A 53,726-nucleotide genomic window follows, 5' to 3' on the forward strand; every position below is an offset into this window, starting at 1 on the left:
TCCAAACTGTTACGTAGCAACCTTCAGGACGTAGCGGACCGCCTGGCTTCCCGTGGCTTTGCCCTGGACACCGCGCGCATCGAAGCGCTGGAAGAACAGCGCAAGACCGTCCAGACCCGCACCGAAGCACTGCAGGCTGAGCGTAACGCGCGTTCCAAATCCATCGGGCAGGCCAAGCAGCGTGGCGAAGACATCGCGCCGCTGATGGCGGACGTCGAGCGCATGGCGGGCGAGCTGAGCGCTGGCAAGGTCGAGCTGGATGCGATCCAGACCGAACTGGATTCGATCCTGCTCGGTATCCCCAACCTGCCGCACGAATCGGTTCCGGTCGGCAAGGACGAAGACGACAACGTCGAAGTGCGCCGCTGGGGCACCCCGACCCAATTCGATTTCGAAGTGAAAGATCACGTCGCCCTCGGCGAGAAGTTCGGCTGGCTGGACTTCGAAACCGCCGCCAAGCTGTCCGGTGCTCGTTTCGCCTTGTTGCGTGGCCCGATCGCGCGTCTGCATCGTGCACTGGCGCAGTTCATGATCAACCTGCATGTCACCGAACATGGCTACGAAGAGGCTTACACGCCTTATCTGGTTCAGGCTCCGGCGCTGCAAGGCACCGGCCAGTTGCCGAAGTTCGAAGAGGATTTGTTCAAGATTGCCCGCGAAGGCGAAGCCGATCTGTACCTGATTCCAACCGCCGAAGTGTCGCTGACCAACATCGTTGCCGGCGAAATCGTCGATTCGAAACTGCTGCCGATCAAGTTCGTCGCCCATACCCCATGCTTCCGCAGCGAAGCCGGTGCGTCAGGTCGCGACACGCGTGGCATGATCCGCCAGCACCAGTTCGACAAAGTCGAAATGGTTCAGATCGTCGAGCCATCGCAATCGATGGAAGCGCTGGAAGGCCTGACCGCCAACGCCGAAAAGGTTCTGCAACTGCTCGGTCTGCCTTACCGCACCCTGGCGCTGTGCACCGGCGACATGGGCTTCAGCGCGGTCAAGACCTATGACCTGGAAGTGTGGATTCCGAGCCAGGACAAATACCGCGAAATCTCCTCGTGCTCCAACTGCGGCGACTTCCAGGCGCGGCGCATGCAGGCGCGTTTCCGCAACCCGGAAACCGGCAAGCCTGAACTGGTGCACACCTTGAACGGCTCCGGCCTGGCGGTCGGTCGTACTCTGGTTGCCGTGCTGGAAAACTACCAGCAGGCCGACGGTTCTATCCGCGTACCGGACGTGCTCAAGCCGTACATGGGTGGCCTCGAGGTCATCGGCTAAATGAAATATCTGCCGCTGTTTCACAACCTGCGCGGCAGTCGTGTGTTGGTTGTCGGTGGGGGGGAAATTGCCTTGCGCAAATCCCGCCTGCTGGCCGATGCCGGTGCGCTGCTGCGGGTGGTCGCACCTGAAATCGAAACGCAACTGGCTGAACTGGTCGCTGCCAGCGGCGGTGAATGCGTGTTGCGCGGTTACGCCGAAACGGATCTGGACGGTTGCGGGCTGATCATTGCCGCTACCGACGACGAAACGCTCAACGCGCAAGTCTCCACCGACGCCCATCGGCGTTGCGTGCCGGTCAACGTGGTCGATGCGCCGGCCTTGTGCAGCGTGATCTTCCCGGCAATCGTCGATCGCTCGCCGCTAATCATTGCCGTCTCCAGCGGCGGTGATGCGCCGGTACTGGCGCGCCTGATCCGGGCAAAAATCGAAACCTGGATTCCTTCGACCTACGGTCAATTGGCAGGGCTGGCTGCGCGTTTTCGCCATCAGGTGAAAAACCTGTTTCCGGATGTGCAGCAGCGTCGCGGCTTCTGGGAGGACGTTTTCCAGGGCCCGATTGCCGATCGTCAACTGGCCGGGCAGGGCGCTGAAGCCGAGCGCATGTTGCAGGCCAAGGTCGATGGCGAGCCAATGGTCACCACTGGCGAGGTTTATCTGGTCGGTGCCGGCCCGGGTGATCCGGATTTGTTGACCTTCCGCGCACTGCGTCTGATGCAACAAGCCGATGTGGTGCTCTATGACCGTCTGGTGGCGCCGGCGATTCTCGAGTTGTGCCGTCGCGATGCCGAGCGGGTGTATGTCGGCAAGCGTCGCTCCGAACACGCCGTGCCGCAGGATCAGATCAATCAGCAACTGGTCGATCTGGCGAAGGCCGGCAAGCGCGTGGTGCGGTTGAAGGGTGGCGATCCGTTTATCTTCGGCCGCGGTGGCGAAGAGATCGAAGAGCTCGCGGCCCACGGTATTCCATTCCAGGTGGTCCCGGGCATTACGGCGGCCAGCGGTTGCGCTGCTTATGCGGGGATTCCGCTGACCCACCGTGACCATGCGCAGTCCGTGCGGTTTGTCACTGGCCACTTGAAGGATGGTTCCACCGATCTGCCATGGGCCGATCTTGTCGCCCCGGCGCAGACGCTAGTGTTCTACATGGGCCTGGTGGGTTTGCCGATCATCTGTGAGCAGTTGATCAAGCATGGTCGCGCGGCGGATACCCCGGCGGCGTTGATTCAGCAGGGCACTACAGTCAATCAGCGGGTTTTCACCGGCACGCTGGCGGATCTGCCGCGAATGGTGGCGGAGCATGAAGTGCATGCACCGACCCTGGTGATCGTCGGCGAAGTGGTACAACTTCGCGAGAAGCTGGCGTGGTTTGAAGGGGCTCAAGCGCAGGTCTGAGTCAGATCAAAAGATCGCAGCCTTCGGCAGCTCCTACAGAGGAACGCATTCTCATGTAGGAGCTGCCGAAGGCTGCGATCTTTTGCTTCTGCTGTTAGCCCTTTAACCAAACCCCTTTCCCGATCAACCGCGCCCGGTCATGGGCCACAGTGAAATCCTGCTCCGGCCCCTTCGGCACAACCCCTGTCGGGTTAATCGTCTTGTGGCTGCCATAGTAGTGATGCTTGATGTGCTGGAAATCCACCGTTTCGGCAATCCCCGGCCACTGATACATCTCGCGCAGCCAGTTCGACAGGTTCGGGTAATCGGCAATCCGCCGCAGGTTGCACTTGAAGTGCCCGTGATACACCGCGTCAAAGCGAATCATCGTGGTAAACAGGCGCACGTCGGCCTCAGTCAGGTATTCCCCGCTCAGGTAGCGATTGGCACCCAGCAGTTGCTCCAGATGATCCAGTTCGGCGAAGACTTCATCGAACGCCTGTTCGTAGGCCTGTTGCGACGTGGCGAACCCGGCACGATAGACTCCGTTGTTCACCGCCGGGTAGATCCGCTCGTTCAGCGCATCGATCTCGTTGCGTAGCGCCGCCGGGTACAAGTCCAGATCGTTACCCGTGATCCCGTCGAAGGCGCTGTTGAACATGCGGATGATTTCCGCCGATTCATTGCTGACAATGCGCTTGAGTTTCTTGTCCCACAACACTGGCACCGTCACGCGCCCGGTGTAGTCAGGCGTGTCAGCGGTGTATCGCTGATGCATGAAATCGAAGCCATCGAGTTTGTCGCCGGTCGAACCGAGCGCCTTGTCGAAGGTCCAGCCGTTCTCCAGCATCAGCCAGCTGACCACCGACACGTCGATCAGACTTTCCAGCCCTTTGAGTTTGCGCAGAATAAGCGTGCGATGCGCCCAAGGGCAGGCAAGGGAAACGTAGAGGTGATAGCGTCCGGCTTCGGCGGCGAAACCGCCTTCACCGCTGGGGCCTGGCTGACCATCGGCGGTCACCCAGTTGCGGCGTTGCGCTTGTTCGCGCTGGAACGCGCCGTCCTTGCTGCTTTCGTACCACTTGTCCTGCCAGTGGCCGTCGACGAGTAAACCCATGATCAAGACTCCCAAAACCAATATTCGTTGGAGTCGAGTCTATTCCGATGAGTTCGAACAAAAAGCGCAAAGATCGGGCGCTAATGATCGGTTAGATCGATGTGTTGCGCGCCGCCCAGTATTGTTCTGCGGTTGTGAAGGCCTGTTCGCGATTCTGACCGAGACCGCGCAGGGCGAGGGCCATGGTCGCAATCAAGGCCATTTGCGGGTAACTGTCGACCACATCGCCACGCCACACGGCTTTCAAGTGCTCGATGTCCAGCGAGGCGGGTTTGACGTGGCGCTGCGCTGACAGCTGCGGCCATTCTTCGTCCCAGCTCTGACCGCCGCTGGTGCCATAAAGGTGGCTGGTGGCGTCGGGGTTGATCTCGATTTCACCGCCATCGCCCTTGACCACAATTGCCGTGTCGCCGAGCAAGCCGCTGGCATCGCGATGCACCGCCTGGTAGCCCGGATGGAAAATGCTTTGCAGGCCACAACGCGCACCCAGCGGATTGAGAATCCGCGCCAGCGAGTGGATCGGCGACCGCAGGCCCAGGGTATTGCGCAGGTCGATCATCTTTTGCAACTGCGGCGCCCAGTCCACCAGCGGCATAAACGCCAGACCGCCGTTGTCCAGTGCCGCGCCGACCTGCTGCCAATTGCGGCACAGGGGAATGTTCAGTTCGCCCAGCAGTTGTTCGCTGTACAGACGCCCGGCCGTGTGTGCGCCGCCGCCATGCATGAAGATGCGCACGCCGTTTTGCGCCAAGCACTTGGCCGCCAGCAGATACCACGGCAGGTGGCGTTTTTTGCCGGCGTAGGTCGGCCAGTCCAAGTCGACATTCAATGCGGGCGCGTGCAAGCGTGCGCGCAGGGCTTCGGTGAAACCGGCCATTTCCTCGGCACTTTCTTCCTTGTGCCGCAGCAACATCAGGAAGGCACCCAGTTGCGTATCTTCGACGTGGTCATCGAGCACCATGCCCATGGCCTCGCGGGCTTCCTCGCGCGTCAGGTCGCGGGCGCCGCGCTTGCCCTTGCCGAGAATGCGCACGAATTGCGCGAACGGATGCTCGGCAGGCGTTTCGAGGGTCAAAGCTGGAAAATCGTTCATAGGCAATTCGTCGGTTTGGGCAGGCCCGCCAGTTTCGCGGCGAGTTTGGCAGGGGTGCCTTTGAACAGTCGGTTCAGGTGCAGGCTGTTGCCTTTGTCCGCGCCGAGTTTCAACGCGGTGTACTTGATCAGCGGACGCGTGGCCGGCGATAGCTGAAATTCGGCGTAGAAGCTACGCAGAAGCTCTAGGACTTCCCAGTGTTCGGGCGTCAACTCGATGTCTTCGGCGGCGGCGAGGGCGCTGGCGACTTCAGCCGACCAGTCGCTGAGGTCAACGAGAAAGCCGTCCTTGTCCAGTTCGATGGCGCGGGCGCCGACGGTCATTGAATTCATAGCCAGCTGTTGACCTTGGCGTGATGGATCGACAGTTCGACGAAGGCCGGGTAGTCAATGGCCTCGGCCCAGTCTGGAACCTCGATCGCACGCGCCTGTGCGTCCTCAACCAATACAAAAAGTTTGATTGGTCGCTCTTGCAGAGCAGAGAACGGCGCAGTGTTCGGTTGCAGCGCATACACCGCATCGCCGGACAACAACACGGCGTCGGCGCTGCCGAGCAGGCGCAGACAACTGCTCAGGCGATCGTCGCCGAATGGGGAATGAGACAACACATGCAAAGTCGACATCAGAGGGTGATCACCTGATCGTAGCGGTCAATAAGGGCGGTGATTTGATCAGCGGCGAGTGGCTGCGCCTCGTCCAGCGACAGGTTGCCAAGACCGCGAGCATTGGCGCTTTCGGAGCAATAGAACAGCTCTTCGACACCAAACATCGGCAGCGCCTGCAGATTGGCGCTGAGGTCTTTCTGCTGCAAGGCCTTGGCGTTCTGCCCGGCGGCCAGTTGCAGCACGCCGTCATCGAGAAACAGCAAACCGATCGGCAGATCGAAGGCGCCACCGGCCAGCACGATATCCAGCGCTTCCCGCGCACCGGGGCCGGACCACGGCGATTGGCGGCTGATGATCAACAGCGATTTGGCCATGTTCAAGCGCCTCCGAAACAGATGAGCCGATCAGCGTCCTGCACGGCGTCGTGCAATTGACCCAGACCGGACAATTCCCACGGCGCGCTGAGCGAAATCGCTTCACGCTGGTAACGCTTGGCTTCTTCTTCGTTCAACACACCACGGCGCAAAGCGGCGGCGATGCAGACCACGCCGTCGAGTTGCTTTTCGTTGATAAAGGCGCGCCATTGCTTGGGCAAGTCCAGTTCATCCTGCGGCGTCACCACCGCATCGGAGGCGTTGAACACGCCGTCCTGATAGAAGAACAGCCGAACAATCTCATGGCCGCCGGCCAGCGCGGCCTGGGCAAACAGCAAGGCACGGCGCGAGGAGGGCGCATGGGCGGCGGAAAACAGCGCAATGGCGAACTTCATGATGGACTCGATCAACGAAACTGCGGCCATGATAAAGCTTTATTGCGACAGCCGCGAAACCCGAGTTTTACGCAGATTCCTTTGTAGGAGCTGCCGAAGGCAGCGATCTTTTGATCTTGAAGAGCAAAATCAAAAGATCGCAGCCTTCGGCAGCTCCTACATCGATTACGGGGTGATGCCGTAAAGATCGCAATACTCGATCCAGTCCATCCCCGCCATTTCTGCCACTTCCCGGTGCACTTCCAGCCGTTGCGCCTGATATTCCTCGGGCGAAGCAGCGGTCAGCTGCAATGTCAGCTCCCAAGCAAACAACCCTTGGCTTTCCGCCTCAGCCTCGAATGCTTCGTGCAAGCGTTCTTCGCGATACTGCGCCTGGGTTTCGCCTTTGGCCTGAGCCAGCAGCGGGTTGAGATGGTCGAGGGTTTCACGTAGTTCGGGTCGCGCATCGAGAAACAGTTTCAAAGCCTGTTCATGTCGCTGGTCGCTAGGCGCCATGTAATTTCCTTGTGTGACTGATGACCATAGGGTGCCGCACCTGCTTGCGCATGTCGCGCATAAAAACAGTAAAGCAGAACGATTTGCCGCGTCGCAGTGCTACAGTCCGCTTTTTTCTCGATGAGCAAATGCAATGCGAATGCTGATGGTAGTGCTGGCGGCGGCCCTGTTGGCCGGGTGCGCCGGTTCGGTGATGAACGATGCTCGCAGCAAGAGCCCGGACAAGGTCCTGACCTCGGACAAGCCGGAGAAAGACGTCGCCCGGTGCGTGCAATTCGCCTGGCAGGACGAAGCGGTGTTTGGCGTCGACGCGGCGGCCTATCTGGAACCGCGCGAGTCCGGCGGCACTACGGTTTATACGCGTTCGGCAGAGTCGTTTGTCGATGTGATCACCGAAGCGTCAGGTACGACCTTGAACTATTACGCGCAGAAGAGTGATTTTGTCGCGATGCGGCGGATGGCGGCGATGGCGACCTGCCTGTGATTATGGGGTGAAGCGGTTGACGCTTTCGCGAGCAGGCTCGCTCCCACAAGTTGTAATGCATTGCACTGTGGGAGCGAGCCTGCTCGCGAATACGGCATGACTCAATCGATCAGGCGCTTCTGAAAGTAGTGCCGCTTGTGCCCCGGTGGGTAGTCAACGATTTCCCCAAACTGGCTGAACCCCAGCTTCCTGTAGAACTCCGGCGCCTGAAAATCGAACGTGTCGAGCCAGAGGCCGTAGCAATTCTTTTCCCTGGCCAAGGCTTCCGCCTGAGCCATCAATTTCGAGCCGATCCCCTGTCCGCGACCCTGTTCCGGTACTGACAGCAGCTCGATGAACATCCAGCGAAAAATCATTCGCCCGTACAAACCGCCCAGTATTTCGCCATTCTGGTCTTTGACCATCAAGGCGAACGGCTCGGATTTAGAACCGCCGGTTTGAGCATCGTTGTACTCGATCAGTGGCTGCAGAATGGCCTGACGCTGTTCCTCGGTAGGATTCTGCGTCAACTCGATACGCAAATTCATGCATGACTTCCTTGTGTAATTGAACGCCCAGCCTAACGCGTCCGGGCAAATGCCTCCAAGCCCTTCGATCGAACAAGCGGAACCGTCAAACCAGCGTTGCGGTCTAGGCTTTTATCGCGTCTTTCCCTGAGCGCGATTGATGAGGAAATCCCGTGAATATTTTTGAAGCCCTGCGCGAAAGCCACGAGCGCCAGCGCACTTACGCCAAGGCTTTGATCGCGACCAGCGGCGACAGCCCTGAGCGGGTCGAGGCCTACAAGCAGCTCAAAGCAGAACTGCAAGCGCATGAAACCGCTGAAGAGCGGCATTTCTACATTCCGTTGATGGAAATCGATGAAGGCGTGGACCTGAGCCGCCACGCCATCGCCGAACACCACGAAATGGACGAGATGATGGAAGAGCTCGACGAGACCGAAATGTCCAGTCCGGCCTGGCTGGCCACAGCGAAAAAGCTTTCCGACAAGGTTCATCACCACCTCGAGGAAGAAGAGCACAAATTCTTCCAGATGGCCGGCAAGCTGCTCGATGATAAACAGAAAACCCAACTCGCCGGGCAGTACGAAAAGGAGTATCAGGCGCAACTGTCTGAATGACCAAAGGTGACTCGGCGTGTAGGTGTTCAGCTACACGTTGAGTGCGATGCGTCGTCGAGAACTGGTTATGCATCCAGTGTTTCCGGGCTTTTTACGTCTTGCACACTGGGACTGTGACAAAAGCGCCGATGGACAAAAAATTCACCTCCGTTAGCTTGAAGGCCTCTCCTCGGGAAGGAGAGTTCTCAAATCAACGGAGTGAGCAAGATGAATCAGGCAATCCCACAAACTCAACTCAAACACGGTCGTGTCATCTCGCCAGCGAGTCGCGGCGCAGTGGCCATCGACCTCGGCTTGCTAGGCGCTTGGCAAGTCAATGAAATGGAAGGTGGCAAGAACTTTCCGGCCGTAGACGCCGGACCTTTCCCGCAACCTTTCGAGACCGACTCGGACAGCGTCGCGCCGCCGGCCGATGGCTACATCCTCAGCGGCGGCAAGACGGATGCCCGCGATTGCGTCAATTACACCGACGACGAGATGAGCAAGAAGCTCGGTCGTTCCTTCAGCTGGCCGCTGCTCAACGTCGATCCGGGCCAGACTCTCAACGTCACCTGGGCCTACACCGCACCGCACACCACCCGAGGTTATCGCTGGCTGATCACCAAAGACGGCTGGGATCCCCAGCAACGCATCAGCCGTGGGCAGCTCGAAACCCAGCCGTTCTTCGAAGACTTCTACCCGCAAGTGCCGTATTACAGCCATGTCGGCGAATTGAAGGCCAAGGTCGATCATCAAGTGAAGCTGCCTGCGAACAAGCAGGGTCATCATGTCATTGTGCTGATGTGGATCGTCGCCAATACCGGCAACGCCTTCTACCAGGCCTTCGACGCCGACTTTCAGTAACCGCGCAGGCTGAACGAGCCCGGTAGCGCTGCCGGGCTTTTTTTGTCGGCGCAATTGATCGACCATGGCAGTCCCCCCATGAAGACAGGATCAGACGCGATGTCCAACACAGCCGAACGGGTCAACATCGTCGACACTCAGGTGTTGTCCCACGACTGGTATCTGCTGAAGAAAATCACCTTCGATTACCACCGCAACAACGGCGAGTGGCAGCGCCAGACTCGCGAGGTATACGACCGGGGCAACGGCGCGGCGATTCTGCTGTTCAACCGCGAAAAGCGCACGGTGGTGCTGACCCGCCAGTTTCGTTTGCCGGTGTTCGTCAACGGCCACGATGGATTGTTGATCGAGGTGGCCGCCGGGTTGCTGGAAGTTGCCGCGCCCGAGCAGCGCATTCGTGACGAAGCCGAGGAGGAAACCGGTTACCGCGTGCACGACGTGAAAAAAGTATTCGAGGCGTACATGAGTCCCGGTTCGGTGACGGAGAAGCTGCACTTTTTTATCGCTGAATACGATGCCACCTCCAAGGTCAGCGACGGTGGTGGCCTGGAAGAGGAAACCGAAGAACTGGAAGTGCTCGAATGGAGATTCGATGAGGCACTGGCAGCGTTTCAACGCGGCGAGATCTGCGATGCCAAGACCATCATGCTGTTGCAGTACGCAGCGATGAATAACCTCTTCGCTTGATTCGGGCAGGAGCTGCCAAAGACTGCGATGGCTCAGCATACTGGCTGAACGGGGAGGCGCAATACGCAAAGCCGGCCATACTGCTTGTTGCTCCTGAAGCGTTGCCCTGCGTTTTGCGCAGTCCCCAAAAACAAAAAGAGATCGACTCATGAAGTACGAACCTTTGGCCAGATCGCTCATTGCGACCTCTCTGGCGCTCAGCTGTCTCATGGCTCACGCGGCATCAGTGGCTCCGGTGGCGGCGGAAAACGGCATGGTGGTCACCGCGCAACATCTGGCGACCCATGTCGGCGTCGACGTTTTGAAAAACGGCGGCAATGCCGTGGATGCGGCAGTGGCCGTGGGCTATGCGCTGGCGGTGGTCTATCCGGCTGCGGGCAACCTTGGCGGCGGCGGGTTCATGACTATTCAACTGGCGGACGGGCGCAAGACCTTTCTCGATTTCCGCGAAAAAGCGCCTCTGGCAGCGACCGCCAACATGTATCTGGACAAGGACGGTAACGTCATTCCGGAACTGAGCACGCGCGGGCACCTGGCGGTCGGCGTACCGGGTACGGTGTCTGGCATGGAGCTGGCGCTGAGCAAATACGGCACCAAACAGCGCAAGGAGATGATTGCCCCGGCGATCAAACTGGCCGAAGACGGTTTCGAGCTGCAGCAGGGCGATGTCGAGCTGCTCGAATACGCGACGGATGTGTTCAAGAAGGACATGCGCGATTCCGGCTCGATCTTCCTCAGCAACGGCGAGCCGATGCAGGTCGGGCAGAAACTGGTGCAAAAGGATCTGGCGAAAACCCTGCGGACGATTTCCGACAAGGGCGCCGACGGCTTCTACAAAGGTTGGGTCGCCGATGCCATTGTCACTTCCAGCCAGGCCAACAAAGGCATCATCAGCCAGGCCGACCTGGACAAATACAAGACTCGCGAACTGGCCCCGGTTGAGTGCGATTATCGCGGCTATCACGTAGTCTCGGCGCCACCGCCAAGCTCCGGCGGGGTGGTGATCTGCCAGATCATGAACATTCTCGAAGGTTATCCGATGAAGGACCTGGGCTTCCATTCCGCTCAGGGCATGCACTACCAGATCGAAGCGATGCGCCATGCGTACGTCGATCGCAACAGCTACCTCGGCGATCCGGATTTCGTGAAGAATCCGATCGAGCATCTGCTGGACAAGAATTACGCGACCAAACTGCGCAACGCCATCCAGCCGCAGAAGGCCGGTGTGTCGGCTGAGCTCAAGCCCGGTGTAGCGCCCCACGAAGGCAGCAACACCACGCACTATTCGATTGTCGACAAGTGGGGCAATGCGGTCTCGGTCACCTACACCCTCAATGACTGGTTCGGCGCAGGCGTGATGGCGAGCAAGACCGGGGTGATTCTCAACGATGAAATGGACGACTTCACCTCCAAGGTGGGCGTGCCGAACATGTATGGCCTGGTTCAGGGTGAAGCCAATGCCATTGCACCGGGCAAGGCGCCGCTGTCGTCGATGAGTCCGACCATCGTCACCAAGGATGGCAAAGTAGTGATGGTGGTGGGCACGCCGGGCGGTAGCCGGATCATCACCGCGACCTTGCTGACCATGCTCAACGTGATCGATTACGGCATGGGGCTGCAGGAAGCGGTCGACGCTCCGCGCTTCCATCAGCAGTGGATGCCGGAGGAAACCAACCTCGAAGACTTCGCCGCCAGCCCGGATACGAAAAAGATCCTGGAAAGCTGGGGCCACAAGTTTGCCGGCCCGCAGGATGCCAACCACATCGCCGCGATTCTGGTCGGCGCGCCGTCCCTGGGCGGCAAACCGGTTGGCAAGAATCGCTTTTACGGCGCCAATGATCCACGGCGCAATACCGGCTTGTCTTTGGGTTACTGAGCGGAGTAAAAGAGGGGCGGGCGCAGGTCCGCCCCATTCTCAAAGACTGATCAAGGAAGGCTCGACATGACCACGGCATTACTGATCATCGATGTCCAGCAGGCGCTGTGTGCTGGTGAATATCAGTGCTTTGAAATCGACCGCGTGATCGCCACGATCAATGATCTCAGCCAGCGCGCCCGCAACGCTGGCGTTCCAGTGGTGTTAATTCAGCATGAAGAAAAGGATGGTCCATTCGTGCATGGGGCGGACGGTTGGCAACTGGCCAAGGGTCTGCTGATTTCGACGGAAGACCTGCGTATAGGCAAAACCACCGGGGACTCTTTCTACCAGACCGATCTCGGCAAGCTGCTGCCCAGCGAAGACTTCGAACGCCTGATCATCTGCGGCCTGCAGACCGATTACTGCGTCAACGCCACGGTGCGCAGCGCGCATTCACTGGGCTACGACATCGTCGTCGCGCGGGATGCGCATTCGACGGTCGATAACGGCAACATGAGCGCCGAGGACATCATTGCCGAACACAACAAGGACTTCGCCGCCCTGACCAGTTCCGTGGCACGAATCGATGTCAAACCGGCAGCCGAAGTGATCTTCTGAAATGCACATAAAACTCTGTGGGAGCGAGCCTGCTCGCGAAAGCGCTGTGACAGCCAACATCAAACCGACTGATATACCGCCGTCGCGAGCAGGCTCGCTCCCACAGGCATTTGGTCGGTCTCAAAATCAGAGAGCACCGCAGTCGGAAACGATGCACTAGGTTTGGACGCGATTCGCATCACGCAGCAACCGCTCGATCTGCGCCAATTCCCACGTGCTGAGCAGACTCACCGGGTCCGTGCCATAACGCTGCCACGTGTCCAGCGTCGCTTCATCCCCGGCGCAGTTGCGCGCGTATTCACAGTGATGCAAGTGTCCCTCGGCGAAGTCCAACAGCAGATGCCAGCCCTCGATGTATACGGTAATCAGCCCGGACTGGGACATTACCTCGCAGACTTCGAACCCAAGCACGCCCAGCGCAGCTTCGCGCAGGCGCTGACACACATCACGGGCGGACAAAAACGCTGACATGCTGCGACTCGATTCGATGGACAAGCCTGCAAGGATAAGGCCCGCGCCACCCCATGTCAGCGTTTCACTGGCCCGAGGCCGAACAATTCCGTAACATTCGCCTCCCTCTTTTTTCGCGAAAACAGCAGCCGTGCCCAGCGGCCGCTCAGTCAGGTAAGCCATGAAACCGATTCGTCTGCGCGCCGATGTCCTCGCCGGACTCACCACCTCGTTCGCCCTGTTGCCCGAATGCATTGCTTTCGCCCTGGTCGCGCATCTCAATCCGCTGATGGGCTTGTACGGCGCGTTCATCATTTGCACGCTGACGGCGTTGTTTGGCGGCCGACCGGGCATGGTTTCCGGTGCGGCGGGTTCGATGGCGGTGGTGATCGTCGCGCTGGTGGTGCAACACGGCGTGCAATATCTGCTGGCAACGGTGCTGCTCGGCGGTCTGATCATGATGGCGTTCGGGCTGTTGCGTTTGGGCAAACTGGTGCGCATGGTGCCGCATCCGGTGATGCTCGGCTTCGTCAACGGCCTGGCGATCATCATTGCGCTGGCGCAACTGGAGCACTTCAAAAGCGGCGAGCACTGGCTCAGCGGTACGCCGCTGTATCTGATGACCGGGCTGGTGCTACTGACCATGGCCATCGTTTACATCCTGCCGCGCGTGACCAAAGCGGTACCGCCGGCCCTGGTGGCGATCCTTGGTGTCGGCCTGCTGGTCTACCTGTTCGGGCTGCCGACCCGCACCCTCGGTGACATGGCGCACATTGCCGGCGGTCTGCCGACCTTCGCTTTGCCGGACATCCCATGGAATTTCGAAACCCTGCGCATCATCGCCCCGTACGCGATCCTGATGGCGATGGTCGGCCTGCTGGAAACCCTGCTGACGCTGAACCTGACCGACGAGATCACCGAAACCCGTGGCTATCCGGATCGCGAGTGCGTAGCGCTCGGCGCGGCGAACATGGTGTCCGGGGCGTTCGGTGGCATGGGCGGTTGCGCGATGATCGGGCAGACCGTGATCAATCTCAGCTCCGGCGGGCGCGGGCGCTTGTCCGGCGTGGTTGCCGGTGTGCTGATTCTGTTGTTCATTCTGTTTCTGTCACCGCTGATCGAGCGTATTCCGCTCGCCGCGCTGGTCGGGGTGATGTTCGTGGTGTCGCAGCAGACTTTCGCCTGGGCGTCGTTGCGGGTGATCAACAAGGTGCCGCTGCACGATGTGCTGGTGATCATCGCGGTGACCACCATCACCGTGTTCACCGATCTGGCCACGGCCGTGCTGTGCGGGATCATCATCGCCGCGCTCAACTTCGCCTGGCAGCAGGCCCGCGAACTGTACGCCGATGAACATCTGGAGGCCGACGGCAGCAAGCTCTATCGCCTGCACGGCACGCTGTTTTTCGCCTCGACCACGCCGTTTCTCAACCAGTTCGATCCGGCCAACGACCCGGCCAAAGTCACTCTCGATTGCCGGCACCTGAGCTTTGTCGATTATTCGGCGATCGCCGCATTGAAAACCCTGCGTGAACGCTACGCCAAGGCTGGCAAGCATCTACAAGTGTTTCATCTGTCGGAACGCTGCAAGAAATTACTCAAGCGCGCCGGCGTCGATCACGATTGACGCCGCTGGTTTTGCGTCCTTGAGCCAGGTCTTGCCGAGAATCCGCGAGACTTGTTCGGCGGAGTAGGGCTTGGCGAGAAATTCAAAACCTTCGTACCCGCTGCGCGCCAGTTCTTCGCTGTAGCCGGAGGTCAGAATCACCGGCAGATCGGGGCGGCGCTGGCGCAGTTCCTTGGCCAACGCGACACCGGTGATGCCCGGCATGACTACGTCGGAAAACACCGCATCGAACGCGCTGGCATCGCTACCGGCCAACTGCAGGGCTTCTTCGGCGTTGGTCGCCCACGCGGTTTCATAGCCCAGATCCTGGAGGATCTGGTTGGCGAAACGGCCGACATCGAGATTGTCTTCGACCACCAGCACCCGGCGTTTTTCGCACGCCGGCTGCACCTCGCCATTCTCCTCTGCCTCGTCCATTTCTGCCTCGATCGCCGGCACTTGCGGCAAATACAAGGTGAACTCGGTGCCTTGACCAAGCACGCTGGAGACGTCGACGTTGCCGCCCGACTGCTTGGCAAACCCGAACACCTGCGACAGCCCCAGCCCCGTGCCTTTGCCGACAGCCTTGGTGGTAAAGAACGGCTCGAAGATGTGTTCGAGGGTGTGTGCGTCGATGCCGGCACCGGTGTCGGCCAGGGCAATCGACACGAAATGGCTGCTGGACCCAGCGTGGCCGCGAATCGGCGGCAACGCTTTATGGCACTCCAGGCGCAATTTCAGCTCACCCTGACCATTCATGGCGTCGCGAGCGTTCAGGGCGATGTTGATCAACGCGGTTTCAAACTGACTGAGATCGACGCGGATGTAGCAGGGGTGATCCGGGCGCTCGACGCACACGTGAATCTGCGCGCCGGTGACCGATTCGAGCATCTCGCCGATGTTTGCCAAACGTTCGCCGGCGTCGACTACCTGCGGATTGAGCGGCTGACGGCGGGCGAAGGCGAGCAACTGGCTGGTCAGCTTGGAGGCGCGCTCAACGGTGTCGGACACCGCGCGCATGTAGCGTTGGCGGCGTTCTTCCGGCAGGTTGGGCTGGCGCAGAAAATCCACCGACGAACGAATGATCGTCAGCAAATTGTTGAAGTCATGGGCGACGCCGCCGGTCAATTGGCCGATGGCTTCGAGCTTCTGCGACTGGCGTAATGCCGACTCGGCCTGGGCCAGACGCAGGCTGCGCTCTTCGACCCGTTGTTCCAGCGTGGCATTGAGTTCAGCCAATGCAAGCAAGCCCTCGCGCACGTTGGCGTCGGCGCGCACTCGCTCGATGTGCGCCCAGCAACGTTCGGTGACTTCGCTGAGCAGCGCCTGTTCGAAGCTCGACCAGACACGCGGCACTTTGTCGTGAATGGCCATTAACGCGGTAAGACGACCTTGCTTGATCAGCGGCACGCAAATGGTGGCGGTGATGCCTATGCCCTGAAAGGTCGCTGATTCTTCCGGCGGCAATTCGCTGCGGTTGTCGTGGATCACCAAAGGTTGACCCGCGCGCAGAAGACGTACTGCTTTCTCGCCGAAATCGCGCAAACGGTAGTGGCCGACGATGCTCGGCGAACCCGGCGCTGCATAGTCGCCGCGAATGGTGAAACCATCTTCGTCGGCATCCATGTCGGCGTAGGCGCAATTGGACAGACGCAGTTGCTCGACCATCAGCCGCGTGCTTGCCGCCAGGATTGCTTGCGCATCCGTGGCATTGGTCACCGCTTCGCCGATGGCATCGAGGACCGCCAGGCGTCGGTTGAGATAAACGGTCTGGGTGGTCTCGGTGACGGTGTCGATCATGCCGACGACATTGCCGTGGGAGTCGCGAATCGGGCTGTAGCAAAAAGTGAAGAACGCCTGCTCCGGGCCTTTGCCGCGTTCGATCTGCAGAGCGAAGTTTTCGATGTAAGTGGCCTGGCCGGCGTACGCGGCCTCAGCAATCGGGCTGATCTCGTGCCAGGCTTCCTTCCAGATGTCGCTGAAAGGGCGTCCCAACGCGTGCGGCTTGTCGCCGAGAATCGGTACGAAGGCGTCGTTATAGAGTGTGATGAGTTGCGGGCCCCAGACGATCGCCTGAGGAAAATGCGAGGCGAGACTGAGCGAGACAGTGGTCTTGAGTACATCGGGCCAGTTTTCCAACGGGCCGAGGGGCGAATTCGCCCAGTCGTGACGGCGGATCTGCCCGGCCATCTCGCCGTTGTCTTGCAACCAGTCTGTCATGGGGTTCGTGTCTTTCCGGGCATTTGTCTGAGAACAAAGACCTGCGTACAGGCTGTTTGGTTTCAGCGCACCAGACACTGTTTGCGCTGCGAATTATTCTGACCTACATCATGGCAGCAAAAAACAGCGCTGGCGAAAAGAGCATCTTTTCGCCAGCGGATTTTTCTTCAGTTCGTGAGCGACTGCTCAGGCCTCGACGGCCGGGAAGTCAATGTCGGTCAGCGCCGTGTTGTTCAGGTAGTTGGTCAATGTCTGCACGGCGACCAGGGCAATCACTTCGATGATCTTGCGGTCATCGATACCGGCAGCGCGAGCGGCGGCCAACTGTTCATCGCTCAAGTGGCCACGGGTTTCGGTCAGTTGGCGGGCGAGGGCGGCGTAGGCATTCAGTTCGCCATGACGTGCCGCGATGATGTCCTGCGCCGACAGCCCGGCTTTGCCGGCGAACACGGTGTGTGCGGACAGGCAATAGTCGCAACCGTTGACCTGCGAAGTGGCGAGGTAGATGGCTTCTTTCTCTTTGCCGCTCAATGAGGTCTTGCCGAGGATGGCCGAGGCTTGCAGGTAAGTGTCGAATGCAACCGGCGCCTGGGCGAGGGTGGTAAAGACGTTGGGCAGGAAACCGATTTTTTTCTTCACGCCTTCCAGTGCAGGACGGGTGGCATCGGTGGCGGTGTCGAGGCTGATTGCAGGGATGCGGCTCATGGTGATTCTCCGAAATTCCGCAGCGAAGTGCAGCGGCGATGGAGAGATCTTAGGGGCTGCCAATGGCGCTTTGGCGGCAAATCGTCGAGGATATGCGGCAGATCGTCCAGATATGCCTCGGGAGTCAGCCATGGATCGCCTTTCCACATTACTCAGTCATTTCGGCGTAAACGCTGGCACCTTCCATAGCGGCACGTTTTGCGGCGTAAGCGTTCACGAAGGCGAACCGGTCGGCCATGTGCATGTTCTGCAAGCCGGGGCGTTGCTGCTCAAACCGGGCAACGAGCGGGAAATTCGCCTGGAAGAACCGTCGCTGATTTTCTTTCCCCGGCCGTTCACCCACCGGATGTCTGCCGACGAGGCCATGGCCAGCCAAGTGGTGTGCGCCTCGCTGACCTTCGACGGTGGCTCGGGCAATGCCCTGGCCGCCGCGTTACCGGACTATCTGGTATTGAAACTCACCGACATCCCGGAATTGCGCAGCACCCTTGACTGGCTGTTCAACGAAGCTTTTGAAGGGCATTGCGGGCGCGTGGCGGTGATGGATCGTCTGTTTGAATTGCTGGTGATTCTGCTGCTGCGCCATCTCATCGGCAGTCGAGATCAGCAACCGGGCATGATGGCCGGGCTGGCGGATCCGCGCGTGTCTCGCGCCTTGAACCTGATCCACGAGCAGCCGCACAAGCCTTGGAGTGTCGCTGATCTCGCGGCGGCGGCGAACCAGTCCCGCGCCGGTTTTGCCGAGCAGTTTCGCCGCGTGGTCGGGCAGACGCCGGCCGATTACCTGTTGAGCTGGCGCGTCAGCCTCGCGCAGAAACGCCTGCGCGAGGGTCGGCCGATTGCATTGATTGCCGAGGAGGTTGGATACGAAAGTCCGTCGGCGCTGGCCCGGGCATTTCGGCGCAAGACCGGGCTCAGTCCTCGGCAATGGAAAGCCGAACACTGAACATTACCTGGCGAATTTCTTCGCTCCGGCCACGCAAAGAATCACCCCCAGCGTGACGCCGAGCATGCCGACACTGACCTGCTCATGCAACAACGTCGCCGCCAGTGCCAGACCAAAAAACGGCTGCAGCAACTGCAACTGCCCGACCGCTGCGATTCCACCTTGTGCCAGACCGCGATACCAGAACACGAAGCCGATCAGCATGCTGAACAGCGACACGTAAGCCAGGCACATCCACGCAGGCAAACTGATGTCGGCGAACGAGGCGGGCGCCAGCCACAGGCTCAGCACTGTCATCAGCGGTAACGACAACACCAGCGCCCAGCAGATCACCTGCCAGCCGCCGAGGCTGCGCGACAGTTTCGCGCCTTCGGCGTAACCGAGGCCGCAGGCCAGGATCGCCGCGAGCATCAGCAGATCGCCGGTGGGCGAGGCACTCAAGCCTTGGGACAGGGCAAAGCCCACCACCAATGCGCTGCCCAGCACCGAAAAGATCCAGAACACTGGACGTGGCCGCTCCCCACCACGCAAGACTCCAAACATCGCCGTGGCCAGCGGCAGCAATCCTACAAACACGATCGAATGCGCTGACGTGACGTGCTGCAATGCCAACGCGGTCAGCAGCGGAAAACCCAACACCACGCCCAGTGCCACAATCAACAGCGACAGCCACTGATGGCGCGACGGTTGCTGTTGCTTGAACAACAGCAGAAGTCCGACGGCCAGTGCGCCGGCGATCGCTGCTCGCACCACGGTCAGAAACACCGGATCGAATTCCAGCACCGCCAAACGTGTGGCCGGCAGCGAACCGCTGAAGATCAGCACGCCGATAAAACCGTTGATCCAGCCGCTGGTTTTTTCCAGTGCCGGGTGGGCCGCAGTCGATGTTGTGTGCATGTCGGTCGCGCTCAAAAAGTGGCTTGTGTCGCCGTGATCCTAGGGCCGAGAATCAGCACAATCAAAAAATTGTCATGGATACAGCCGACATGCCGCGTTCCCGTTACAAGACCCTGGTTGATCGCTATGCGGCAGACATTCGTGGCGGACGATTGGCGCCGGGCACGCGACTGCCAACGCATCGGCAGCTGGCGAGCCAGGAAGGACTGGCGCTGGTTACCGCTTCACGGGTTTACGCCGAGCTCGAAACGATGGGCCTGGTCAGTGGTGAAGCTGGGCGCGGCACGTTTGTCCGGGAAACGTCGCTGGCGCCGGGGCAGGGCATCGATCAGAAAGACGTGGCGGTCGGCATGATCGACCTGAATTTCAACTATCCGGCGTTGCCCGGTCAGGCTGAACTGTTGCGCACGGCGTTGCGGCAACTGGCGTTGTCCGGTGATCTGGAAGCGTTGTTGCGTTATCAACCCCACGCCGGGCGTGCCCACGAACGCGCCTCGGTCGCGCAACATTTGTCGACACGCGGCGTGACCGTTGAAGCCGACCAAGTGCTGATCGTCAATGGCGCTCAGCAAGGTTTGGCGGTGACGCTGATGGCCCTGCTCAAACCCGGCGATGTGATCGCCGCCGATGCGCTGACCTATTCGGGATTCAAGGTGCTGGCCGACGCGCTGCATCTGGAAGTGCTGGCGATCCCGATGACGGAACATGGCCCGGATTTGCCGGCACTGGACAGACTCTGTCGCCAGCGTGCGGTGCGCGCCGTATACAGCATGCCGACGCTGCACAATCCGCTGGGCTGGGTCATGCCACTGGAACAGCGCGAGCAATTGGTGGCGATTGCCCGGCGGCACGATCTGACAATCATTGAAGACGCTGCCTACGCGTTTCTGGTCGAGAACCCGCCATGCCCGTTGATTGAACTGGCACCGGAACGGACGCTTTACGTATCGGGCCTGTCGAAAAACATCGCCACCGGTTTGCGGGTCGGCTTCATTGCCGCGCCGCTGCCTCAAGTGCCCGGACTGGAGCGAATCGTTCGTGCGACGACGTGGAATACCCCCGGGGTGATGACCGCCATCGCGTGTGGTTGGCTCGACGACGGCACCGTCACCGTGCTTGAGGCGCAGAAACGTCGTGATGCGATGGCGCGACAGGCCTTGGCCGCCGAGGTGCTGAAAGGGCTGCGCTACGTTGCTCATCCGGCTTCGTATTTTCTGTGGCTGCCGCTGCCCGAAGATGTGCGTGCCGATCAGATCGTGGTGGAGTTGATGCAGCAGCAGATTTCCGTCACCAGCGCCGAGCCGTTTTCGCTGTCGGCCCATACGCCCCATGCGATTCGTCTGGCTCTCGGCTCGGTGGACATGCACGTGTTGCGTCAGGCGTTGATCACCGTCAGAACGATCATCGGCGCTTATCTGTAAACTGCGCCCACGCCATGCAAAGTCAGGTTTGGACTGTTCAATGAAATTCACCACGATACTGTTTCTCGCCTTGATCTTCAGCGCCAGTGCACAGGCTGAGGGCGACCCTGAGGCCGGGGCGAAAATCTTCCCGCGCCTGTGCGGCGGTTGCCATCAGGTTGGCGAGTCGGCTCGTTCGGGGTTTGGTCCGCAGTTGAATGGCATCGTTGGCCGGGCTGCGGGGACTTCGGCCAATTATGTTTATTCCGATGCGATGAAAAACTCGGGGATTACTTGGAATCGGGCGACGTTGAAGGCGTATCTGAAGGATCCGAAAGGGGTGGTGCCGGGGACGCGGATGATTTTCTGGGGGCTGAGTGATGAGGAGAAGCTTGGGAATCTGTTGGCTTATCTGCAGATGTTCAGTGCCGAGCCCTAGTCGGGCGATGGTTTTCCGGCTAATTCAGTACATATCCATTGCTGCGGTAACGGCTGCTTAGGGTTTCGCCCTTACGGCGACTCACTTTTTTTACAAACGCCTAAAAAAAGTAAGCAAAAAAACGCTTGCTCCTACGTTCGGCCCTCGCAGGCTCGGGTTCCTTCGCTGCGGGACTGATCCGGGCGCAGCGGCTACGGTTTGCTTCGCTGCACCTCCTTCCGCTGTGTTCGACTGCGTCGAACGGTCGCTGCGCTCCCACGCCCGGATCAATCCCTCCGCTCAGCCTTCCGACGTCGCCGGTGGATCAAGATCAAAAGCACTCGAGCTAACGCTCATTGTTGAGTGGGGCGGCTTCGCTGCTTTGCTTTTCTGTGGGAGCGAGCCTGCTCGCGAAAGCGGTTCTCCGGCCGACCCAAATTTCCGCTTTTACCCCATCCCTGTGGGAGCTGGCTTGCCAGCGATGGCGGCCTGCGGGCCGACCTGTTTCTGGTTGATATACGCCGGTGTCAGTGGGCATGAAACGCAACCTGATTGCGCCCCGCAGCCTTCGCCTGATACAGCTGCTGATCGGCACGTTTGATCAGCGTCGTATGGTTGTTGTCCGCCGGATCTGCCAGGCCGAGGCCAATACTCACGGTAACGTTGCCGACGCCGGGAAACTCCGCGTCGGCTACCGCTGCGCGAATCTTTTCGGCGACGACTTCCGGGGTGTCGGGTTGCGCTACTTCCGGCAGCAGTACGGCGAACTCTTCGCCGCCGTAGCGGGCGACGAAATCGGTGCTGCGTACGCTGTTCTGGATCAAGGTCGCGAGTTGTTGCAGGACCTCGTCACCGACCGCGTGGCCGTGGCTGTCATTGATGCGTTTGAAGTGGTCGGCATCGATCAGCAGCAGGGCAAACGGGCGTCCGGTGCGTCGGGACAACAGCGAATACTCAGTGATTTTTTCGTCAAACCGGCGGCGGTTGTAAACGCCGGTCAAGCCGTCGTGTGTGGCCAGGCTCAGCAGCTCGGCGTTGGCCTCGGTGAGTGCGGCGGTGCGTTGTGCCACGGTGGCCTCCAGCGAGGCGTTGGCCTCTTGCAGTTCGCGCTCCTTGCCGAGCAGTGACTGAGTCATTGCATCGATGGATTGGCCGAGCTGGGCGATCTCCAGCACCGGATGCTGGAGCTGGAACTGCGCGCCGGACTGGTTGTTCTGCACCTGTTTGGCCGAGTGCGCGAGTTGTTCGATTGGGCGGCTCAGGTACAGCGCCAGGTAATAAGCCACCAGACCGAAAACGATGGCGGCGAAAACGCCGAGGATCAGCAATTCGTATTGCAGCATCCGCGCCGGTTGCAGCGCAGTCTCCAATGGCTGGCGAATGGCGATCGACCATGATAGCGCCGTGCCGGATGGCGTCGGCACGGTGACCATGCTGGTCAGGTAACCGTTGGCCGCCGTCCAGCCCGACAATACCGGATCGTTGGTCGTCAGCTGCTGGCCCATCAGCGCTTCGGGGTAGAGCACCTTGCCATCGTGGTCGACGATCAGCGCCTGGATATCCGGCGCCGAGTTCTTGTGGGAAAACGCCGCCGACTCGACGATGCGCGTCACCCAACTCCAGTGCGCATGTGCGCCCAGCACGCCAATCACCCGTCCTTCGACATTGTGGATTGGCGCGGCGAAATCGATGAAGCGCAGCGGCTCGCCATTGGGCAGGCCCGGCAACAACTTGGCCAGCAACACTGCTTCGTGGGGATCGCCGGTGTATTGCCGGCGCAGGCCGATCTGGAACCACGGGCGTTTCTGCACCGATTGACCGACCAGCAGATCATTGACCGCCTGGCGCACATTACCCTCGGCGTCAGTGACGCCCATCCACGCATATTCGGCGCGCGCCTGGGTGCGCAACTGCATCGACTTGAGGATGGCTGGATTGTCCAGATCGCCACGCTCCAGATGCGGCGCGCGACTGAGCAGATAGACCTCCAGTTGCCGCTCGCGCAGTTGCTCACCCAACAACGTCGCCGCCGAGCGCGCCGTGTTCAGCAACGCGTTGCCGCTGGCCTGTTTCATTTGTTCGGTGGCGATGTGACCGACATAAAAGCCGACGCTCAATAACGTCAGCAGGGACAAACCGCCGAACCACAGGGTGAGATGGCTACGCAGACTGGCTTTGAACATGGAGGCGGGTGTCTGTCTTTATTGAAGTGGCGCCATGGTATGCGACATCGCCGATGGCGGGCCAGCGAACGGGTTCAAGTAAATACAAACAAGATTGATGCCAATGAGCCATCATTTTGGTTAGAATGCGCGCCGCCCGAGAGACGGATCCCGGGCGTTCCCCCATGGAGTTTTACTGTGAAATACCTTAGCAAAGTAGTCGCCGCCGCACTGTTCGGTGTGGTTCTGGCAGGTTGCACCGGCGCCCCGATGAAAACCGCCCATTACGACAGCAACCAATACACCGTGGTTGGCCACAGCGAAGCATCGGCCACCGGCCTGCTGCTGTTTGGCATCATCCCGATCCGCCAGAACAGCCGATTTGTGCGCGCGCAAAACGCGGCCATCCAAGCCAAGGGCGGCGATGCAATGATCAACACGCAGGTTCAGGAAAACTGGTTCTGGGCCTGGGTTCTGACCGGCTACACCACCACCATCTCCGGTGACGTGGTCAAGCTGAAAACCGCGCAATAAGCGACGGCTGAATGCAAAAAGCCCGGCTGATCAGGCCGGGCTTTTTCATGGGTGTTGCGGTCATGCAGTAGATTCATGCAACGCGGCGCTCGATCAGACGATCCGAACCACCTTCGGCAACACGGCGTTCGAGCAGACGATCCGAACCACCTTCGGCAACACGGCGTTCGATCAGACGATCCGAACCGCCTTCGGCAACGCGGCGTTCGAGCAGACGATCCGAACCGCCTTCGGCAACGCGGCGTTCGAGCAAACGATCCGAACCGCCTTCGGCAACGCGGCGTTCGAGCAGACGATCTGAACCACCTTCAGCCAGACGGCTTTCGATCAACTTGTCCGAGCCGCCTTCAGCGACCGGGGTGTGAGCAGGCGTTACTGCAAAAGCGTTAACTGCGAAAACCGAGAAAGCGATGCCGAGAAGGGTTTGGCGTTTCATGATCGTGTGCTCCAGGAAGTTGTTTGTTTGTCTGGAGCCGATGTTACGCCGCGCAGTTTTTATGAGAACTTCATTGACGTGATGGTGAACATCGACGCCGATGATGTTTGCCAGGAGCGGTGATTCAGAGCGCTTTCGCCCGGATGCACAACTCGCCGCTGGCACGAATCAGCGCCAGGTCGTGCAGCGCATCGGAGGCCAGACCGTTGCGGACATCGGCCAGCCATGCTGGGCAATTCGGATCCTGGCGATACGGCGCGAAGGCGGCGTACTGCTGCAACAAGCGCTTTTGCAGTTCATCCAGGCGCGGGCGGATCTGTTTGCCCAGATCCGGACGCGGTGTGTCCGGTGCAGCACCTGCCGCTTGCCATTGCGCGAGCAGACCGTATTGCACCAGTTTGTTCGCTTCCATCTGTGCGGCGATCAGTTGCGCGACGTCGTCCGGATCGAGTTTGTGTTCGGTGGCCAGAGTTCGGGCATTGGCGATGACCTGCGCCTCACGCGGGCTGTCCTGAATAGGCTTGCCGCTGTCCCATTTGGTCAACGCAACCAGATCACCGATGCTCAGGCGTTCATTCAAAGTGGCCAGTAGCGGTTTCAACGAAGCAGGCGCCGCTGCGGGTGCGGCTGCCTGAGCGTAGGCGGCCGACAGAGCGAGGAGGGAACCAAGCAGAAAATTTGCAACGTTACGCATGAACCGAGCCTCAATAGTACGTGTCGACAGAGTCGCTGATTTACCACAGCCGCAACACTGACACAAAGCGATGCACGGCATTTACACAAATGCAAAACAGACAATCAACACCGTCTGGAAATGTTGATTGCACGCTGCACGCAACTCACCGAAGCTATCGTCAATCAGGCCTGCCGCCGTCGAGATGGACCTCCATTCAATGCAAAGCGCCACCTTCGCCAAACCGCTCTGGCAAACCTATCTGCTGTTTCTCGCGCCGATGGTGCTGTCGAACTTCCTGCAATCGATGTCCGGGACGGTCAACAGCATCTACATCGGTCAGATGCTCGGCACCCAGGCGCTGGCGGCCGTATCCGGCATGTTTCCTGTCGTGTTCTTTTTCATCGCCCTGGTCATCGGCCTTGGAGCTGGCGCAGGCGTGCTGATCGGTCAGGCGTGGGGCGCGCGCGAGACGCACATGGTCAAGGCGATTGCCGGAGCGACGCTGCTGCTGGGTGTGTTGATCGGTCTGGTCGCGGCGGTGCTGGGCACGGTGTTTGCGCGACAGGCGCTGACGGGGTTGGGCACGCCGGCGGATGTACTCGACGACGCGGTGGACTACGCCCGCGTCATGTTGTGGATTCTGCCATCGCTACTGGTATTCGTGCTGTTCACCCAATTGCTGCGTGGGGTCAGCGATACGCTGTCGCCACTGCTCGCGCTGATCGTCTCCACCGCCGTGGGGCTGGCGCTGACGCCAGCGTTGATTCGCGGCTGGCTGGGTTTGCCGCCATTGGGCATTCAGAGCGCGGCGTATGCCGGGCTGGCGGGGAATCTGTCGGCAATGGCGTGGCTGGCCTGGCGGCTGATCCGCAAGGGCCATCCGCTGGCGCCGGATCGAGAGTTCTTTGCCGCGCTGCGACTGGATCGGGTCATTCTCGGCAAGGTCCTGCGCATCGGCCTGCCCACCGGGGTACAGATGATCGTCCTGTCGTTATCGGAGCTGGTGATCCTGGCACTGGTCAACCAGCACGGCTCGCAAGCGACGGCGGCGTATGGCGCAGTCACCCAGATCGTCAACTATGTGCAGTTTCCGGCGCTGTCGATTGCAATCACCGCATCGATTCTCGGTGCCCAGGCAATCGGCGCCGGGGATCTGCAACGCATGGGGCCGATCCTGCGCACCGGGCTGTTGATCAATGTGTGCCTGACCGGTGGCCTGATTGTGCTGGGTTATCTGCTATCGCACTGGTTGCTGGGCCTGTTCCTGACCGAGGTCTCGACCCGGGCGATGGCCGAGCATCTGCTGCACATCATGCTCTGGAGCCTGTTGGTATTCGGTTTCCAGGCCATCATCGGCGGGATCATGCGTGCCAGCGGCACGGTACTGGTGCCGGTGGTCATTTCGATTATCTGTGTGGTCGGCGTGCAGTTGGCGGCGGCTTACTGGCTCGACGGGCAGTTCGGTTTGCAGGGTGTGTGGATGGCGTTCCCGGTTGCCTATTTGGGGATGCTGATTTTGCAGACCCTGTATTACAAATTGGTGTGGAAGCATCAGAAGATAGAGCGGTTGATATAGGCGCTGGCATAACAACGGGTTGTTTGCTTAAGTCAACCAAGGCCCTCGACGACGCACGCCGCCAGGAGAATGTCATGACGTTGCGATTGCTGCTGGTTGCCGCGTTTACATCGTGCGTCATGGTCGGTGCGCAGGCGGCTGAATATAACCGGGTCAACACCAGCGCCAGCCAGATCAGCTTCACCTATCAGCAGATGGGCTCGCGAATGTACGGCACCTTCGGCAAGTTCGAGGCGACGCTGGACTTCGATACCGACGACCTAGGCAAAGCCCAGACCACGCTGCATATCGATCTCGCCAGCATCGATGCCGGCAGTGAAGACGCCAATACCGAACTGGTGAAACCGGCGTGGTTCGACACCGGGAAATTCCCGCTCGCGGTGTTCAAGTCCAGCCGTTTTACTCAAGTGGACGAGCATCGTTACCAGGTCGCCGGTCAGCTCACGCTCAAGGGCATCACTCGCGAGGTCGAGGTGCCGGTGGAGTTGAAACCGGACAACGCCATCGGCATCTTCGACGGTGAGCTGGTGCTCAATCGAGAGGAGTTCGGCCTCGGCGCAGGGGAGTGGGCTGACAGCGTGGTGTCGAGGGACATCAACATCAAATTCAGGGTGGTGGCGCCACAACAGTGACGGTTCAATAGATCCGGCACGGTATGATGTCGCGGTTCGTCGACGGCTCTGATCATCGGCAACGTTTTTTATCGCCGGAGTTTGCCCATGCCACGCATCACCCACTACACCTCCCCATGCCCGGAAAGCGTCAACAGTCAGATCCTGCAAATGGTCGTCGATTACCTGACCGACATCAGTGCTGTCGGCCTCGGCCCGAGCAATCTGCTGTACAACGTTTATCAGTACGCGGTGGGTTATGAGGTGCATCTCTACCTTGAGGCGTTGAACGGCCAGAAGGGCACCGAGGTGGAATTGCTGGTGGCCACTAACGATGAAGACCCGGAGCAAGTCATCGGATTCCTCTTCTGTCTGCCGGTGCAGGGCGATTGGGAGGCGTGCAGCGTCGCGTACATGGCGGTGCGTGAAGGCCATCGGCGTCAGGGTGTGGCGCGGGCGATGCTCGCGGACATGGTCGGGCGCTATCCGCATGCGGAACTGGCCTGCAGCATTGGCAAGGTGCCGTATTTCGAGGCAATGGGTTTTGAAGTGATCGGCCAGCGCGAAACGCAGGTGCTGATGAGCACGCGGCATTACCGCAGCAACGGCCTGCGCGGGTTCATCGACACCACGCCGATCTATCGCTCGCTGGAAGTGCAGCAGATTCACACCTATCTGCTGCAGAAGAACGGCAAGCGCGCGATGCTCGATGCGGAAAAACAACGCGATCGCCATCTGGACCAGACCAGCCGCCACGTAGAAGAATTTGTCCGTCAGCGCCTGACCCTGCACTGATCGTCGGCCAATCAAAAGCCCTTGCTGCGCATCCCGCGGCAAGGGCTTTTTTGTACCTGCTTCTCAACCGAGCTTGACGTTCATGGTGATGCGCGCGGTGAAGATTTTTTTACCCTCGGAATCGTGAATGTCGACGTTGACTACCTTGTCGCCATCGCTTTGCCAATCCACACCTTCAGCGCTGGCCACGGCGGTGACGTCGGTTTTCGCCTTGGCCAGATATTCCACGGTCATGCCTTTGGGAATCCAGCGCGCGCCGGCCGGGATCGACACGTCGGTCATCATTCCGCCGGCCAGTTCTGCCGCGTTGCACATGGCGATCGCGTGCACCGTGCCGAGGTGGTTGGTGATTTCCTTGCGAAACGGCACTTGCACGGTGGCGGCATTCGGGCGCAACTCGGAAATCAGCGGATTGATGCTGCTGAAGTACGGGGCGAACTGGCAGGCCATTTTGCTGAATGCATCCGGGCCGACGCTGTTGAACATGCTGAGAGATTGACTCATGGGAAGCCTCGCTGGGTAGTTTGCAGAATTATGTTCCGTTACAGAATAATGTTCTGTAACGGAACGGTATTCTGTTCACGGTAAATCTGTCAACCTAGGCGCGATTTGTTCACGGGCACGTGACGCCTTTATCAACCTCCGTTTTTGGACCCGAGCAGCATGGACACCGCCGATCTACTGGAACGCAGCTACCCCGGCCGCCGCGCCGAACTCAAACGCGATATCTTTCGCAAGGCCCTGAGCCTGTTCAATGAACAGGGGATCGAGGCCACCACCATCGAAATGATCCGTGCCGAGTGCGACACCAGCGTCGGCGCGATCTATCACCATTTCGGCAACAAGGAAGGGCTGGTCGCAGCGCTGTTTTTCACCGCGCTGGAGGATCAGGCGCGTTTGCGTGATGCGTATCTGGACGCGGCCAATACCACTGAAGAAGGCGTGCAGGCGCTGGTCTTCAGCTATGTCGACTGGGTCGAGCAACAGCCGCAGTGGGCGCGTTTCCAGTACCACGCGCGGTTCGCCGTGACCAAAGGCCCGTTCAAGGACGAGCTGGCCGAGCGCAACAAGACGCGCAACCTGCGTCTGCGCCAATGGCTGACGCAATCGGGTCGCGCCGCCGAACTGCAGGATTTGCCTGCCGAGCTGCTGCCATCGCTGATCATTGGCCAAGCGGACAGCTACTGCCGAGCCTGGCTGGCAGGGCGAGTGAAAGGCAGCCCGAGCGCCTATCGCGAAGTGCTCGCGCAAGCGGCGTGGCGTTCGATACGCGCCGAAGGTCTCGCCGAGAACTGAAATACGCAGACAAAAAAAGAGCCTCAAAGCTCTTTGATGGGGAGGAAGTAGAGCCCGTGAGGCTCAAGAGGCGTGTGAAGCAAAGCGTGGGCTTGATTGGGGTTCAGAACACCCACGCCTACGCAGCGCCGGATCAATCCGGTCACCGCGTAACTTCATCCTAGGAGCGTGCAATGGACGACTCAAGTACCGCCAGTCGTCCTTGCACAATGCCGGTTCATGCCGGGCGCGATCCCGGCCAACCGGATTTTTTCAGCGCCGCCAGAAGCGTCTGCGCATCCAGGCCCGGCACCGAATGACCGTTGCCCTCTCTGCTGTCGCTGGCGAGCAGGGCATTGATGATCGCTTCTTCCACGGCTTCGGTCGCGGCCAGAAACAGCTCGCTGATGTGGTCGTTGTTGACCATGCGCAAACCGTCGCAGGTGGCTGCGCGTTTAGCCTCGTAAGCCGCAGGCGGGACGTGATCATTGCCGGTGGCGAAGGCAATGAAGATGTCGCCGCTGTGGTCTTCGTTACCGCCGCCGGTACGCGCCAGGCCCAGGCTGGCACGCTGTGCCAGACGCGTGCATTGATGGGGCAGCAGCGGCGCATCAGTCGCCAGGCAGACGACGATCGAGCCCATGCCCGGGTGCGGCAGCGCTGCCCGCAGGAACGGTGAATCCTTCTGTTCCATATAGCGCCCGACCGGGTAACCATCGACGCGTAATTCACTGCGAATGCCGTGGTTGGCCTGCACGATCGCGCCAACGGTCCAGCCTCCCTGGGCAGCACTCAAACGGCGCGATGCGGTGCCGATGCCACCCTTGAATTCATGGCAGATCATGCCGCTGCCACCGCCCACCGCACCTTCGACTACCGGCCCATCCACGGCGCCGTTCAGTGCCTCGGCGACATGCTCGGGCTTGACGTGAAAGCCGTTGATGTCATTGAGCAGTCCATCGAAGGTCTCCAGCACCACCGGCATATTCCAGTAAAGCCGCCCGTCATCCGGCTGTTGCTCACGGTCCAGCACAATCAGCGCATCCCGCACCACACCGAGGCTGTGGGTGTTGGTAAAGGCAATCGGACTGGTCAGCAGACCGGCCTCGCGAATCCATTCCAGGCCGGTCGCATCACCGTTGCCATTGAGTACATGCACGCCGGCAAAGCACGGTTGCTGGCTGGTCGAGCCGGGGCGCGGCTCGATCAGCGTGACGCCGGTGCAGATGTCACGGCCGCTGCTGCTGCGACCACGTGCATTGCTGTGACCGACGCGCACCCCCGGCACATCGGTAATGGCGTTGAGCGGGCCGGGTTGCATCTGGCCAATCAGGATATCGAGATCACGGGCACGCGGATTCATAACATTCAGTCTCTTCATTGAAAAGGTCGGGCGGCTTACCGCTCGGATGAGGCAGGCAGATTTCTTGCGCGGGTTACTGGCCGTTCTTGACCTTGCTCCACACCCGCGTACGCACGCGTTCGGCGGCTTTGGGCAAGGGTTCGAGGGTGTAGAGCGTGGCCATGGCGGCAGGGGACGGGTAGACCGCCGGGTTGTCGCGAGTTGCTGCTGCCACCAGCGCTGTCGCGGCGCGATTGCCATTCGGGTACGACAGGTGATCACTGACCGGCGCGATCACTTCCGGTCGCAGCAGGTAATCGATAAACGTCAGGCCTTGGGCGCGATTGGGGGCGTCCTTGAGCAGCACCAGAGTGTCGAACCACACCGGCGCGCCTTCCTTGGGCAGGCTGTAGGCGATCTTTACGCCGTTGTTGGCCTGCTCGGCGTTGGTCTTGGCTTCGAGCATCGCCCCGGACCAGCCAACCGCCACGCAGATATTGCCGTTGGACAGATCGCTGATGAACTTCGAGGAGTTGAAGTAGGCGATGTGCGGGCGCAGCCTGAGCAGCAGTGCTTCGGCTTTTTTGTAGTCTTCGGGGTTGGTGCTGTTCGGCGGCAAGCCTAGGTAATGCAGGGCGACCGGCAGCATTTCCGACGGCGAATCGAGCATCGCCACGCCGCACTCGCCCAGTTTGGCCAGATTGGCTTCGTTGAACAGCAACTCCCAGGAATCCACTGGCGCTTTGTCACCCAGCGCGGCGCGGACTTTGTCGATGTTGTAGCCGATGCCGTTGGTGCCCCACAGGTAAGGCACGGCGTACTGATTGCCCGGATCGTTGACCGCGAGTTTCTTTAGCAGATCGGGGTCGAGATTCTGCCAGCCTGGCAGTTGATCGCGAGGCAAGGGGGCGAGGGCGCCGGCCTTGATCAGGGTCGGCAGGCTGAAGTTGCTCGCCACGACAACGTCGTAGCCGCTGCGGCTGGTCATCAGTTTGCCTTCGAGCACTTCGGCGCTGTCGAAGGTGTCGTACACCGGCCGGATGCCGCTGTCGCGCTGGAAATCATGCAGGGTGTTCGGCCCGATGTAGTCGTACCAGTTGTAGACATGCACGCTCGGCACGTCTGCCGCCACGGCGGCCGAGGAGAGACAAAAACAGGCCAGCAGGCCCGGGTTGATAGATCCACGGTGACGACGCATGATGCGGCACTCCTGGCCTGTCGCAGGCCGGTGATGAACTGGAGTGGTCAGGCTAACGGGCCGGTCACACCAGCCCCATTCCCATCATGGGTTACTCGAAAGGGGTAGTGCGTGGACGCGTTGTTGCAGGAATTGCCGGTGCATCAGGGGCTGGCGCGGGTATTTACCCAGCTCGGGCAGGACGGTTTCTGGCGCGCGCTGGTCGACACCCTGCGCCTGCTGGTGCCGCTGGACAATGCCCTCGTCGCCCTGATGCAGGCCGGCCAGCCGCCGCGTTTGCTGATCGACTTCGACAGCAAGGGCTACGTGGACGACCAGCAGGAGCTGGCCGGTTATACCGCCGGCATGTACCTGCTCGATCCGTTTTATCAAGCCGCCGTCAGCGGGATCAGCGACGGCCTGCACAGCCTGGCGTCCGTTGCGCCGGATCAGTTTCTGCACAGCGAGTATTACCAGAGCTACTTTCGTGCCGTGGTTGGCGAGGATGAATTGCAGTTTCTGATCAACGTCGAAGGCGCGGTACTCGGCTTGTCGCTGGGCCGCTCGACCGCGTTTGGCATGGCCGAGCAGGGTCGGCTGTTGTGCATTCGAGATTGGGTATTGGCGGCGATGCGTCGCCACATGCAGTTGCTGCCGCCGCAAGGGCCGGTGGCTGAAGCGGTAGTGGGGGATCTGGCGACGTTGCTGGACCGTTTCGATGCCCGGCTGACCGCGCGCGAGGTCGACACGGCGCGCCTGATCCTGCAGGGCTTTTCCAGCAAGGCGATGGCCCAGCAGATGGGGATTTCGCCGGAGACCGTGAAAGTGCATCGGCGCAATCTCTATCACAAGCTCAATGTCACCGGGCATGGTGAGTTGTTTGCACTGGTGCTGCGGCCGACGTCTTTGTGACCAACGCAGAGTTTGTGTGGGAGTGAGCCTGCTCGCGAAAGCGGTGTATCAGTCAACAAAATTGTTATCTGACACTGCGCTTTCGCGAGCAGGCTCGCTCCCACAGGTGAACTTACGCTGTGTCAGTGGCTGCGCTGGAAGACCAGGGCTTTCAGGCCGCTCTCTGGATCGATATCGGGAAACTCCGGCGGATTGTCCAGCCGATGATCGAAGCGCAGGCTTGGCGCTTCCTGGGTCACGCCATCAATGAGAAAGTCGGAACCGAACGACGGGTCGTTCATGCACGCCAGCACCGTACCTTGCGCGGTGAGCAGTTCCGGCAAGCGGCGCAACACCCGTTGGTAATCCTTGGTCAGCAGAAAGCTGCCTTTCTGAAACGACGGCGGGTCGATGATCACCAGATCGTACGGGCCGCTGTTGATCACTTTGCCCCAGGACTTGAACAGGTCGTGGCCGAGAAAGCTGACCTTGCTCAGGTCGTGGCCGTTCAAACGGTGATTGTCGCGACCTCGGCTCAGCGCGGCGCGGGACATATCCAGGTTGACCACATGGCTGGCGCCGCCCTCGATTGCCGCCACGGAAAAACCGCAGGTGTAGGCGAACAGGTTCAACACCCGCTTGCCCGCCGCCTGTTCGCGCACCCAGTTGCGGCCGTAGCGCATGTCGAGAAACAGCCCGGCGTTCTGCTTGCGCCCCAGGTCGACGCGGTACTGCAAGCCACCCTCGACGATGCTCATTTCCTCGATTTCCTCACCGATCAGCCATTCGGCCGTGCTTTGCGGCAGATAACGGTGCTGGATCAGCAAAGTGTGCGCGCCGGACTGCTGCCATTCGGGCGAGGCGGCGAGTTTCAGCAGTAAATCCCGCAGATCCTGCAGTTGCTCAGGCGCCGGTTCCTTGAACAGTGACACCAGCACCACGCTCTGTAGCCAGTCCACGGTCAACTGCTCCAGCCCCGGCCAGCAGCGACCGCGCCCGTGAAACAAACGACGGGTTTCGCTGGGCACCGCCGCCAGTGCGGGCAGCAAATGAGCGTGGAGGGTAGCGAGGGCTTCAGGGTTCATGGATCAGGATCGGCCAGGCAAAGGGCCGGCATTTTAACCACAAATGAGGGGATTCGATGGGCGCTGCGCTTCGAAAAACAACACCTTGGCGAAATCTGCTGTATCAAAAGTGAATTTCTACAAGGCGCGCTGCTCATACCTGATAAGCAGCGGATTCAAACCGCTTATCAAAAATGTTATTCGGGGGAGTGCTATTCATGTGCCCTACACCTACGTCGAGCGCGCACCTTCCTGGCGGGTTGATTCTGGTTGTCGAGGACGATCCGTTGATTCTGGAGTTCCTTTGCGAAATTCTCCAGGAGGAAGGGTTCAAGGTCGAACCGCAAACCAGCGCCGACGCCGCCTCACTGTATCTGGAAAAACATGCAGCCGATGTTGCGCTGCTGCTGACCGACATCACCATGCCCGGCACGCTTAACGGCGCGGACCTGGCTAATCTGTTCGGCGATCGCTGGCCGGAAAAACCGGTGATGGTCATGTCCGGCTACGAGACGCCCGAGACCTCCGGGGTCAAGCATTCGGTGGCGTTCATCAAGAAGCCGTGGGCGATCGGTCAGTTGCTCGACTGTGTGGAAAGTGCGTTCAAATCCAAGGCCCCGCAGCTGCACTGACAAGTGCTACATTGCCGGGCCTGTCTGCCCCGGCCATCTGTCAGAGGATTTGCTCTCTTGTCTGCACAAGTATCGATTTTTGATCGCGCGTTCGGCGCGCTCCTGTTCGACATGGACGGCACCGTCCTCAACTCCATCGCCGCCGCCGAGCGCATCTGGTCAGCGTGGGCGGTGCGCCATGGCGTTGATGTCGAGACGTTCCTGCCGACCATCCATGGCGCGCGGGCGATCGACACCATCACCCGGCTGAATCTGCCGGGCGTGGATGCCGAGCAACAAGCAGCGTTCATCACCGCAGCGGAAATCAATGACGTTGAAGGCATTGTCGAGATTCCTGCGGCGGCGACATTTCTCAACGCGCTGCCGAAAAATCGTTGGGCGATGGTGACGTCGGCGCCTCGCGATCTGGCGTTGCGGCGGATGGCGGCGGCGGGGATCCCGCAGCCGGCGGTGATGATCACGGCGGAAGATGTAAAGGCTGGCAAGCCTGATCCTGCGGGTTATCTGCTGGCGGCGAAAAAGCTCGGTGTCGAGCCGGCGGATTGCCTGATTTTCGAGGACGCTGCCGTCGGCATTCAGGCTGCGGAAGCGGCGGGCGCGGCGTTGATGATTATCACCACCACGCACCAGCACCCGATCGAAACGGCGCATGCGACGTTGGCCAGTTACGATGCGATTGGCGTCAGGGTCGATGGCGATGGCTTGCTTCATCTGCTGCAAAACTGAACCGCTGCGAAAAGCGTCATCCCCGTCACCGGTCGGCAGCTCAACCATGCCGGCAATATCGCAACTACGCTGATCCATGCTTCTGAAATCGCCGCCGAGTTCGACCCCGTAACAGGCATCGACCGTCCGGCGAGATCCCTTGCCCACCGATGAGGTAAACGCATGAAGATCGATCTGAGTGGAAAACTGGCCATTGTCAGCGGCAGTACCGGCGGCATCGGTCTGGGCATCAGCCAGTCGTTGGCCGAAGCCGGGGCGACGGTGGTGGTCATCGGTCGCGACACGGCCAAGGTCGAGCAAGCGCTGGCGAGCATTCGCCAGGCCGTGCCGGAGGCGCAACTGCGCAGTCTGACCGCCGATCTGGGCACGGCCGAGGGCGCGGAAAAGCTCTTCGCCGCCGAGCCGCGCGCGGACATTCTGGTCAACAACCTCGGCATCTTCAACGACGTCGATTTCTTCGAGACACCCGACAGTGAGTGGACGCGCTTCTATGAAGTCAACGTGATTTCCGGCGTGCGCCTGGCGCGGCATTATGTGCCGCCGATGGTTGAGCAGGGTTGGGGCCGGGTGATCTTTCTGTCATCGGAATCCGGGGTGGCGACGCCGGCGGACATGCTCAATTACGGCGTGACCAAAAGCGCCAACCTCGCGGTGTCCCACGGCCTGGCCAAACGTCTGGCTGGCACCGGGGTCACGGTCAATGCGATCCTGCCGGGGCCGACTTTCACCGATGGCCTGCAGGACATGCTCCGAGACGCGGCCGCCGAATCCGGGCGCAATCTGCGCGACGAAGCCGACGCCTTTGTGCGCAAGGCCCGTCCGACCTCGATCATCCAGCGTGTGGCGGATGTTGCGGAAGTGGCGCATCTGGTCACGTACATTGCTTCACCGCTGTCCTCGGCCACCACGGGCGCCGCGTTGCGCGTCGATGGCGGTGTGGTCGACAGCCTGACTATCTGAATTTTCCGAAAGAGAGGTTTTATGCCAACAGCATCCGCAACTATCGACATCCCGGCCTCGGCCGATCAGGTCTGGCAATTGATCGGCGGCTTCAACACGCTGCCGGACTGGCTGCCGTTGATTACCCACAGTGAACTGAGCGAAGGCGGGCGGGTGCGCACGCTGAAAACGGGCGATGGCGGGGTTGTCGTCGAACGTCTGCAGACCTTCGATAACGCCGCCCGAACGTACAGCTATTCGATCGAACAGGCACCGTTCCCGGCCAGCGATTACCTGGCGACGATCAAGGTTGAAGCCCAGGGCGAAGGCGCGCGGGTGACGTGGTCGGGGCGCTTCAACGCGGTCGGCGTGAGCGATGAAGAAGTGGTGGCGTTGTTCAACGGCATCTACCAAGGCGGTCTCGAAGCCTTGCGGGCGAATTACCCAACCTGAGACGCAGATCGTTCCCACGCTCTGCGTGGGAATGCAGCCCGGTACGCTCTGCGTCCCATTTCGAAAGCCGGAACGCGGAGCGTCCCTTGAGGCATTCCCACGCGGAGCGTGGGAACGATCGGCGCGAGACGTCAGGCCTGACTGATCAAACTCTGCCGACAATCCAGCACCAGTTTCGCCCCGCCCAGATCACTGCTGCCGACTTCAAGACTGAAGCCGTGCAAGCTGACAATCGCCGCGACAATCGACAGCCCCAGACCGAATCCACTCTGCGGCTGGCCACCCTCGGTGCGATAAAACCGCTGGAACACCGCCTCACGTTCCGCCTCGGGAATCCCCGGGCCTGAATCGTGCACCTCGATCCGCGTCTGGCCACCTGCATTGACCCCACGCAACATCACCGTGCCGCCGGGCGGGGTGAATTTGATCGAGTTGCTCAGCAGGTTCGCCAACGCTTCGAACAGCAACGCGCGGTCGCCATTGAGCGGCGGCAGCGTCTCCGGCATGTTCAACTGAAAGCGCAGATCGCCTTCCTCGGCCAGCGGCAGATAGAACTCGTGTAACTCCTCCAGCAAACGCACCGGATCAAGTTCTACGAAACCTGAACGGCGCTGGCGATCTTCCAGTTCGGAAATCCGCAGCAGTCCGCGAAACCGCGCCATCAGCGTGTCCGCCTCAGCCAGTACCAGATCCAGTTGCGCCGCTTCTTGCGAACCTTCACCAGCCTGTTGCTGCATGCGATACAACTGCGCGCGCAAACGGGTCAGCGGTGTGCGCAAGTCGTGGGCGATGTTGTCGCAGACGCCTTTGACCTCGTTCATCAAGCGCTCGATGCGCTCAAGCATGGCGTTGACGATGGCGGCGAGCATGTCCAGTTCATCGCGGCGATTGGACAGCGGCAAGCGGTGCGTCAGGTCGCCGGCAACGATGGCCTGGGCGCTGTTCTGGATCGCGCGAATGCGCTGCAACGGTCGACGCCGCAGCAGATGCCAACCGGCGACCCCGGGAATAATCGTCAACGACACGCCCCAGAACAGCGCGTGCAAAATGATCCGCGTCACCGCAAACAGCGAGCCGTTGTCACGCAGCAGCACCAGCCAGCGCCCGTCGCGAGTCTGGGTGGCCACGGCATCGCAGCTGTCGCTCGGCAGGGTCGGATCGTCGGAATCGGCGCACTCGGCGAGCATATGGATCTTACCGTCGAGCGGCAGTCCTTCGGGAATTTGCTGAAGTGCGCCGCCCAGGTAAACGCCGTCAGCGCTGAACAGACCATAGGCGTCGATACCACGAATATCGAAGGTCATGCTGGCCGCGAGCGCGTCTTCGAGTTGCTCGCCGCGAAAATGCGAGAACAGATGCTGGCGTTGCATCAACGAATGTTTGGCGAGTTTGTCGAGGTAGCCGGATACCTCGTAGTACATGACCCCCATGAGGATCGCGCTCCAGGCCACGAACAGCGAACTGTACAGCGCCAGCAAGCGGCTGCTGGACGAGCGCCAGCCGTCAGACGGGTTCGGCAATGACATAGCCGGAGCCCCGTACCGTGCGGATCAGCGGAACGTTGCCGGCTGCGTCGATCTTCTTGCGCAGACGGCCGATGTGTACGTCGATCAGGTTGGTGCCCGGGTCGAAGTGATAACCCCAGACCTCTTCGAAAATCATCATCCGCGAGAGAATCTGGCCGCTGTTGCGCATCAGAAACTCGAGCAGTTTGTATTCAGTCGGCAGCAACGTCAGCACCTGCTCGGCACGGCGGGCCTCGTGGCTGATCAGGTCCAGTTCCAGATCAGCGACCTTCAACGTCGTCGCCTGAGTGGCGACGCTGTTTTGCCGGCGCAGCAACACTTCGACCCGCGCGGCCATTTCATCGGTGGCGAACGGCTTGGTCAGGTAGTCATCGCCACCAGCGCGCAAACCGCGCACGCGCTCATCGACATCGGAGAGGGCGCTGATCATCAGAATTGGCGTCGCCACGCCCATGGTGCGCAGGGTGGTGACGATGGCCAGACCATCCAGCTCGGGCAGCATGCGGTCGAGGGTGATCAGGTCGTAGTTGCCGCTGACGGCACGGTCGAGGCCCTCGCGGCCATTGTCGACCCAGTCGACATCCAGCCCGTGGCTGCTCAGTTCGGCAACGATTTCCCGCGCGGTCACGGCGTCGTCTTCGATGGTCAAGATACGAGTCATAGGCAGGCCTGCTGATCGGTTCAAACGGAATGGCAGCATTTTGCCAAGAATTTACCGTGACGCTTTAAATTAACTTTCATCTTCGTCGCGACGGTGAAGCGGAACTGATCGGATTTGCCAGTCAGTCATCAATGCAGAAAACCCGCAGGCGCTGACCGTTTATTGCAAATTGCACGGATCAGCGAAGTTCAAACTTTATAACCTCTTGAAAATAAACAGGTTATTTACTTTCTGTAACTGGCACGGTCACTGCAATTCCTCACCTGACGAGTTGTAACACCATTTTTCATGCCTGGAGCAGTACAACAATGAATAGATCCCCTGATGGCTATTATCCTGCCGTGGAAGAGTCGAGCAGCGTCTCAGGCGTGTCCTGGGGCGCGATCTTCGCCGGTGCTGCGGCGGCCGCTGCGCTGTCGATGATTCTCGTGCTGCTCGGTTTCGGTCTGGGCTTTTCGGCGGTTTCACCGTGGGCCGGAGAGGGCGTGAGCGCCAAGGGCCTGGGGATTTCGACGATTGTCTGGCTGGCTGTGACGCAGATCATTGCTTCCGGCATGGGCGGCTACATTGCCGGTCGTCTGCGGGTGAAATGGGCGAACATGCACGGTGACGAAGTCTACTTCCGTGACACCGCCCACGGCTTCCTCGCCTGGTGCGTCGCCACGCTGGTCACCGCTGTGCTGGTGGTCGGTTCGGTCAGCAGCGTCGTCAGCGGCGGTGTGCAGGCTGGGGCTAACGTCGTCGGCGGTGCTGCTGGTGCGATGAGCCAGGCCGCCGGTTCTGCCGCAGCCAATACTGACAGCGATCAGTACGGCTACTTCGTCGACAGTCTGTTCCGTGACGACCGTCCGGCTGCCGTCAGCGATGACGCCGCACGCGGCACCGTGACCCGCATCTTCGCCCAAAGCCTGGCCAACGGTCAGCTCAGCGCCGAAGACCGCACCTACCTCGCACAACTGGTATCGCAACGTACCAATCTGAGCCAGGCCGATGCTGAACGTCGTGTCGACGAAATCTACGCCAACACGCAGAAAGCCATCGCTGACGCGAAACTGAAAGCCCAGCAAGCTGCCGACACCGCCGCGAAAGTCGCTGCCTACACCTCGCTGTGGATGTTCGTCGCGCTGCTGGCCGGTGCGTTCTTTGCCAGCCTCGCAGCCACCTTCGGCGGTCGTCGTCGCGATGCAGTCGAGTACGTTGAAGTCGACACCTACACCACTACCACTCCGGTCCGTTAAAAAGGAGAGTCACCATGCGCTCATTACTGCTGTTTTTCCTCGGCGTACCGATTCCGATCATCATCCTGATCGCCCTGTTCGTACACTGATCCCTCTGAGGCAGGATGCCTCTGCCGCTTTCATCTTCGGGTGAAAGCGGCTTTTTTGCTTTTTGGAACTGCAAACGCAAGCGCGGCGAATTACTCGGTCGGCACGACGTTATCCAGCGCTTTGTTCACGGCCAATTCTCCCAACATGACCACTTGCGCAATGCCCAACAGGGTATTGCGCCGTGAGCCTTCGAGCATCCCGGCAAAATCACCGAGCATCACCGTGGCGGACGCCAGGGATTCGCACGCGTTGACCAGCAACGATTCGGTGTCGGATTGCGGGTTGACCATGAACAGAGTATTGGGGCTGTACGGCGTGGCGTTGATCCTGGCCGGCGGATTGGATGGTGTCTGTGACATCAGCTGAAACTCCGATGAGAGCAGCTTGGTGTGAGAGAGGACGCCACGAGGTGACGTCCACGCTGGCAGTGAGGGAGCACGCCCCCTCATGCCTCGGTTGCGGCTAGTTCGACACGCGTCGGCTGTCGAGCACGCGATTGACGATCAGCTCACTCAGCATGATCACCTGCTGCAACATCAGCAGCGAACGGCGCTGTGCAGGCTCTATGACAGTGCTTATTTCGCGGGCCATGTCGTTCGCCGCAGCCAGCGATTCACAGGCTTCGACGAGCAGCGTTTCGTCGTCCACAGTTGGGTCTACGAGAAAGATCCTGCCCGGTTGGCGATTGGGAATCGTGGTCTTCAAGGTTTGAGGATCGAGATAAAAGTTGATGGCGCGAGCGGCCGCGTCTTTTATTCGCTGTGGCTTCAAAGCAGGGTCGTACGGGATCGAATCGGCTTCTGGCGGGTTTGGCGTTACTTTGAACATGGTTGACTCTCTATCTTGAAAGAATGAAGAGCCGTCACTATCGCTACCAAACGAAGGGTGGCGGCCACGCGCGGGTTGGTAGACCGGTCAAGATAGTTAACCCCGGCGCTCACGAATGAGCCCCACGCATGGTCACCATAAAGAGCTGATCCTCAAAAGAGGGGCCGCTTGAAGGGACGCCATACAACTATCAAGAAACGGGCTACCAAACCCGATCACTGTTTTGCAGTGACAGGGAAACGATATAGCCCTACCGATAGCCGTGTAAGCCGGCGGATTCTGATGTACCCGTAGGCAGTGACGCAAGGCGTTGTAGGCTTGGTGCAGTAACAGTACGTGTGATTTAAACAAGATCGACAAATCGCGTTTATAACTGCGAAGCGGCTCTGGCAAGCCTGAGCCTTTTGCTTTCGGCAACTCAACAAAGCGACAATCCGCCCCCGAAGTGCACCTCTGCTTCACTCCCCCGATTTTTCATTTAAGGAAGAACACGTTGGACAAAAAGGAAATCAAACGCCAGGTCAGCGAAATGCTCGATGGGGGGCGCTCGAAAACCGAGACTTTCAAGGCATTCTCCGGTGGTGCGCTGAAAGACAAGGCGCTGGCGTACCTGATCGGCTCACGCCCCGATCCGAAACTGATTGAACGACACGCCGGCAAGATCAAGATCCTTCTCGGACTGACTTACGTTCAGGCGCTGATCGGTCTGGTGGGCGGCTATCTCCTCGGGCTGACCATCAGCACCGGTTTCGCCATCGGACTTGGTTTGTTCGCCGGTGGCGTGCCTTTGCTTTTTGCCTGGGGTTTTTATCGCAACGCGGCCCATGCCTATACGGTGTACGTGATGCTCTCGATCAGCCAGATGCCGCGCATGTTCAAGGAATATGCGGATGACCCGATCGGTACGGTGGTCGGCGTGGCGATCACGCTGGCGATGATCTTCTACGTCGCTTGGCTGAAAAACCTGCTGTTCCCGGACCTTGCATTGATCGGCGCAAAGAAGATCAAAGGCCAGTTCGTCTTCTCCAATTGATCGTTGTCCATCCCGCCATTTTCACTGGCCTGGATCAATATTTCCCCTGGCGATATCGCCTACCGTAAATGATCCAGGCCTTTGCTGAGGTATGAGCTACAGTGCTTGTCGCGCACCTTGTTGCGCTGACGAAGTATCCGCGTCGACGTTGAAAACACAGCAATAAAAGCGTCGACGAGGCGTAGTGCAGCAAGGAGCTGTCACAACCTCAACTGAATCTTCACGGACGAACACCGTAATGAACTGCCTAGAAAGAACCTTCGATATCCAGCCCTTGGTGCAGGCGGACATGACCGTGCACATCAACGGCCAAGCGGTCAGCGCCGCCATTGGCGAAACCGTTCTCAGCGTCATCCAGTCCCTCGGCGTGCGCCAGATCGCACGCAACGATCACGATCAAATCAGCGGCGCCTATTGCGGCATGGGCGTGTGCCAGTGCTGTCTGGTGAAAATCAACGGTCGCCACAAACGCCGCGCCTGCCAGACCGTGGTCCGCGACGGCATGCAGATCGAAACCCGAGTCAACCGCGTCGTCGCGCAGGAGGTCGTATGAGCCTGCAACCGTTGATCGTTGGCGGCGGGCCGGCGGGGATGGCGGCGGCCATCGAACTGGCGCGCCACGGCGTGCGCTGCACCTTGCTCGAAGAGGCTTCGCGCCTCGGCGGTGTGGTCTATCGCGGGCCGTTGCGCGATGGCGTGCAGCTGGATTATCTCGGGCCGCGTTATTCCGAAGCACTGGACAAACTGCACGGTGAATTTCAGCAGCAGTCAGGGCTGATCGACGTGCGCCTCAACCATCGGGTGGTCGGCGCCGAAGGCACCCGCGCAGTGGTGGTGCTCGACGGTGATGAGCAACTGCACGAGATCGCTTATCCGCAACTGCTGTTGGCCGCTGGATGTCACGAACGCAGCGTGCCGTTTCCCGGCTGGACGTTGCCGGGAGTGATTCTGCTCGGTGGTCTTCAATTGCAGATCAAGAGTGGCGTGGTCAAGCCGCAAGGGCCGGTGATCATCGCCGGCACCGGGCCGTTGCTGCCCTTGGTCGCGACTCAGTTGCATGCGTCTGGCGTGCGCGTCGCCGGCGTCTATGAGGCTTGCGCATTCGGCAAGATCGCCCGCGAGAGTCTGGCGCTGCTGAACAAGCCGCAGCTGTTTCTCGACGGCTTGAGCATGCTCGCTTATCTGAAGCTGCACGGCATTGCGATGAACTATGGCTGGGGCGTGGTTGAGGCCCACGGCGAGGGCGAATTGAAAAGCGTCAGCGTCGCGCCGTATTCGTCGACGTGGGAGGCGGATCTGTCGCGGGTCGAGCGCTTCGAAGCGCAGACGCTGGCGGTCGGTTACGGGTTTATTCCGCGCACGCAATTGAGCCAGCAGATGGGCCTTGATCACGGCTTCAGCGACGATGGCTACCTGCGTGCCAACGCCAATGTCTGGCAGCAAAGCAGCGTCGCGCATGTGCATCTGGCCGGCGACATGGGCGGGATCCGCGGCGGCGAAGCGGCGATGCTCGCCGGCAAGATCGCCGCCACTTCGATCCTGCTGCAACGCGGTGTGCTCGACGCCGAGCTGGCCCGGGTGCGCCGCGATCGTTACGCGAGCAAGCTCAGAGCCATCGTGCGCTTTCGTGCAGCGGTGGATCGCTACACCGAGCGCGGCGTTGGTCAGATCGCTTTGCCCGCAGCCGACACGGTGATCTGTCGCTGCGAGCACGCAACCCGCGCCGACATCGATCTGGCCCTGGAGCAGGGTGTGCAAGACATCGCCAGCCTGAAAATGCGCACCCGCGTGAGCATGGGCGATTGTCAGGGGCGGATGTGCGTCGGCTATTGCAGCGATCGCTTGCGCCAGGCCACCGGACGTCAGGATGTCGGTTGGCTGCGCCCGCGCTTTCCAATCGATCCGGTGCCGTTTTCCGCGTTCCAGTCTCTCGGCACGGAGGGCGCTTGCCATGAGTAAGTTCTACGACGTGGTCATTGCCGGTGGCGGCGTGATCGGCGCCTCCTGCGCCTACCAATTGTCCAAGCGCAAAGATCTGAAAGTTGCACTGATCGACGCCAAGCGCCCCGGCAATGCGACCCGTGCTTCGGCGGGTGGTTTATGGGCGATCGGCGAGTCGGTCGGCCTCGGTTGCGGGGTGATTTTCTTTCGCATGATGTCGGCCAACCGCAAGCGCGAAACCCAGGGCGCTGCGGTAGCGGTGGACGCCAGTACGCCGCATATTCTGCCGCAGTCGTTTTTCGATTTTGCCTTGCAGTCCAATGCGCTGTACCCGGCGCTGCACCGCGAGCTGAAAGACAACCACGGCATGGATTGCAAGTTCGAAAAGACCGGATTGAAATTCGTGATCTATGACGACGAAGATCGGCTCTACGCCGAGCACATCGTCGGCTGCATTCCGCATCTGGCCGATCAGGTGCGCTGGCTCGATCAAGCGGCGTTGCGCGCCGCGGAACCGAGTGTCAGCCATGAGGCGCGCGGGGCGCTGGAGTTTCTCTGCGATCATCAGGTCAGTCCGTTCCGCCTCGCCGATGCCTACATGGAAGGCGCGCGGCAGAACGGCGTCGACATCTTCGTCAACACCAACGTCACCGGCGTGTTGCATCACGGCACTCGTGTGACCGGCGTGCAGACGGCGGAGGCGGGGGTGTTTCACTGCAAGACGCTGATCAACGCCGCCGGTGCCTGGGCGGCGGATCTGAGTGAGTGGGCCACGGGAATTCGCATTCCGGTGAAACCGGTGAAAGGGCAGATCCTGCTGACCGAGCGCATGCCGAAAATCCTCAACGGCTGCCTGACCACCAGCGATTGCTACGTGGCGCAAAAGGACAACGGCGAAATCCTCATTGGTAGCACCACCGAAGACAAAGGGTTCGACGTCACCACCACCTACCCGGAAATCGCCGGGCTGGTGCAGGGCGCGGTGCGCTGTCTGCCGGAGCTGGCGGACGTCAACCTCAAGCGCACCTGGGCGGGATTGCGCCCGGGCTCGCCGGATGAGTTGCCGATCCTCGGGCCGATGCGTGGGGTCGAGGGTTATCTGAATGCTTGCGGGCACTTCCGCACCGGCATTCTGACGTCGGCGATTACCGGTGTGCTGCTGGATAAACTGGTGAATGACGAACCGCTGCCGCTGGATATCACGCCGTTTCTGGCGGATCGGTTTGCAGTCACAGCCGTCGAGCCAGCACCCGCGCTGGAACGGGCCTGACCCAATCCCCTGTGGGAGCGAGCCTGCTCGCGAATGCAATCTGTCAGTGAAGTATTGGGTGACTGACACGACGCTTTCGCAAGCAGGCTCGCTCCCACAGTTGGATCTGCGCAAGGCACGATCAAGACTTGCGCGCTTCTTCTTCGAGCTGATCCGATTCAAACAGTTTGGCCAGTTCCGCCCGGGCTTCCTGGGCGGTCTGCAGGACTTTGGCGGCGTCGTCGTAGACGGCGTGTTGCGCCTCCAGCACCTGTTCGTCGTGATGCTTGAAACGCTTGATCCGCGCATCGGCCTGGGCTTGGGTCAGACCGAGGCCGACCAGCGTGCGCCGGCTCATTTCCAGGCTCGAATAATAGGTCTCACGAATCGCTTCCGCGCCGACATCCACCAGGCGATGCACGTGCTGACGGTTACGCGCGCGGGCGATGATTTTCATGTGCGGATAGTGCTTGTGCACCACTTCGGCAGTCTTGATGTTGGTCTCCGGATCGTCCGTGGCAATGACGAAATATTCCGCCTCGCCGACCTTCGCCGCGTGAAGGATTTCCGGGCGCATCGGGTCGCCGTAGAACACCGGCACACCGCCGAAGCTGCGTGACAGTTCGATGGTTTCCACCGAGGTGTCCAGCGCAACGAACTTGATGTTCTGCGCGCGCAGAATCCGCGCCACGATCTGGCCCATCCGGCCCATGCCGGCAATCACCACACGCGGCGCTTCGGTATCGATTTCGCGGAATTTCTCCGGCACTTCCACCGGCTGCACTTTCGGGCTGACCAGCCGTGCGCAGATCAACAGCAGCAACGGCGTCAGCGCCATCGACAGGGTGATGGTCAGCACCAGCAGGTCGTACAGACGCGGCTCGAACAGGCCCTGATCGCGGCCGATCTTGAACACCACAAACGCAAACTCACCGCCGGCAGCGAGGACGATGCCGAGGCGGATTGCGCTGATCTTGTTCAATCCTCCTGCCAAGCGCCCAACCACGAACAGCAGCGGCAATTTCAGACCGATCAGCAACAAGGTCAGGCCCAATACGGTGATCGGCGCGCTCAACAACAGGCTGAGATTGGCGCCCATGCCGACGCTGATGAAAAACAGCCCGAGCAGCAGGCCCTTGAACGGTTCGATCTGCGCTTCCAGCTCGTGGCGATATTCCGAATCCGCCAGCAGCAGACCGGCGAGAAACGCGCCCAGCGCCATCGACACACCGACCAGATCCATCAGCCACGCCGTGCCGATCACCACCAGCAACGCGGTGGCGGTGGACACTTCCGGCAGCCCGGTTTTCGCCACCACGCGGAACACCGGACGCAGCAGATACCGCCCGCCGATCACCACCACGGCAATGCCGCCGAGCACCTGCAAGCTGTGACGAATATCGTCGGCGGTGCTGGTGTGGTGATCGACGCCGGCGAGCATCGGCACCAAGGCAATCAGCGGAATCGCGGCGATGTCCTGGAACAGCAGAATCGCAAACGCGAGACGCCCGTGGGGGCTGGTCAGTTCCTTGCGTTCGGCAAGGCTTTGCAGGCCGAACGCCGTGGAGGAGAGCGCCAGACCGAGGCCCAGCACAATGGCGCTGTTCAGCGGCTGGCCGAACACCGACAGCGCCAGCACGCCGATCACCGATGCGGTCAACAGCACCTGCGCCAGACCGACGCCGAACACGGATTTACGCATCACCCACAAGCGGCGCGGCGAAAGCTCCAGGCCGATGATGAACAGCAGCAACACCACGCCCAGCTCGGAGATATGCGCAACGCTTTGCGGGTTGCCGATCAGGCCGAGCACCGACGGGCCGATGATCACCCCGGCAAACAGATAACCGAGCACCGCGCCCAGTTGCAGACGTTTGGCCAAAGGCACGGTGAGCACGGCCGCGAACAGAAACACGACGGCGGCTTGCAACAGATTGCCTTCATGGGGCATTGGAACGACTCCTGACTACGGGTACGGCGGGGGTGACAAGGATAAGGGCTCAATCAATTTCAGATCCACCAACGATCCTTGTAGGAGCTGTCGAGTGCAACGAGGCTGCGATCTTTTGATCTTGCTTTTGCCTTCAGAGAATCAAGATCAAAAGATCGCAGCCTGCGGCAGCTCCTACAGGGGATCTTCATGTGCTCTGTAATAATTTGCATCAACTGGTTACATTTATAACCCCTGCGCATCAATTTCCGGAAACGCCATGGCCATCAACTTCGACCTCAACGACTTGCAAGCCTTTCGTGCGGTGGTCGAGCAGGGCAGTTTTCGCAAGGCTGCCGACACCGTGCGCCTGTCGCAGCCGGCGCTGAGCCGGCGCATCGAAAAGCTCGAAGACGCCCTCGGCGTGAAACTGTTCGAGCGCACCACCCGCAAGGTCAGCCTGACCCAGGCCGGGCGCGGCTTCATGCCCAGCGTCGAGCGCTTGCTGGATGATCTCGACATTGCCTTGCTCGGCATCAGCGAAGTCGCCTCGACCCGACTGGGCCATGTCACCGTCGCCTGCGTGCCGTCGGCGGCGTACTACTTCATGCCCCGCGTGGTCGCGCGCTATCACCAGCAGTTTCCACGGATCAAGGTCAAAGTCCTCGATTCCAGCGCTCACGATGTGTTGAGTGCGGTGGTCAATGGCGAGGCGGATTTCGGTTTGAGTTTTCTCGGCACGCAGGATGCCAAAGTCGAGTTCGAACCGCTTGTGCAGGAGTGCTATGTCGTCGCCTGTCGCCGCGATCATCCGCTGGCCGGGCGCAGCAGCGTCAGTTGGGACGAGTTCTATCAGCAGGATTACATTGCGCTGGACAAGACTTCGGGCAATCGCTTTCTGCTCGATCAGGCCTTGGGCGGGGTGGTGCCGCAGCGTCAGAGCATCTGCGAGACGCGGCACGTGACGACGATGATCGGCCTGGTGGAGGCGGGGTTGGGCGTGGCGGCGGTGCCGTTGATGGCGATGCCCGGGCCGGATCATCCGATCCTGACGCGGGTGCCGCTGATTGAGCCGCAGGTGATGCGCAGTGTCGGCATCATCAAGCGCCGGGATCGCACGTTGACCCCGGCGGCACTGGAACTGGAGCGGCTGGTCGTGGAAATGCGCGTCCAGCCGCCAACGATCAACGCTTGACCGAATCCAGCCCGGTGGCCTGCACGTCAGCCTGAGCGGCCGGTGCAGCGAGGTAGGCGAGCAGGGCCTTGGCTTCTTGCGGATGCTCGGCCTTGACCGGAATGCCAGCGGCAAAACGCGTCACCGACTGCACCGATTCCGGAATCTTCGCGACGAAGCTCACGCCCGGCACCGGCAGCAATTCGCTGACCTGCTGGAAGCCCAACTGATAGTCGCCAGTGGCAACCACCGAGCCGACCGGGATCCTGGCGATCATCTTGGCTTTCGGTTTCAACTGATCTTCGATGCCGAGTTTCTTGAACAGCTGCTGCTCGATGTACACGCCGCTGGCGCTGTCGGAGTAGGCCACCGACTGCGCGTCGAGCAGGGTTTTCTTCAGGCCGTCGACGCTGCTGATGTCCGGTTTCGCCGCGCCTTCACGCACCACCATGCCGATCCGCGAATCCGCCAGTTCAACGCGGGAGGCCGGGTCGACTTTGCCTTGTTTGATCAGCTCATCGAGGGCGTAACCGACCATGATCACCACGTCGGCGTGCTCACCGCGTGCCAGACGATTGGGAATCGCTTCCGGCGCCTTGCCCATCGACGGGCCGAGGCTGGTGGTGAGCGTGTTGCCCGTTGCGGCGGAGAACTTCGGCCCGAGGATCTTGTAGGCGGCAGTGAAACCACCGGAGGTCATCACGCTGAGTTCTTCGGCCTGGGCCGCGAAGTTGAAGGCGAGACCGGCGAGCAGGGCGGTGACAGTAAAGAGTTTTTTCATGGCAAATATTCCTCAGGCCGCGACAGGTTGCAGACGACCACCGGCACGGCGGTACAGGTAAAGCGTGGCGCACAGCGCGCACAGCGCACCGATGCTCATCCAGTAACCTGGCGCGGCTTTGTCGCCGGTGTACTGGATCAGGAAAGTCGACATCGCCGGGGTGAAACCGCCGAAGATCGCCGTGGCCAGGCTGTAGGCCAGGGAGAAACCGGCGACGCGCACTTCCACCGGCATGATTTCGGTCAGCGCCGGAATCATCGCGCCGTTGTACAAGCCGTAGATGAACGACAGCCACAGCAGCGACAGCAGCATGTTGCTGAAGCTCGGCGCCTGCACCAGGAACGACAGCGCCGGATAAGTCGTGGCCAGTGCCAGCAAGGCCATGCCGATCAGCACCGGACGACGGCCGATGCGGTCGGACAACGCACCGCCAATCGGCAGCCAGAAGAAGTTCGACACACCCACCAGCAGCGTCACCAGCAGCGCGTCGGAAGTGCTCAGGTGCAGCACGGTTTTACCGAAGGTCGGCGCGTACACGGTGATCAGGTAGAACGCGGTGGTGGTCAGCGCGACCATCAGCATTCCGCCGAGCACCACGCCCCAGTTCTGGCCGAGGGTGCGGAACACTTCGCGCATGCTTGGACGGTGTTTGCGTGCGGCGAACTCTTCGGTTTCCGCCAGATTACGACGCAGGAAGAAGATGAACGGGACGATCATGCAGCCGACGAAAAACGGAATGCGCCAGCCCCAGGCGGCCACGGCTTGCGGCTCCATCCACTGGTTCAGACCGTAGCCCAGCGCGGCAGCAACGATGATCGCCACTTGCTGACTGGCCGACTGCCAAGCAGTGAAAAAGCCTTTGCGGCCCGGCGTGGCGATCTCGGACAGATACACCGAAACACCGCCCAATTCCGCACCGGCCGAGAAGCCTTGCAGCAGTCGCCCGATCAGTACCAGCGCCGGGGCGAACAGGCCTATGGTTTCGTATCCGGGCACCAGCACAATCAATATCGTGCCGCTGGCCATGATCGACAGGGTGACGATCAGACCTTTGCGCCGGCCGACGTCATCGATGTAGGCGCCGAGCACAATGGCGCCCAGCGGACGCATCAGGAAGCCTGCGCCAAACACTGCGAAAGTCATCATCAGGGAGGCGAACTCACTGCTCGCCGGGAAGAACACCGCCGCGATCTGCGTGGCGTAGAAGCCGAACAGAAAGAAGTCGAACTGTTCGAGGAAGTTGCCCGAGGTCACCCGGAAGATGGCACCGGCCCGCGAGCCGTTGGTAGGGATTGAGGCTGTCATTGAAAAGTACTCCACCGCTTTTATGACGTGCGCTACGGAGAAGCGGCGCACGGTTTTTATTGAGGTGGATGGTGGCGCAGATGTAACAATCTGTTAATTGCATTGTTGGCATGGATTGATGCGTGGGGCGGATCAATGGCTTCACTGCTTGGCGGATTTGTGGGAGCGAGCCTGCGTTGTGTCGGGCGATGATTTGGTCTGGCTGACCGGGTACATATCCGTAGCTGCGGTCATGGCCGCTTAGGGTTTCGCCCTTACGGCGACTCACTTTTTTTACAAACGCCTAAAAAAAGTAAGCAAAAAAACGCTTGCTCCTGCGTTCGGCCCTCGCAGGCTCGGGTTCCTTCGCTGCGGGATCGATCCGGGCGCAGCGGCTACGGTTTGCTTCGCTGCACCTCCTTCCGCTGTGTCTGGCTGCGCCAGACGGTCGCTGCGCTCCCACCCCCGGATCAATCCCTCCACTCAGCCTTCCGACGTCGCCGGTGGATCAAAAGCAGGATCAAAAGCACTCGAGCTTGCGCTCATTGTTAAGTGGGGCGGCTTCGCCGCGGGCAGCTGCGCTGCTTTGCTTTTCTGGTGGGGGCGAGCCTGATCGCGACGACGGCCTGCAGGTGGCCAAGTTTCTATCGAATTCACGCGATCCAACTGTAGGAGCTGCCGAAGGCTGCGATCTTTTGATCTTGCTTTGCTTGGTCTTGTAGGAGTGGACCGGAGCTCAGGGCAATAATTGCGCTGTAATACAAAACCCTGCGGGAGCTGGCTTGCCAGCGATGGCGGTCTGATGGGCAAAGCCTTCTAACGGCCGCATCCGGCAAAAAACAAGGAATGTTTCCCGCGCCGCGCAGTCGGAGTTCAGGTACTACCCATCTGAAAGAGGTTCACCGATGAACAGCAAAACCCTAATCGCCAGCCTGGCCCTCGTTGCCGGCATTGCCGGGATCACGCCCATTGTTCAAGCGGCGCAAACCTCCAGCGAACCCGCCGTGCAATCGCCGACCAGCGACCGCCAGTTGAAGGTCAACGACCGCGCGCCGGAAATGTACCAGCGCGAAGACAAGGCGCTGAAGAACTGGAAAGCCAAAGGTCTGAAAGCACCGATCGACCAGGCGCAGTGGGTGCAGATCAATGACAAGTACGTGATGGTGATGATCACCAACGGCACGATTGTCGAGATGCAGCCGGTCGAGAAATAGCTTGATCGCGGGGGAGAGCGTTTACAGAAGTTCTCCCTTGTCCCACAAATGCACCAACTCCCCCGGCGCCCGGTCCTCCGGCACCTTCAACACCATTTCCCCGGACTGATAGCGCACTTCAATCTGGTAGAAGCGCTGATCCCCACGGCCCGATTCGCTGCTATCGAGTGGCAGGCAACCCTCAAGCACCGAGCAGATCCTTGAACGCTGACTGATATCGCACTGGGCAAATTCGATTTCCCGTGGGCGGCTCAGGCTGTGAATCGCTGCAACGCCACCCTGGCGAGATACGCGCAAAACGGAATCTTTATCAAGCTCGGGTAGCGTTTTCATACGGTCTCCTCGGATTATTCGATACCGACCTGTGCCCAGGCTTGCTGCACTGTGTCGGCTGCTTCGGTGCCGAAGCGCCGGTCAGCGTGGTCGATCGTCAGTTTCGCGAACGCGTCGAACGTTGCGTCCTGGCTCAAGCGATCGTCACACAGCGTGTCGTACCAGATGCGTCCGGCCTTTTCCCAGGCGAAGCCGCCAAACGCTCGGGCTGCCAGGTAAAACGCGCGGTTGGGAATGCCGGAGTTGATGTGTACGCCGCCATTGTCTTCGCTGGTGATGACGAACTTGCGCATGTGATCCGGTTGCGGATCCTTGCCCAGCATCGGGTCGTCGTATGCCGTGCCGGGGTGTGACATCGAGCGCAGGCCCTTGCCTTGAATCTGTGGCATCAGCAGGTCGGCGCCGATCAGCCAGTCTGCCTGCTCGGCGGTCTCGCCGAGGGTGTACTGCTTGGTCAACACGCCGAACACGTCCGAGAGCGACTCGTTCAGCGCGCCGGACTGGTTGGCATAAATCAGCCCGGCTTCGCTTTCGGTGACGCCGTGGGCCAGTTCATGGCCGATGACGTCGAGCGAACGGGTGAAGCGCTGGAAGATTTCGCCATCGCCGTCACCGAAGACCATCTGCGCGCCGTTCCAGAATGCGTTCTCGTAGCCCTGACCATAATGCACGCTGCCGATCAGCGCGAATCCCTGATTATCGATCGAGTCGCGACCGAGCACCTTCCAGAAGAAATCATAGCTGGCGCCCAGCGCATCGTAAGCCTCGTCGACCGCCGGGTCCCCCGATGCCGGCTGGCCCTCGAGGCGCACCGGCATGCCCGGCAAGAGCATTTTGTTCTGCGCATCATGCACGCTGCGCCGCGCCAGGCCAGGCTTGCTCGCCTCCGGCAAAATCGCCCGCGCCGGCGGCTGCGAAGGACGGCCGGGATTGGGCAGCAGGCTGCGCACATGATTGAGCGTCTGCATCGCGGCGTTGCGCTGCGGCTCGGAACCGTGGGCAATGATGCGGTTGAGAATGTAGGGCGGGATGAAACTGCGCAGCAATCGAGAGTCGGTCATCTAAGCATCCTTGTCGTCATACGATGTCGATACACATGTGAGCGGCAAGGCGTGTTTTCGGTTCCATGGATTGCCATCGACGCCGGATTCTGCGAAAAACGCCGCCTGCGAACATTTCAAGAGCCAACGACATGACAGACGAACTGCAAATCATCGACCTGCAAGCGGGCGACGGCAAAGCCGCGGTGAAAGGCGCGCTGATCACCACCCAATACACCGGCTGGCTGGAAGACGGCACTGAATTCGATTCGTCCTTGAGCCGGGGCAAACCGTTTCAGTGCGTGATCGGCACTGGGCGCGTGATCAAAGGCTGGGATCAGGGGCTGATGGGCATGCAGGTCGGCGGCAAACGCAAATTGCTGGTACCGGCGCATCTGGGCTACGGCGAGCGGACCATGGGCAAGATCCCGCCGAATTCGAATCTGCTGTTTGAGATTGAGTTGCTGGAGGTTTTGACGCGGGAGGATTGAGGTCTGACGTGCGTCTGGATGAAGCAACCCTCATCCAGACGCTTGCAACTTCGGATGCTCAGGTGAACATCTCTATATCGTCAATCGTGTCCTCAATGACGCCCTGCAACGAGGGCATCCGACGCCTTACGTTTTCGAGCGCCGGCAAAACGGTTTCGGTATTCAGTCTTCCATGTCGACGAGCGATATGGCCCAGAGCGGTGATGGCAGAGGCAGCGATCGCTTCGGTTTTGCTGGAGAGATATTGGAAGCAGAAAGACTGGGCCCACATTGGGTCTTCCTCGCTCATACCGATGGATACTAATCCTGCTGCCATATTTTCGGCGACACCACTTGCAATAAGTCTCATCGCCACGTCGCGGGAAATAGATGAATCTTGATAGATGAGGCTCATCGTCGACGCTAGCCCCTGACGCCGATGAATAAGTCCAGCTCCTTCGGCAATTGCTCTCCAAGTATTTCGCTGATTCGTTGAGTTTGATCCGCAGTCAGCAGCCATTCTCCGTCGGGACTTAGACTGAGTTCTGGCCAGCCCATTACGGCCAATATCGGACGCTCAGATTTCGAGTGGACCGACAGCTCGAATTTCAGCGTATCGTCCTCGCTTTCGTCTGGTAAAAAACCACTAATCCATAAATACATATTTTT

At 60.3% G+C, this 53,726-nt stretch carries 60 protein-coding genes (1 of these 60 only partly in view); 30 read left to right on the top strand and 30 right to left on the bottom strand.

All coding sequences use genetic code 11. The features are described from left to right. A protein-coding gene (gene serS, locus AC0IXA_RS04655; RefSeq protein ID WP_024013408.1) for a serine--tRNA ligase crosses the window boundary here: on the top strand, positions 1-1,272 show its 3' portion. The gene continues 9 nt to the left of window position 1, outside the view; 1,272 of the gene's 1,281 nt are visible here — the last part of the coding sequence; its start codon lies off the left edge, out of view; the stop codon is at positions 1,270-1,272. Next, positions 1,273-2,667, top strand: a complete 1,395-nt coding sequence (cysG, locus tag AC0IXA_RS04660; protein ID WP_341637160.1) for a siroheme synthase CysG — start codon at positions 1,273-1,275, stop codon at positions 2,665-2,667. It begins immediately after the preceding gene. A 94-nt stretch (positions 2,668-2,761) separates the two neighbouring features. Here cysG and AC0IXA_RS04665 read toward each other — a convergent pair whose 3' ends face one another. From AC0IXA_RS04665 to AC0IXA_RS04695, 7 genes are all read right to left on the bottom strand, one after another. Further along, complete coding sequence (locus AC0IXA_RS04665; RefSeq protein WP_471811949.1) at positions 2,762-3,763, bottom strand: glutathione S-transferase family protein; 1,002 nt, start codon at positions 3,761-3,763, stop codon at positions 2,762-2,764. 91 nt (positions 3,764-3,854) lie between these two features. Then, positions 3,855-4,856: a glycosyl transferase family protein gene (locus AC0IXA_RS04670; RefSeq protein ID WP_341637162.1), complete on the bottom strand. Its 1,002-nt coding sequence runs from the start codon at positions 4,854-4,856 to the stop codon at positions 3,855-3,857. Next, positions 4,853-5,188: a TusE/DsrC/DsvC family sulfur relay protein gene (locus tag AC0IXA_RS04675; RefSeq protein ID WP_016770652.1), complete on the bottom strand. Its 336-nt coding sequence runs from the start codon at positions 5,186-5,188 to the stop codon at positions 4,853-4,855. Before AC0IXA_RS04675 ends, AC0IXA_RS04670 begins: the two co-directional genes overlap by 4 nt. Next, entirely contained in the window at positions 5,185-5,478 is a 294-nt protein-coding gene (gene tusB, locus AC0IXA_RS04680; protein ID WP_281879074.1) for a sulfurtransferase complex subunit TusB, read from the bottom strand. Before tusB ends, AC0IXA_RS04675 begins: the two co-directional genes overlap by 4 nt. Next, positions 5,478-5,834: a sulfurtransferase complex subunit TusC gene (gene tusC, locus AC0IXA_RS04685; protein ID WP_471811951.1), complete on the bottom strand. Its 357-nt coding sequence runs from the start codon at positions 5,832-5,834 to the stop codon at positions 5,478-5,480. The genes tusB and tusC overlap by 1 nt, the downstream gene beginning before the upstream one ends. Before the next feature lie 2 nt (positions 5,835-5,836). After that, entirely contained in the window at positions 5,837-6,229 is a 393-nt protein-coding gene (gene tusD, locus AC0IXA_RS04690) for a sulfurtransferase complex subunit TusD (RefSeq protein WP_038860118.1), read from the bottom strand. 165 nt (positions 6,230-6,394) lie between these two features. After that, the gene (locus AC0IXA_RS04695) at positions 6,395-6,724 is read right to left on the bottom strand and encodes a DUF6388 family protein (RefSeq protein WP_471811953.1); all 330 of its coding nucleotides are present in this window, start codon (positions 6,722-6,724) and stop codon (positions 6,395-6,397) included. Positions 6,725-6,857: 133 nt separating this feature from the next. Here AC0IXA_RS04695 and AC0IXA_RS04700 point away from each other — a divergent pair, with 133 nt between their 5' ends. Then, the gene (locus tag AC0IXA_RS04700) at positions 6,858-7,208 is read left to right on the top strand and encodes a hypothetical protein (RefSeq protein ID WP_024013401.1); all 351 of its coding nucleotides are present in this window, start codon (positions 6,858-6,860) and stop codon (positions 7,206-7,208) included. Between the two features lie 101 nt (positions 7,209-7,309). On the opposite strand, the gene AC0IXA_RS04705 is transcribed toward AC0IXA_RS04700, so the two are convergent. Beyond that, complete coding sequence (locus tag AC0IXA_RS04705) at positions 7,310-7,735, bottom strand: GNAT family N-acetyltransferase (RefSeq protein ID WP_122691925.1); 426 nt, start codon at positions 7,733-7,735, stop codon at positions 7,310-7,312. A 152-nt stretch (positions 7,736-7,887) separates the two neighbouring features. Here AC0IXA_RS04705 and AC0IXA_RS04710 point away from each other — a divergent pair, with 152 nt between their 5' ends. From AC0IXA_RS04710 to AC0IXA_RS04730, 5 genes are all read left to right on the top strand, one after another. Further along, entirely contained in the window at positions 7,888-8,328 is a 441-nt protein-coding gene (locus AC0IXA_RS04710; protein ID WP_016775257.1) for a hemerythrin domain-containing protein, read from the top strand. Positions 8,329-8,535: 207 nt separating this feature from the next. Next, positions 8,536-9,171 (top strand): lytic polysaccharide monooxygenase auxiliary activity family 9 protein, encoded by a 636-nt coding sequence (locus AC0IXA_RS04715; RefSeq protein ID WP_471811956.1) that lies wholly within the window; start codon positions 8,536-8,538, stop codon positions 9,169-9,171. 99 nt (positions 9,172-9,270) lie between these two features. Continuing rightward, complete coding sequence (locus AC0IXA_RS04720) at positions 9,271-9,858, top strand: NUDIX domain-containing protein (RefSeq protein ID WP_471811958.1); 588 nt, start codon at positions 9,271-9,273, stop codon at positions 9,856-9,858. A 148-nt stretch (positions 9,859-10,006) separates the two neighbouring features. Next, a complete protein-coding gene (gene ggt / locus AC0IXA_RS04725; protein WP_471811960.1) occupies positions 10,007-11,734 on the top strand; it encodes a gamma-glutamyltransferase in 1,728 nt (575 codons plus the stop codon). 66 nt (positions 11,735-11,800) lie between these two features. After that, positions 11,801-12,334 carry a cysteine hydrolase family protein gene (locus tag AC0IXA_RS04730; protein WP_471811962.1) on the top strand — a complete coding sequence of 178 codons (534 nt, stop codon included), beginning with the start codon at positions 11,801-11,803 and terminating at the stop codon, positions 12,332-12,334. Positions 12,335-12,490: 156 nt separating this feature from the next. Here AC0IXA_RS04730 and AC0IXA_RS04735 read toward each other — a convergent pair whose 3' ends face one another. Next, complete coding sequence (locus AC0IXA_RS04735; RefSeq protein WP_341637168.1) at positions 12,491-12,805, bottom strand: DUF7693 family protein; 315 nt, start codon at positions 12,803-12,805, stop codon at positions 12,491-12,493. A gap of 160 nt (positions 12,806-12,965) precedes the next feature. On the opposite strand from AC0IXA_RS04735, the gene AC0IXA_RS04740 reads away from it, so the two are divergent. Then, on the top strand, positions 12,966-14,411 hold the full coding sequence (locus AC0IXA_RS04740) for a SulP family inorganic anion transporter (protein WP_341637169.1): 1,446 nt from the start codon (positions 12,966-12,968) through the stop codon (positions 14,409-14,411). On the opposite strand, the gene AC0IXA_RS04745 is transcribed toward AC0IXA_RS04740, so the two are convergent. Both AC0IXA_RS04745 and AC0IXA_RS04750 read right to left on the bottom strand, forming a co-directional pair. Next, positions 14,379-16,610, bottom strand: a complete 2,232-nt coding sequence (locus AC0IXA_RS04745; RefSeq protein ID WP_471811964.1) for a response regulator — start codon at positions 16,608-16,610, stop codon at positions 14,379-14,381. The two genes, AC0IXA_RS04740 and AC0IXA_RS04745, sit on opposite strands and share 33 nt — an antisense overlap. A gap of 186 nt (positions 16,611-16,796) precedes the next feature. Further along, the gene (locus AC0IXA_RS04750) at positions 16,797-17,315 is read right to left on the bottom strand and encodes a carboxymuconolactone decarboxylase family protein (RefSeq protein WP_110645511.1); all 519 of its coding nucleotides are present in this window, start codon (positions 17,313-17,315) and stop codon (positions 16,797-16,799) included. Between the two features lie 130 nt (positions 17,316-17,445). Here AC0IXA_RS04750 and AC0IXA_RS04755 point away from each other — a divergent pair, with 130 nt between their 5' ends. Continuing rightward, positions 17,446-18,261, top strand: coding sequence for an AraC family transcriptional regulator (locus AC0IXA_RS04755; RefSeq protein WP_125918726.1), 816 nt, complete (start codon positions 17,446-17,448; stop codon positions 18,259-18,261). A 3-nt stretch (positions 18,262-18,264) separates the two neighbouring features. On the opposite strand, the gene AC0IXA_RS04760 is transcribed toward AC0IXA_RS04755, so the two are convergent. Then, entirely contained in the window at positions 18,265-19,158 is an 894-nt protein-coding gene (locus AC0IXA_RS04760) for a DMT family transporter (RefSeq protein ID WP_341637171.1), read from the bottom strand. Positions 19,159-19,247: 89 nt separating this feature from the next. Here AC0IXA_RS04760 and AC0IXA_RS04765 point away from each other — a divergent pair, with 89 nt between their 5' ends. Further along, a complete protein-coding gene (locus AC0IXA_RS04765; RefSeq protein ID WP_471811967.1) occupies positions 19,248-20,579 on the top strand; it encodes an aminotransferase-like domain-containing protein in 1,332 nt (443 codons plus the stop codon). A gap of 40 nt (positions 20,580-20,619) precedes the next feature. Beyond that, entirely contained in the window at positions 20,620-20,997 is a 378-nt protein-coding gene (locus tag AC0IXA_RS04770; RefSeq protein WP_471811969.1) for a c-type cytochrome, read from the top strand. A 506-nt stretch (positions 20,998-21,503) separates the two neighbouring features. Here the strand turns inward: AC0IXA_RS04770 and AC0IXA_RS04775 are convergent. Then, complete coding sequence (locus AC0IXA_RS04775) at positions 21,504-23,159, bottom strand: sensor domain-containing diguanylate cyclase (RefSeq protein ID WP_341637174.1); 1,656 nt, start codon at positions 23,157-23,159, stop codon at positions 21,504-21,506. 177 nt (positions 23,160-23,336) lie between these two features. On the opposite strand from AC0IXA_RS04775, the gene AC0IXA_RS04780 reads away from it, so the two are divergent. Then, on the top strand, positions 23,337-23,672 hold the full coding sequence (locus AC0IXA_RS04780) for a hypothetical protein (protein WP_024013386.1): 336 nt from the start codon (positions 23,337-23,339) through the stop codon (positions 23,670-23,672). A gap of 73 nt (positions 23,673-23,745) precedes the next feature. Here AC0IXA_RS04780 and AC0IXA_RS04785 read toward each other — a convergent pair whose 3' ends face one another. Beyond that, positions 23,746-24,108 (bottom strand): hypothetical protein, encoded by a 363-nt coding sequence (locus tag AC0IXA_RS04785; RefSeq protein ID WP_471811971.1) that lies wholly within the window; start codon positions 24,106-24,108, stop codon positions 23,746-23,748. Positions 24,109-24,232: 124 nt separating this feature from the next. After that, positions 24,233-24,802 (bottom strand): chorismate mutase, encoded by a 570-nt coding sequence (locus AC0IXA_RS04790; protein ID WP_341637176.1) that lies wholly within the window; start codon positions 24,800-24,802, stop codon positions 24,233-24,235. Between the two features lie 199 nt (positions 24,803-25,001). On the opposite strand from AC0IXA_RS04790, the gene AC0IXA_RS04795 reads away from it, so the two are divergent. From AC0IXA_RS04795 to AC0IXA_RS04805, 3 genes are all read left to right on the top strand, one after another. Continuing rightward, positions 25,002-26,360, top strand: a complete 1,359-nt coding sequence (locus AC0IXA_RS04795) for an MATE family efflux transporter (RefSeq protein ID WP_471811973.1) — start codon at positions 25,002-25,004, stop codon at positions 26,358-26,360. Between the two features lie 74 nt (positions 26,361-26,434). Continuing rightward, the gene (locus tag AC0IXA_RS04800) at positions 26,435-26,992 is read left to right on the top strand and encodes a YceI family protein (RefSeq protein ID WP_073471273.1); all 558 of its coding nucleotides are present in this window, start codon (positions 26,435-26,437) and stop codon (positions 26,990-26,992) included. An 87-nt stretch (positions 26,993-27,079) separates the two neighbouring features. Continuing rightward, entirely contained in the window at positions 27,080-27,766 is a 687-nt protein-coding gene (locus AC0IXA_RS04805) for a GNAT family N-acetyltransferase (RefSeq protein ID WP_471811975.1), read from the top strand. A 63-nt stretch (positions 27,767-27,829) separates the two neighbouring features. Here the strand turns inward: AC0IXA_RS04805 and AC0IXA_RS04810 are convergent, their stop codons facing one another. Further along, on the bottom strand, positions 27,830-28,270 hold the full coding sequence (locus AC0IXA_RS04810; protein ID WP_471811977.1) for a hotdog fold domain-containing protein: 441 nt from the start codon (positions 28,268-28,270) through the stop codon (positions 27,830-27,832). Between the two features lie 159 nt (positions 28,271-28,429). Between AC0IXA_RS04810 and AC0IXA_RS04815 the strand changes: the two genes are divergently transcribed. After that, the gene (locus AC0IXA_RS04815; protein WP_024013378.1) at positions 28,430-29,062 is read left to right on the top strand and encodes a TetR/AcrR family transcriptional regulator; all 633 of its coding nucleotides are present in this window, start codon (positions 28,430-28,432) and stop codon (positions 29,060-29,062) included. A 217-nt stretch (positions 29,063-29,279) separates the two neighbouring features. Here AC0IXA_RS04815 and AC0IXA_RS04820 read toward each other — a convergent pair whose 3' ends face one another. Together AC0IXA_RS04820 and AC0IXA_RS04825 are read right to left on the bottom strand one after the other, a co-directional pair. After that, positions 29,280-30,404, bottom strand: a complete 1,125-nt coding sequence (locus AC0IXA_RS04820; RefSeq protein WP_471811979.1) for a DmpA family aminopeptidase — start codon at positions 30,402-30,404, stop codon at positions 29,280-29,282. A 73-nt stretch (positions 30,405-30,477) separates the two neighbouring features. Beyond that, positions 30,478-31,581 carry a polyamine ABC transporter substrate-binding protein gene (locus AC0IXA_RS04825; RefSeq protein WP_471811981.1) on the bottom strand — a complete coding sequence of 368 codons (1,104 nt, stop codon included), beginning with the start codon at positions 31,579-31,581 and terminating at the stop codon, positions 30,478-30,480. Between the two features lie 111 nt (positions 31,582-31,692). Between AC0IXA_RS04825 and AC0IXA_RS04830 the strand changes: the two genes are divergently transcribed. Beyond that, entirely contained in the window at positions 31,693-32,472 is a 780-nt protein-coding gene (locus AC0IXA_RS04830) for a helix-turn-helix transcriptional regulator (RefSeq protein ID WP_471811983.1), read from the top strand. 122 nt (positions 32,473-32,594) lie between these two features. Here AC0IXA_RS04830 and AC0IXA_RS04835 read toward each other — a convergent pair whose 3' ends face one another. After that, positions 32,595-33,536 (bottom strand): class I SAM-dependent methyltransferase, encoded by a 942-nt coding sequence (locus AC0IXA_RS04835; protein ID WP_341637183.1) that lies wholly within the window; start codon positions 33,534-33,536, stop codon positions 32,595-32,597. A gap of 197 nt (positions 33,537-33,733) precedes the next feature. Here AC0IXA_RS04835 and AC0IXA_RS04840 point away from each other — a divergent pair, with 197 nt between their 5' ends. The 4 genes from AC0IXA_RS04840 (at position 33,734) to AC0IXA_RS04855 (ending at position 36,265) form a co-directional block, all read left to right on the top strand. Then, on the top strand, positions 33,734-34,147 hold the full coding sequence (locus AC0IXA_RS04840; RefSeq protein WP_016775233.1) for a response regulator: 414 nt from the start codon (positions 33,734-33,736) through the stop codon (positions 34,145-34,147). A gap of 57 nt (positions 34,148-34,204) precedes the next feature. Further along, positions 34,205-34,873, top strand: coding sequence for an HAD-IA family hydrolase (locus AC0IXA_RS04845; protein ID WP_341637184.1), 669 nt, complete (start codon positions 34,205-34,207; stop codon positions 34,871-34,873). A gap of 162 nt (positions 34,874-35,035) precedes the next feature. Then, positions 35,036-35,833 (top strand): SDR family NAD(P)-dependent oxidoreductase, encoded by a 798-nt coding sequence (locus AC0IXA_RS04850; protein ID WP_341637185.1) that lies wholly within the window; start codon positions 35,036-35,038, stop codon positions 35,831-35,833. Between the two features lie 21 nt (positions 35,834-35,854). Beyond that, positions 35,855-36,265 carry an SRPBCC family protein gene (locus AC0IXA_RS04855; RefSeq protein ID WP_341637186.1) on the top strand — a complete coding sequence of 137 codons (411 nt, stop codon included), beginning with the start codon at positions 35,855-35,857 and terminating at the stop codon, positions 36,263-36,265. Positions 36,266-36,396: 131 nt separating this feature from the next. Here the strand turns inward: AC0IXA_RS04855 and AC0IXA_RS04860 are convergent, their stop codons facing one another. After that, positions 36,397-37,791 carry a sensor histidine kinase gene (locus AC0IXA_RS04860; RefSeq protein ID WP_041477024.1) on the bottom strand — a complete coding sequence of 465 codons (1,395 nt, stop codon included), beginning with the start codon at positions 37,789-37,791 and terminating at the stop codon, positions 36,397-36,399. After that, positions 37,769-38,452 carry a response regulator transcription factor gene (locus AC0IXA_RS04865; RefSeq protein WP_056788996.1) on the bottom strand — a complete coding sequence of 228 codons (684 nt, stop codon included), beginning with the start codon at positions 38,450-38,452 and terminating at the stop codon, positions 37,769-37,771. Before AC0IXA_RS04865 ends, AC0IXA_RS04860 begins: the two co-directional genes overlap by 23 nt. A gap of 308 nt (positions 38,453-38,760) precedes the next feature. Between AC0IXA_RS04865 and AC0IXA_RS04870 the strand changes: the two genes are divergently transcribed. After that, positions 38,761-39,690 carry a hypothetical protein gene (locus AC0IXA_RS04870; RefSeq protein ID WP_016775227.1) on the top strand — a complete coding sequence of 310 codons (930 nt, stop codon included), beginning with the start codon at positions 38,761-38,763 and terminating at the stop codon, positions 39,688-39,690. A gap of 179 nt (positions 39,691-39,869) precedes the next feature. Here the strand turns inward: AC0IXA_RS04870 and AC0IXA_RS04875 are convergent, their stop codons facing one another. After that, positions 39,870-40,229 (bottom strand): DUF6124 family protein, encoded by a 360-nt coding sequence (locus AC0IXA_RS04875; RefSeq protein ID WP_371699921.1) that lies wholly within the window; start codon positions 40,227-40,229, stop codon positions 39,870-39,872. 13 nt (positions 40,230-40,242) lie between these two features. Beyond that, on the bottom strand, positions 40,243-40,608 hold the full coding sequence (locus AC0IXA_RS04880; protein ID WP_471811988.1) for a DUF6124 family protein: 366 nt from the start codon (positions 40,606-40,608) through the stop codon (positions 40,243-40,245). Between the two features lie 493 nt (positions 40,609-41,101). On the opposite strand from AC0IXA_RS04880, the gene AC0IXA_RS04885 reads away from it, so the two are divergent. The 4 genes from AC0IXA_RS04885 to hcnC all read left to right on the top strand — a co-directional run bounded on the left by AC0IXA_RS04885 (position 41,102) and on the right by hcnC (position 44,852). After that, on the top strand, positions 41,102-41,641 hold the full coding sequence (locus AC0IXA_RS04885; RefSeq protein ID WP_471811990.1) for a hypothetical protein: 540 nt from the start codon (positions 41,102-41,104) through the stop codon (positions 41,639-41,641). A gap of 238 nt (positions 41,642-41,879) precedes the next feature. Then, complete coding sequence (locus AC0IXA_RS04890) at positions 41,880-42,194, top strand: (2Fe-2S)-binding protein (protein WP_016775225.1); 315 nt, start codon at positions 41,880-41,882, stop codon at positions 42,192-42,194. Beyond that, entirely contained in the window at positions 42,191-43,600 is a 1,410-nt protein-coding gene (hcnB, locus tag AC0IXA_RS04895) for a cyanide-forming glycine dehydrogenase subunit HcnB (protein ID WP_471811992.1), read from the top strand. Before AC0IXA_RS04890 ends, hcnB begins: the two co-directional genes overlap by 4 nt. Next, the gene (gene hcnC / locus AC0IXA_RS04900) at positions 43,593-44,852 is read left to right on the top strand and encodes a cyanide-forming glycine dehydrogenase subunit HcnC (protein ID WP_471811994.1); all 1,260 of its coding nucleotides are present in this window, start codon (positions 43,593-43,595) and stop codon (positions 44,850-44,852) included. Before hcnB ends, hcnC begins: the two co-directional genes overlap by 8 nt. 121 nt (positions 44,853-44,973) lie before the next feature. Here hcnC and AC0IXA_RS04905 read toward each other — a convergent pair whose 3' ends face one another. Then, positions 44,974-46,782, bottom strand: a complete 1,809-nt coding sequence (locus tag AC0IXA_RS04905; RefSeq protein WP_125918665.1) for a monovalent cation:proton antiporter-2 (CPA2) family protein — start codon at positions 46,780-46,782, stop codon at positions 44,974-44,976. 259 nt (positions 46,783-47,041) lie between these two features. On the opposite strand from AC0IXA_RS04905, the gene AC0IXA_RS04910 reads away from it, so the two are divergent. Further along, positions 47,042-47,956 carry a LysR family transcriptional regulator gene (locus tag AC0IXA_RS04910; RefSeq protein ID WP_016775221.1) on the top strand — a complete coding sequence of 305 codons (915 nt, stop codon included), beginning with the start codon at positions 47,042-47,044 and terminating at the stop codon, positions 47,954-47,956. On the opposite strand, the gene AC0IXA_RS04915 is transcribed toward AC0IXA_RS04910, so the two are convergent. Together AC0IXA_RS04915 and tcuC are read right to left on the bottom strand one after the other, a co-directional pair. Further along, positions 47,946-48,716: a substrate-binding domain-containing protein gene (locus tag AC0IXA_RS04915; RefSeq protein WP_471811997.1), complete on the bottom strand. Its 771-nt coding sequence runs from the start codon at positions 48,714-48,716 to the stop codon at positions 47,946-47,948. The genes AC0IXA_RS04910 and AC0IXA_RS04915 overlap by 11 nt on opposite strands. 12 nt (positions 48,717-48,728) lie before the next feature. Next, complete coding sequence (tcuC, locus tag AC0IXA_RS04920) at positions 48,729-50,021, bottom strand: tricarballylate/proton symporter TcuC (RefSeq protein ID WP_471811999.1); 1,293 nt, start codon at positions 50,019-50,021, stop codon at positions 48,729-48,731. 884 nt (positions 50,022-50,905) lie between these two features. On the opposite strand from tcuC, the gene AC0IXA_RS04925 reads away from it, so the two are divergent. Next, entirely contained in the window at positions 50,906-51,214 is a 309-nt protein-coding gene (locus AC0IXA_RS04925; RefSeq protein ID WP_471812001.1) for an RcnB family protein, read from the top strand. 21 nt (positions 51,215-51,235) lie between these two features. On the opposite strand, the gene AC0IXA_RS04930 is transcribed toward AC0IXA_RS04925, so the two are convergent. Together AC0IXA_RS04930 and AC0IXA_RS04935 are read right to left on the bottom strand one after the other, a co-directional pair. Beyond that, positions 51,236-51,547, bottom strand: a complete 312-nt coding sequence (locus AC0IXA_RS04930; protein ID WP_122508038.1) for a protealysin inhibitor emfourin — start codon at positions 51,545-51,547, stop codon at positions 51,236-51,238. A gap of 14 nt (positions 51,548-51,561) precedes the next feature. Continuing rightward, positions 51,562-52,608, bottom strand: coding sequence for a M4 family metallopeptidase (locus tag AC0IXA_RS04935; protein WP_212616627.1), 1,047 nt, complete (start codon positions 52,606-52,608; stop codon positions 51,562-51,564). Positions 52,609-52,739: 131 nt separating this feature from the next. Here AC0IXA_RS04935 and AC0IXA_RS04940 point away from each other — a divergent pair, with 131 nt between their 5' ends. Further along, on the top strand, positions 52,740-53,078 hold the full coding sequence (locus AC0IXA_RS04940) for an FKBP-type peptidyl-prolyl cis-trans isomerase (protein ID WP_471812003.1): 339 nt from the start codon (positions 52,740-52,742) through the stop codon (positions 53,076-53,078). 58 nt (positions 53,079-53,136) lie between these two features. Here AC0IXA_RS04940 and AC0IXA_RS04945 read toward each other — a convergent pair whose 3' ends face one another. Continuing rightward, on the bottom strand, positions 53,137-53,472 hold the full coding sequence (locus AC0IXA_RS04945) for a hypothetical protein (protein WP_341637193.1): 336 nt from the start codon (positions 53,470-53,472) through the stop codon (positions 53,137-53,139). An 8-nt stretch (positions 53,473-53,480) separates the two neighbouring features. Further along, positions 53,481-53,720: a pyocin S6 family toxin immunity protein gene (locus tag AC0IXA_RS04950; RefSeq protein WP_073471254.1), complete on the bottom strand. Its 240-nt coding sequence runs from the start codon at positions 53,718-53,720 to the stop codon at positions 53,481-53,483. Positions 53,721-53,726 lie beyond the last annotated feature (6 nt).

Source organism: Pseudomonas sp. AC083 (genome assembly GCF_979253165.1).

What these genes read in the sequence shown, in the direction of transcription:
- cysG (WP_341637160.1), top strand. Translation starts at nt 1,273, where the DNA reads ATGAAATATCTGCCGCTGTTTCACAACCTGCGCGGCAGTCGTGTGTTG.
- AC0IXA_RS04665 (WP_471811949.1), bottom strand. Translation starts at nt 3,763, where the DNA reads ATGGGTTTACTCGTCGACGGCCACTGGCAGGACAAGTGGTACGAAAGC.
- AC0IXA_RS04670 (WP_341637162.1), bottom strand. Translation starts at nt 4,856, where the DNA reads ATGAACGATTTTCCAGCTTTGACCCTCGAAACGCCTGCCGAGCATCCG.
- AC0IXA_RS04675 (WP_016770652.1), bottom strand. Translation starts at nt 5,188, where the DNA reads ATGAATTCAATGACCGTCGGCGCCCGCGCCATCGAACTGGACAAGGAC.
- tusB (WP_281879074.1), bottom strand. Translation starts at nt 5,478, where the DNA reads ATGTCGACTTTGCATGTGTTGTCTCATTCCCCATTCGGCGACGATCGC.
- tusC (WP_471811951.1), bottom strand. Translation starts at nt 5,834, where the DNA reads ATGGCCAAATCGCTGTTGATCATCAGCCGCCAATCGCCGTGGTCCGGC.
- tusD (WP_038860118.1), bottom strand. Translation starts at nt 6,229, where the DNA reads ATGAAGTTCGCCATTGCGCTGTTTTCCGCCGCCCATGCGCCCTCCTCG.
- AC0IXA_RS04695 (WP_471811953.1), bottom strand. Translation starts at nt 6,724, where the DNA reads ATGGCGCCTAGCGACCAGCGACATGAACAGGCTTTGAAACTGTTTCTC.
- AC0IXA_RS04700 (WP_024013401.1), top strand. Translation starts at nt 6,858, where the DNA reads ATGCGAATGCTGATGGTAGTGCTGGCGGCGGCCCTGTTGGCCGGGTGC.
- AC0IXA_RS04705 (WP_122691925.1), bottom strand. Translation starts at nt 7,735, where the DNA reads ATGAATTTGCGTATCGAGTTGACGCAGAATCCTACCGAGGAACAGCGT.
- AC0IXA_RS04715 (WP_471811956.1), top strand. Translation starts at nt 8,536, where the DNA reads ATGAATCAGGCAATCCCACAAACTCAACTCAAACACGGTCGTGTCATC.
- AC0IXA_RS04720 (WP_471811958.1), top strand. Translation starts at nt 9,271, where the DNA reads ATGTCCAACACAGCCGAACGGGTCAACATCGTCGACACTCAGGTGTTG.
- ggt (WP_471811960.1), top strand. Translation starts at nt 10,007, where the DNA reads ATGAAGTACGAACCTTTGGCCAGATCGCTCATTGCGACCTCTCTGGCG.
- AC0IXA_RS04730 (WP_471811962.1), top strand. Translation starts at nt 11,801, where the DNA reads ATGACCACGGCATTACTGATCATCGATGTCCAGCAGGCGCTGTGTGCT.
- AC0IXA_RS04735 (WP_341637168.1), bottom strand. Translation starts at nt 12,805, where the DNA reads ATGTCAGCGTTTTTGTCCGCCCGTGATGTGTGTCAGCGCCTGCGCGAA.
- AC0IXA_RS04740 (WP_341637169.1), top strand. Translation starts at nt 12,966, where the DNA reads ATGAAACCGATTCGTCTGCGCGCCGATGTCCTCGCCGGACTCACCACC.
- AC0IXA_RS04745 (WP_471811964.1), bottom strand. Translation starts at nt 16,610, where the DNA reads ATGACAGACTGGTTGCAAGACAACGGCGAGATGGCCGGGCAGATCCGC.
- AC0IXA_RS04750 (WP_110645511.1), bottom strand. Translation starts at nt 17,315, where the DNA reads ATGAGCCGCATCCCTGCAATCAGCCTCGACACCGCCACCGATGCCACC.
- AC0IXA_RS04755 (WP_125918726.1), top strand. Translation starts at nt 17,446, where the DNA reads ATGGATCGCCTTTCCACATTACTCAGTCATTTCGGCGTAAACGCTGGC.
- AC0IXA_RS04760 (WP_341637171.1), bottom strand. Translation starts at nt 19,158, where the DNA reads ATGCACACAACATCGACTGCGGCCCACCCGGCACTGGAAAAAACCAGC.
- AC0IXA_RS04765 (WP_471811967.1), top strand. Translation starts at nt 19,248, where the DNA reads ATGCCGCGTTCCCGTTACAAGACCCTGGTTGATCGCTATGCGGCAGAC.
- AC0IXA_RS04770 (WP_471811969.1), top strand. Translation starts at nt 20,620, where the DNA reads ATGAAATTCACCACGATACTGTTTCTCGCCTTGATCTTCAGCGCCAGT.
- AC0IXA_RS04775 (WP_341637174.1), bottom strand. Translation starts at nt 23,159, where the DNA reads ATGTTCAAAGCCAGTCTGCGTAGCCATCTCACCCTGTGGTTCGGCGGT.
- AC0IXA_RS04785 (WP_471811971.1), bottom strand. Translation starts at nt 24,108, where the DNA reads ATGAAACGCCAAACCCTTCTCGGCATCGCTTTCTCGGTTTTCGCAGTT.
- AC0IXA_RS04790 (WP_341637176.1), bottom strand. Translation starts at nt 24,802, where the DNA reads ATGCGTAACGTTGCAAATTTTCTGCTTGGTTCCCTCCTCGCTCTGTCG.
- AC0IXA_RS04795 (WP_471811973.1), top strand. Translation starts at nt 25,002, where the DNA reads ATGCAAAGCGCCACCTTCGCCAAACCGCTCTGGCAAACCTATCTGCTG.
- AC0IXA_RS04800 (WP_073471273.1), top strand. Translation starts at nt 26,435, where the DNA reads ATGACGTTGCGATTGCTGCTGGTTGCCGCGTTTACATCGTGCGTCATG.
- AC0IXA_RS04805 (WP_471811975.1), top strand. Translation starts at nt 27,080, where the DNA reads ATGCCACGCATCACCCACTACACCTCCCCATGCCCGGAAAGCGTCAAC.
- AC0IXA_RS04810 (WP_471811977.1), bottom strand. Translation starts at nt 28,270, where the DNA reads ATGAGTCAATCTCTCAGCATGTTCAACAGCGTCGGCCCGGATGCATTC.
- AC0IXA_RS04815 (WP_024013378.1), top strand. Translation starts at nt 28,430, where the DNA reads ATGGACACCGCCGATCTACTGGAACGCAGCTACCCCGGCCGCCGCGCC.
- AC0IXA_RS04820 (WP_471811979.1), bottom strand. Translation starts at nt 30,404, where the DNA reads ATGAATCCGCGTGCCCGTGATCTCGATATCCTGATTGGCCAGATGCAA.
- AC0IXA_RS04825 (WP_471811981.1), bottom strand. Translation starts at nt 31,581, where the DNA reads ATGCGTCGTCACCGTGGATCTATCAACCCGGGCCTGCTGGCCTGTTTT.
- AC0IXA_RS04835 (WP_341637183.1), bottom strand. Translation starts at nt 33,536, where the DNA reads ATGAACCCTGAAGCCCTCGCTACCCTCCACGCTCATTTGCTGCCCGCA.
- AC0IXA_RS04840 (WP_016775233.1), top strand. Translation starts at nt 33,734, where the DNA reads ATGTGCCCTACACCTACGTCGAGCGCGCACCTTCCTGGCGGGTTGATT.
- AC0IXA_RS04850 (WP_341637185.1), top strand. Translation starts at nt 35,036, where the DNA reads ATGAAGATCGATCTGAGTGGAAAACTGGCCATTGTCAGCGGCAGTACC.
- AC0IXA_RS04855 (WP_341637186.1), top strand. Translation starts at nt 35,855, where the DNA reads ATGCCAACAGCATCCGCAACTATCGACATCCCGGCCTCGGCCGATCAG.
- AC0IXA_RS04860 (WP_041477024.1), bottom strand. Translation starts at nt 37,791, where the DNA reads ATGTCATTGCCGAACCCGTCTGACGGCTGGCGCTCGTCCAGCAGCCGC.
- AC0IXA_RS04865 (WP_056788996.1), bottom strand. Translation starts at nt 38,452, where the DNA reads ATGACTCGTATCTTGACCATCGAAGACGACGCCGTGACCGCGCGGGAA.
- AC0IXA_RS04870 (WP_016775227.1), top strand. Translation starts at nt 38,761, where the DNA reads ATGAATAGATCCCCTGATGGCTATTATCCTGCCGTGGAAGAGTCGAGC.
- AC0IXA_RS04875 (WP_371699921.1), bottom strand. Translation starts at nt 40,229, where the DNA reads ATGAGGGGGCGTGCTCCCTCACTGCCAGCGTGGACGTCACCTCGTGGC.
- AC0IXA_RS04880 (WP_471811988.1), bottom strand. Translation starts at nt 40,608, where the DNA reads ATGTTCAAAGTAACGCCAAACCCGCCAGAAGCCGATTCGATCCCGTAC.
- AC0IXA_RS04890 (WP_016775225.1), top strand. Translation starts at nt 41,880, where the DNA reads ATGAACTGCCTAGAAAGAACCTTCGATATCCAGCCCTTGGTGCAGGCG.
- hcnB (WP_471811992.1), top strand. Translation starts at nt 42,191, where the DNA reads ATGAGCCTGCAACCGTTGATCGTTGGCGGCGGGCCGGCGGGGATGGCG.
- hcnC (WP_471811994.1), top strand. Translation starts at nt 43,593, where the DNA reads ATGAGTAAGTTCTACGACGTGGTCATTGCCGGTGGCGGCGTGATCGGC.
- AC0IXA_RS04905 (WP_125918665.1), bottom strand. Translation starts at nt 46,782, where the DNA reads ATGCCCCATGAAGGCAATCTGTTGCAAGCCGCCGTCGTGTTTCTGTTC.
- AC0IXA_RS04910 (WP_016775221.1), top strand. Translation starts at nt 47,042, where the DNA reads ATGGCCATCAACTTCGACCTCAACGACTTGCAAGCCTTTCGTGCGGTG.
- AC0IXA_RS04915 (WP_471811997.1), bottom strand. Translation starts at nt 48,716, where the DNA reads ATGAAAAAACTCTTTACTGTCACCGCCCTGCTCGCCGGTCTCGCCTTC.
- tcuC (WP_471811999.1), bottom strand. Translation starts at nt 50,021, where the DNA reads ATGACAGCCTCAATCCCTACCAACGGCTCGCGGGCCGGTGCCATCTTC.
- AC0IXA_RS04925 (WP_471812001.1), top strand. Translation starts at nt 50,906, where the DNA reads ATGAACAGCAAAACCCTAATCGCCAGCCTGGCCCTCGTTGCCGGCATT.
- AC0IXA_RS04930 (WP_122508038.1), bottom strand. Translation starts at nt 51,547, where the DNA reads ATGAAAACGCTACCCGAGCTTGATAAAGATTCCGTTTTGCGCGTATCT.
- AC0IXA_RS04935 (WP_212616627.1), bottom strand. Translation starts at nt 52,608, where the DNA reads ATGACCGACTCTCGATTGCTGCGCAGTTTCATCCCGCCCTACATTCTC.
- AC0IXA_RS04940 (WP_471812003.1), top strand. Translation starts at nt 52,740, where the DNA reads ATGACAGACGAACTGCAAATCATCGACCTGCAAGCGGGCGACGGCAAA.
- AC0IXA_RS04945 (WP_341637193.1), bottom strand. Translation starts at nt 53,472, where the DNA reads ATGAGCCTCATCTATCAAGATTCATCTATTTCCCGCGACGTGGCGATG.
- AC0IXA_RS04950 (WP_073471254.1), bottom strand. Translation starts at nt 53,720, where the DNA reads ATGTATTTATGGATTAGTGGTTTTTTACCAGACGAAAGCGAGGACGAT.